53 protein-coding genes (1 of these 53 cut by a window edge) are annotated in these 57,412 nt (G+C 71.3%); 34 read left to right on the top strand and 19 right to left on the bottom strand.

The annotated features are described in order from the left end of the window. Positions 1–393 carry the end of a D-alanyl-D-alanine carboxypeptidase family protein gene (locus ACYVOO_RS22870; RefSeq protein WP_461017548.1) on the top strand. It extends 531 nt beyond the left edge of the window, so the window shows 393 of its 924 coding nt (coding positions 532–924); the start codon falls outside the window, past its left edge; the stop codon is at positions 391–393. 303 nt (positions 394–696) lie between these two features. Continuing rightward, complete coding sequence (locus ACYVOO_RS22865) at positions 697–1,395, top strand: DUF4232 domain-containing protein (RefSeq protein WP_461017547.1); 699 nt, start codon at positions 697–699, stop codon at positions 1,393–1,395. Between the two features lie 78 nt (positions 1,396–1,473). Here ACYVOO_RS22865 and ACYVOO_RS22860 read toward each other — a convergent pair whose 3' ends face one another. Next, entirely contained in the window at positions 1,474–2,223 is a 750-nt protein-coding gene (locus tag ACYVOO_RS22860) for a MerR family transcriptional regulator (protein ID WP_461017546.1), read from the bottom strand. A 254-nt stretch (positions 2,224–2,477) separates the two neighbouring features. Between ACYVOO_RS22860 and ACYVOO_RS22855 the strand changes: the two genes are divergently transcribed. Then, positions 2,478–4,751, top strand: coding sequence for a S9 family peptidase (locus ACYVOO_RS22855; protein WP_461017545.1), 2,274 nt, complete (start codon positions 2,478–2,480; stop codon positions 4,749–4,751). Between the two features lie 78 nt (positions 4,752–4,829). On the opposite strand, the gene ACYVOO_RS22850 is transcribed toward ACYVOO_RS22855, so the two are convergent. Then, a complete protein-coding gene (locus ACYVOO_RS22850) occupies positions 4,830–6,143 on the bottom strand; it encodes an SGNH/GDSL hydrolase family protein (protein WP_461017544.1) in 1,314 nt (437 codons plus the stop codon). A gap of 614 nt (positions 6,144–6,757) precedes the next feature. Here ACYVOO_RS22850 and ACYVOO_RS22845 point away from each other — a divergent pair. The 12 genes from ACYVOO_RS22845 (at position 6,758) to ACYVOO_RS22790 (ending at position 22,163) form a co-directional block, all read left to right on the top strand. Beyond that, positions 6,758–8,251: a tryptophanase gene (locus tag ACYVOO_RS22845; RefSeq protein WP_461017543.1), complete on the top strand. Its 1,494-nt coding sequence runs from the start codon at positions 6,758–6,760 to the stop codon at positions 8,249–8,251. Between the two features lie 52 nt (positions 8,252–8,303). Beyond that, positions 8,304–9,380 carry a methyltransferase gene (locus ACYVOO_RS22840; protein ID WP_461017542.1) on the top strand — a complete coding sequence of 359 codons (1,077 nt, stop codon included), beginning with the start codon at positions 8,304–8,306 and terminating at the stop codon, positions 9,378–9,380. A 143-nt stretch (positions 9,381–9,523) separates the two neighbouring features. Then, complete coding sequence (locus ACYVOO_RS22835; protein ID WP_461017541.1) at positions 9,524–12,760, top strand: amino acid adenylation domain-containing protein; 3,237 nt, start codon at positions 9,524–9,526, stop codon at positions 12,758–12,760. After that, positions 12,757–13,509, top strand: coding sequence for an alpha/beta fold hydrolase (locus tag ACYVOO_RS22830; protein ID WP_461017540.1), 753 nt, complete (start codon positions 12,757–12,759; stop codon positions 13,507–13,509). Before ACYVOO_RS22835 ends, ACYVOO_RS22830 begins: the two co-directional genes overlap by 4 nt. Before the next feature lie 24 nt (positions 13,510–13,533). Continuing rightward, positions 13,534–14,550 carry a methyltransferase gene (locus tag ACYVOO_RS22825; protein ID WP_461017539.1) on the top strand — a complete coding sequence of 339 codons (1,017 nt, stop codon included), beginning with the start codon at positions 13,534–13,536 and terminating at the stop codon, positions 14,548–14,550. A gap of 176 nt (positions 14,551–14,726) precedes the next feature. After that, positions 14,727–15,311 carry a heme-binding beta-barrel domain-containing protein gene (locus ACYVOO_RS22820; RefSeq protein WP_461017538.1) on the top strand — a complete coding sequence of 195 codons (585 nt, stop codon included), beginning with the start codon at positions 14,727–14,729 and terminating at the stop codon, positions 15,309–15,311. Between the two features lie 186 nt (positions 15,312–15,497). Next, positions 15,498–15,647: a hypothetical protein gene (locus ACYVOO_RS22815; RefSeq protein ID WP_453350096.1), complete on the top strand. Its 150-nt coding sequence runs from the start codon at positions 15,498–15,500 to the stop codon at positions 15,645–15,647. Between the two features lie 56 nt (positions 15,648–15,703). Continuing rightward, a complete protein-coding gene (locus ACYVOO_RS22810; protein ID WP_461017537.1) occupies positions 15,704–16,879 on the top strand; it encodes an alkaline phosphatase family protein in 1,176 nt (391 codons plus the stop codon). Further along, complete coding sequence (locus tag ACYVOO_RS22805; protein ID WP_461017536.1) at positions 16,876–18,084, top strand: adenine nucleotide alpha hydrolase family protein; 1,209 nt, start codon at positions 16,876–16,878, stop codon at positions 18,082–18,084. Before ACYVOO_RS22810 ends, ACYVOO_RS22805 begins: the two co-directional genes overlap by 4 nt. Then, positions 18,081–19,193, top strand: a complete 1,113-nt coding sequence (locus ACYVOO_RS22800) for an aminotransferase class I/II-fold pyridoxal phosphate-dependent enzyme (protein WP_461017535.1) — start codon at positions 18,081–18,083, stop codon at positions 19,191–19,193. Before ACYVOO_RS22805 ends, ACYVOO_RS22800 begins: the two co-directional genes overlap by 4 nt. Next, positions 19,186–21,072, top strand: coding sequence for a DUF4910 domain-containing protein (locus ACYVOO_RS22795; RefSeq protein WP_461017534.1), 1,887 nt, complete (start codon positions 19,186–19,188; stop codon positions 21,070–21,072). The genes ACYVOO_RS22800 and ACYVOO_RS22795 overlap by 8 nt, the downstream gene beginning before the upstream one ends. Next, positions 21,069–22,163, top strand: a complete 1,095-nt coding sequence (locus ACYVOO_RS22790; protein WP_461017533.1) for a GNAT family N-acetyltransferase — start codon at positions 21,069–21,071, stop codon at positions 22,161–22,163. Before ACYVOO_RS22795 ends, ACYVOO_RS22790 begins: the two co-directional genes overlap by 4 nt. Here ACYVOO_RS22790 and ACYVOO_RS22785 read toward each other — a convergent pair. Then, on the bottom strand, positions 22,102–23,505 hold the full coding sequence (locus tag ACYVOO_RS22785; protein WP_461017532.1) for an MFS transporter: 1,404 nt from the start codon (positions 23,503–23,505) through the stop codon (positions 22,102–22,104). The two genes, ACYVOO_RS22790 and ACYVOO_RS22785, sit on opposite strands and share 62 nt — an antisense overlap. A 22-nt stretch (positions 23,506–23,527) precedes the next feature. Beyond that, complete coding sequence (locus ACYVOO_RS22780; protein WP_461017531.1) at positions 23,528–24,613, bottom strand: M20/M25/M40 family metallo-hydrolase; 1,086 nt, start codon at positions 24,611–24,613, stop codon at positions 23,528–23,530. Between the two features lie 658 nt (positions 24,614–25,271). Here ACYVOO_RS22780 and ACYVOO_RS22775 point away from each other — a divergent pair. From ACYVOO_RS22775 to phnE, 3 genes are read left to right on the top strand one after another with little or no spacing between them, the layout of a single operon-like run. Next, positions 25,272–26,210 carry a phosphate/phosphite/phosphonate ABC transporter substrate-binding protein gene (locus ACYVOO_RS22775; protein ID WP_461017530.1) on the top strand — a complete coding sequence of 313 codons (939 nt, stop codon included), beginning with the start codon at positions 25,272–25,274 and terminating at the stop codon, positions 26,208–26,210. Continuing rightward, entirely contained in the window at positions 26,203–27,006 is an 804-nt protein-coding gene (locus ACYVOO_RS22770; RefSeq protein WP_461017529.1) for a phosphonate ABC transporter ATP-binding protein, read from the top strand. The genes ACYVOO_RS22775 and ACYVOO_RS22770 overlap by 8 nt, the downstream gene beginning before the upstream one ends. Before the next feature lie 42 nt (positions 27,007–27,048). After that, a complete protein-coding gene (phnE, locus tag ACYVOO_RS22765) occupies positions 27,049–27,885 on the top strand; it encodes a phosphonate ABC transporter, permease protein PhnE (protein ID WP_461017528.1) in 837 nt (278 codons plus the stop codon). Between the two features lie 57 nt (positions 27,886–27,942). Here phnE and ispG read toward each other — a convergent pair whose 3' ends face one another. The 6 genes from ispG to ACYVOO_RS22735 all read right to left on the bottom strand — a co-directional run bounded on the left by ispG (position 27,943) and on the right by ACYVOO_RS22735 (position 35,534). Beyond that, entirely contained in the window at positions 27,943–29,139 is a 1,197-nt protein-coding gene (gene ispG, locus ACYVOO_RS22760) for a flavodoxin-dependent (E)-4-hydroxy-3-methylbut-2-enyl-diphosphate synthase (RefSeq protein ID WP_461017527.1), read from the bottom strand. A gap of 2 nt (positions 29,140–29,141) precedes the next feature. After that, positions 29,142–31,082, bottom strand: a complete 1,941-nt coding sequence (dxs, locus tag ACYVOO_RS22755; RefSeq protein WP_461017526.1) for a 1-deoxy-D-xylulose-5-phosphate synthase — start codon at positions 31,080–31,082, stop codon at positions 29,142–29,144. Further along, positions 31,079–32,098, bottom strand: coding sequence for a 4-hydroxy-3-methylbut-2-enyl diphosphate reductase (gene ispH / locus ACYVOO_RS22750; protein ID WP_461017525.1), 1,020 nt, complete (start codon positions 32,096–32,098; stop codon positions 31,079–31,081). Before ispH ends, dxs begins: the two co-directional genes overlap by 4 nt. 83 nt (positions 32,099–32,181) lie before the next feature. Continuing rightward, on the bottom strand, positions 32,182–33,216 hold the full coding sequence (locus tag ACYVOO_RS22745; protein WP_461017524.1) for a polyprenyl synthetase family protein: 1,035 nt from the start codon (positions 33,214–33,216) through the stop codon (positions 32,182–32,184). A 285-nt stretch (positions 33,217–33,501) separates the two neighbouring features. Further along, positions 33,502–34,311 (bottom strand): hypothetical protein, encoded by an 810-nt coding sequence (locus ACYVOO_RS22740; protein WP_461017523.1) that lies wholly within the window; start codon positions 34,309–34,311, stop codon positions 33,502–33,504. A gap of 125 nt (positions 34,312–34,436) precedes the next feature. Further along, complete coding sequence (locus tag ACYVOO_RS22735) at positions 34,437–35,534, bottom strand: YncE family protein (RefSeq protein WP_461017522.1); 1,098 nt, start codon at positions 35,532–35,534, stop codon at positions 34,437–34,439. Between the two features lie 300 nt (positions 35,535–35,834). Between ACYVOO_RS22735 and ACYVOO_RS22730 the strand changes: the two genes are divergently transcribed. The 4 genes from ACYVOO_RS22730 to ACYVOO_RS22715 all read left to right on the top strand — a co-directional run bounded on the left by ACYVOO_RS22730 (position 35,835) and on the right by ACYVOO_RS22715 (position 38,648). Then, positions 35,835–36,347, top strand: coding sequence for a hypothetical protein (locus tag ACYVOO_RS22730; RefSeq protein ID WP_461017521.1), 513 nt, complete (start codon positions 35,835–35,837; stop codon positions 36,345–36,347). Then, positions 36,344–36,739 carry a transcriptional regulator gene (locus ACYVOO_RS22725; RefSeq protein ID WP_461017520.1) on the top strand — a complete coding sequence of 132 codons (396 nt, stop codon included), beginning with the start codon at positions 36,344–36,346 and terminating at the stop codon, positions 36,737–36,739. Before ACYVOO_RS22730 ends, ACYVOO_RS22725 begins: the two co-directional genes overlap by 4 nt. A gap of 104 nt (positions 36,740–36,843) precedes the next feature. After that, positions 36,844–37,701, top strand: a complete 858-nt coding sequence (locus ACYVOO_RS22720; RefSeq protein ID WP_461018098.1) for an ABC transporter ATP-binding protein — start codon at positions 36,844–36,846, stop codon at positions 37,699–37,701. Between the two features lie 20 nt (positions 37,702–37,721). Then, positions 37,722–38,648 carry an ABC transporter permease gene (locus tag ACYVOO_RS22715; protein ID WP_461018097.1) on the top strand — a complete coding sequence of 309 codons (927 nt, stop codon included), beginning with the start codon at positions 37,722–37,724 and terminating at the stop codon, positions 38,646–38,648. A gap of 121 nt (positions 38,649–38,769) precedes the next feature. On the opposite strand, the gene ACYVOO_RS22710 is transcribed toward ACYVOO_RS22715, so the two are convergent. The 7 genes from ACYVOO_RS22710 to istA all read right to left on the bottom strand — a co-directional run bounded on the left by ACYVOO_RS22710 (position 38,770) and on the right by istA (position 45,252). Beyond that, positions 38,770–39,339 carry an AAA family ATPase gene (locus tag ACYVOO_RS22710; RefSeq protein WP_461017519.1) on the bottom strand — a complete coding sequence of 190 codons (570 nt, stop codon included), beginning with the start codon at positions 39,337–39,339 and terminating at the stop codon, positions 38,770–38,772. Continuing rightward, entirely contained in the window at positions 39,336–39,671 is a 336-nt protein-coding gene (locus ACYVOO_RS22705) for a GatB/YqeY domain-containing protein (RefSeq protein ID WP_461018096.1), read from the bottom strand. The genes ACYVOO_RS22710 and ACYVOO_RS22705 overlap by 4 nt, the downstream gene beginning before the upstream one ends. Before the next feature lie 150 nt (positions 39,672–39,821). Further along, positions 39,822–40,838: a BtrH N-terminal domain-containing protein gene (locus ACYVOO_RS22700; RefSeq protein WP_461017518.1), complete on the bottom strand. Its 1,017-nt coding sequence runs from the start codon at positions 40,836–40,838 to the stop codon at positions 39,822–39,824. A gap of 476 nt (positions 40,839–41,314) precedes the next feature. After that, positions 41,315–41,458 (bottom strand): hypothetical protein, encoded by a 144-nt coding sequence (locus ACYVOO_RS22695; RefSeq protein ID WP_461017517.1) that lies wholly within the window; start codon positions 41,456–41,458, stop codon positions 41,315–41,317. Between the two features lie 282 nt (positions 41,459–41,740). Further along, a complete protein-coding gene (locus ACYVOO_RS22690; RefSeq protein ID WP_461017516.1) occupies positions 41,741–42,151 on the bottom strand; it encodes a GNAT family N-acetyltransferase in 411 nt (136 codons plus the stop codon). Between the two features lie 657 nt (positions 42,152–42,808). Continuing rightward, the gene (gene istB / locus ACYVOO_RS22685) at positions 42,809–43,600 is read right to left on the bottom strand and encodes an IS21-like element helper ATPase IstB (protein ID WP_461017515.1); all 792 of its coding nucleotides are present in this window, start codon (positions 43,598–43,600) and stop codon (positions 42,809–42,811) included. Then, a complete protein-coding gene (istA, locus tag ACYVOO_RS22680) occupies positions 43,597–45,252 on the bottom strand; it encodes an IS21 family transposase (RefSeq protein WP_461017514.1) in 1,656 nt (551 codons plus the stop codon). Before istA ends, istB begins: the two co-directional genes overlap by 4 nt. Before the next feature lie 867 nt (positions 45,253–46,119). Here istA and ACYVOO_RS22675 point away from each other — a divergent pair. The 4 genes from ACYVOO_RS22675 to ACYVOO_RS22660 all read left to right on the top strand — a co-directional run bounded on the left by ACYVOO_RS22675 (position 46,120) and on the right by ACYVOO_RS22660 (position 47,643). After that, positions 46,120–46,323, top strand: a complete 204-nt coding sequence (locus ACYVOO_RS22675) for a hypothetical protein (RefSeq protein ID WP_461017513.1) — start codon at positions 46,120–46,122, stop codon at positions 46,321–46,323. A gap of 191 nt (positions 46,324–46,514) precedes the next feature. Further along, on the top strand, positions 46,515–46,766 hold the full coding sequence (locus ACYVOO_RS22670) for a hypothetical protein (RefSeq protein ID WP_461017512.1): 252 nt from the start codon (positions 46,515–46,517) through the stop codon (positions 46,764–46,766). Beyond that, entirely contained in the window at positions 46,763–47,116 is a 354-nt protein-coding gene (locus tag ACYVOO_RS22665; RefSeq protein WP_461017511.1) for a hypothetical protein, read from the top strand. The genes ACYVOO_RS22670 and ACYVOO_RS22665 overlap by 4 nt, the downstream gene beginning before the upstream one ends. Before the next feature lie 221 nt (positions 47,117–47,337). Further along, positions 47,338–47,643: a hypothetical protein gene (locus ACYVOO_RS22660; protein WP_461017510.1), complete on the top strand. Its 306-nt coding sequence runs from the start codon at positions 47,338–47,340 to the stop codon at positions 47,641–47,643. Positions 47,644–47,709: 66 nt separating this feature from the next. Here ACYVOO_RS22660 and ACYVOO_RS22655 read toward each other — a convergent pair whose 3' ends face one another. Then, a complete protein-coding gene (locus ACYVOO_RS22655) occupies positions 47,710–47,925 on the bottom strand; it encodes a hypothetical protein (protein ID WP_461017509.1) in 216 nt (71 codons plus the stop codon). Positions 47,926–49,004: 1,079 nt separating this feature from the next. Here ACYVOO_RS22655 and ACYVOO_RS22650 point away from each other — a divergent pair. The 6 genes from ACYVOO_RS22650 (at position 49,005) to ACYVOO_RS22625 (ending at position 53,585) form a co-directional block, all read left to right on the top strand. Further along, on the top strand, positions 49,005–49,535 hold the full coding sequence (locus ACYVOO_RS22650) for a winged helix-turn-helix transcriptional regulator (RefSeq protein ID WP_461017508.1): 531 nt from the start codon (positions 49,005–49,007) through the stop codon (positions 49,533–49,535). Positions 49,536–49,662: 127 nt separating this feature from the next. Continuing rightward, positions 49,663–50,535 (top strand): alpha/beta fold hydrolase, encoded by an 873-nt coding sequence (locus ACYVOO_RS22645; RefSeq protein WP_461017507.1) that lies wholly within the window; start codon positions 49,663–49,665, stop codon positions 50,533–50,535. A gap of 16 nt (positions 50,536–50,551) precedes the next feature. Next, entirely contained in the window at positions 50,552–50,950 is a 399-nt protein-coding gene (locus tag ACYVOO_RS22640; protein WP_461017506.1) for a nuclear transport factor 2-like protein, read from the top strand. A gap of 366 nt (positions 50,951–51,316) precedes the next feature. Further along, positions 51,317–52,132 carry a class I SAM-dependent methyltransferase gene (locus ACYVOO_RS22635; RefSeq protein WP_461017505.1) on the top strand — a complete coding sequence of 272 codons (816 nt, stop codon included), beginning with the start codon at positions 51,317–51,319 and terminating at the stop codon, positions 52,130–52,132. A 51-nt stretch (positions 52,133–52,183) separates the two neighbouring features. After that, entirely contained in the window at positions 52,184–52,501 is a 318-nt protein-coding gene (locus tag ACYVOO_RS22630; RefSeq protein ID WP_461017504.1) for a hypothetical protein, read from the top strand. After that, complete coding sequence (locus ACYVOO_RS22625) at positions 52,446–53,585, top strand: chorismate-binding protein (protein ID WP_461018095.1); 1,140 nt, start codon at positions 52,446–52,448, stop codon at positions 53,583–53,585. Before ACYVOO_RS22630 ends, ACYVOO_RS22625 begins: the two co-directional genes overlap by 56 nt. A gap of 91 nt (positions 53,586–53,676) precedes the next feature. On the opposite strand, the gene ACYVOO_RS22620 is transcribed toward ACYVOO_RS22625, so the two are convergent. Next, a complete protein-coding gene (locus tag ACYVOO_RS22620) occupies positions 53,677–54,222 on the bottom strand; it encodes a hypothetical protein (protein WP_461017503.1) in 546 nt (181 codons plus the stop codon). 181 nt (positions 54,223–54,403) lie between these two features. On the opposite strand from ACYVOO_RS22620, the gene ACYVOO_RS22615 reads away from it, so the two are divergent. Together ACYVOO_RS22615 and ACYVOO_RS22610 are read left to right on the top strand one after the other, a co-directional pair. Beyond that, on the top strand, positions 54,404–55,951 hold the full coding sequence (locus tag ACYVOO_RS22615; protein ID WP_461017502.1) for an acyltransferase: 1,548 nt from the start codon (positions 54,404–54,406) through the stop codon (positions 55,949–55,951). Next, positions 55,948–56,538, top strand: coding sequence for a hypothetical protein (locus ACYVOO_RS22610; protein WP_461017501.1), 591 nt, complete (start codon positions 55,948–55,950; stop codon positions 56,536–56,538). The genes ACYVOO_RS22615 and ACYVOO_RS22610 overlap by 4 nt, the downstream gene beginning before the upstream one ends. Positions 56,539–57,412 lie beyond the last annotated feature (874 nt).

Here is a 57,412-nt window from a genome sequence, read left to right as displayed (position 1 = left end):
ACCGGAGGTGACTCCACCACCGCCAATGACCTGGCCAAGCTGGCGCAGCGCGCGATGGAGAACGACACCTTCCGCAAGATCGTCAAGACCGAGGAGTACGAGACCGAGGCTCCGGCCGCCAACGGCCGGACCCGCTACTACACCTGGCACAACACCAACCAGATGCTCGGCTCGTACAAGGGCATCACCGGCATCAAGACCGGTACGACCAGCGCGGCGGGGGAGTGCCTGGTCTTCGCCGCCGAGCGTGACGGCAAGGTCCTCACCGGCACCGTGCTGAACAGCAAGGACCGGTACAAGGACGCGGCGAAGATGCTGGACTACGGCTTCGGGACGAACGACTCGGAGAACATGAAGGTCCGCAAGCTGCCGTCGGGCGCTCAGCAGGACTGACGCACACCCGCACATGTGGCATCGATGTGCCCGGTCACCTGGTGGTGGCCGGGCACATCGCATGTGCGGCGCCGACGTCGCTTCCGTGGCGCCGACGTCGCCCGCGCGGCACCCGCATGGCTTGTGCGGTGCCCGCTTCGGCCCGCTGACCTGCGGTGATGCGGCAGATCGCGGTTACCGTTTCCGGACAATGTTTCCCCGGGTTCCCGTGAACTCCCCTCAGAGGGGCGGCATCACATCTCCCGTAGACGCACTCCGTACGGAGAGCGCCGGACGGAGACCCGGCGCCGGAAAAGGGGAACCATGACTGCCAAGCTCACCCGCGCCGTTCGCTGCTCCGCCGCCGTGCTGGCCGTCGTCGCGGTAGGCGCGGGTGCCACCGCGTGCGGCACGGCCTCCGGGGAGACCTCCGCCAAGGCCGCGGCACACTCCAGCACGGAGAAGGGCTCCTCGTCCGGTGGTCAGGGCGGCCAGGCGGGCGGGGCCGAGGGCGTCGGGTCCAAGGTGAAGTCGACCGCCGAGAAGGGCTCGCGTACCGACGCGGTGAACCCGTCCGCCAGCGGCAAGCGCTGCCACACCGACGAGCTGGACTTCCACTGGGGCGGGCCGCACGGTGGCCGCCCGGACATGGACGCCGACCACCAGCAGATCGTGAGCATCCAGCTCATGAACACCAGCTCGCGCACCTGCACCCTGCACGGCTTCCCGGGCGTCCGCATGATCAGCGAGTCCGGCGAAGCCTGGGACCTGCGCCGCTCCGGGGACGAGCCGACCACCGTCACCCTGGGCCCCGGCGACACCTCCGCCATGCTCAGCATGACCATCCTGCCGGTCCCCAGGGACATCAAGGACACCAAGCCGTTCCTGCCGGGCAAGGTCCTGATCACCCCGCCCGACGAGACGACCCACGTCACCCTCGAGTGGCCCTACGGCGGCGCCGTCCTCGACCAGTCCGGCGCCACCCGCCCCGGCACCTTCACCAACCCGGTCGGCATCGGCTGACCCCGGCCGATACCCGGAGGGTGCCAGAGTGCGGCTGCGTGAGTCGGCGACCGAGCCGCGCGCCGTCACACCGGGGTACTAGCCAGCGCTCCGGCCGGTGCCGGTGAACCGGTCCCGGAGCAGCCTTGCGGCATGGAGCTGCTGGTCGTTGAGCGTCCGCTCGCTGTAGGCCGCCAGCAGCGGGGTGACGTCGCCGCCGACCTCGACGTCGGGCAGGGTGTCGAAGACGGGCCGGTAATGGGCCGCGACGTCTTCGGCGAGCTGCTCGATGTCCTCGTCCGCGGTGTCCGGACCGAGCGCGGCGAACCGCTTCAGCAGTGCCGTGGCGGCCGGAGTCAGCGCGTTGAGCCGGACCAGCGTCTCGGACAGCGCGGCGGCTCCCCGCTCGTCGATCAGATGGGCGAGCAGGACCACCTGGTCGCGCTCGTGGCGGGCCAGGTCGGGCGCGATGTCCGCGGCGGCGCTGAGCGTGGGCCCGTAGGACGCCAGCGCGGGCGGGAGGTCCGGCATCGCGCCGTGCTCGCGGAGCCTGGCGATCACCGCCCGCCTGCTGGTGAGCCGTTCGATCTCGGCAGCGGCCTGCTGGTCCAGCTCGTCGAGCAGCGCGTCGGCCGCCCGCTGGTCGTCGAGCACGTCGGGCAGCGCCGCGAGCGGCACGCCGAGCCCGGTCAGCCGGGTGATCCGCAGGAGCCGGACCAGATGCCGCACGTCGTAGACGCGGTAGCCGTTGACCGAGCGCTCCGGTTCGTCGAGCACCCCGATCTGGTGGTAGTGCCGCAGGGTGCGGACGGTGACCCCGGCGAGTGCGGCCAGTTCACTGCTGCGCAACGGTCTGCTCCTTCTGTTCCGGGCCGGGCGGTGCCCGCGATCGGGCGACGGCGGCGGGAACGCCCGGCCGCCCGGCGGTCAGGACCCGCCTGCCATGACGGGGGGAAACCGTACTCGGCGTCGGCCCGGACGAGTCCGGCACCTGCCCGCCCACCACCGGAACCGCCGCACGGTCCGGCCGTCCCGCATTGACCCCGACGCGACGTCGGGGTGTTTCGTCGGTGCTGTCGGAGCCGGAGAAAAGGATGAGAACGATGACTGCATTGTCCGATGCGGACTACGCACGCGCCGAGCAGATGCTGGCCCCGTACCGGGCCCGGCGCGTGCCCGCCGCGGTGCTGCCCCGATGGCTCTCCGGGGGCGCGCGGTTCTGCTACCAGAACGGATCGCGGTTCCTGGTGGTCGACCCGGCCGAGGGCACCCGGCGCGACGCGTTCGACCACCCCCGGCTCGCCGCGGCGCTGTCGACGGCCTCGGGCCACGCCGTCGAGGCCGACGACCTGCCGATCACCTCCGTGGAACTCGACACCGGAGAGACCGGCACCGTGCGCTTCTCGGCCTTCGGCGCGCGGTGGGAGTTCCCCGACCGCTCCGGCGCGTGCGTGCGGATCGAAGGGGAGCGGCCCGGCGGACCGGACGAGGTCGCCTCGCCCGACAAGGCGTGGTTCGCGTTCCGACGCGACGGAAACATCTGGGTCCGCTCCCGGGACGGCGAGCGGGAGTTCGCGCTCACCGACGACGCTGAGCCGGACTTCGGCTACGGCGTCACCATCGACGCGCTCAGCTCCCGGACGCTCATGCGCTCCTTCGGCCTGGAGCCGGCACCGGTGCTGGTGTGGTCACCGGACTCGACACGGATCCTGACCCACCGACTCGACCAGCGCGGGCTCGCCGAGCAGGTGCTCGTGGAGTCCGCGCCCCGCGACGGCGGCAGGCCCGTGGCGCACCGCTACCGCTACCCCATCGCCGGTGACGAGACCACGGCGACCGCCTCGTGGACCGTCCTCGACATCACCACCCGCGAAGTGGTGCGCCAGCAGGACGCCCCCTTCCCGGCCACGCACCCTTCGCTACTGGAGGAGTTCCGGTGGTGGACCGGAGAGCACGGCGAGTCGGTGCACTTCCTGCACCAGTCCCGCGACGGCCGCACCCTGGAACTGCGCAGGCTCGACCCCGCCACCGGCGCGACGACCACGCTGCTCCGCGAGACCGGCCGTACCCGCGTCGACCCGACACCGGAGTACTGGGAGCAGCCGATGGTGCGCGTGCTCGGCTCCGGCGAGGTCCTGTGGTGGTCCCAGCGCGACGGCTGGGGACACCTCCACCTCTGCCCGGCCGACGGCACCGAGGCCACCCAGGCCACCGAGGCCACGCAGATCACCAGGGGCCAGTGGCTCGTGCGCAGCGTGCTGTGGGTCGACGAGAAGCGCAGGCAGGTGTACTTCACGGCCGCCGGGCTCGTCGACGGCGACCCCTACCTGCGCCAGATCTGCCGGACCGGGCTCGACGGCACCGGATTCACGCGCCTCACCGACGACGAGTACGACCACGACGCGGTCGGCCCGCCCGGTGGCGGCTACCTCGTGGACCGGGCCTCCACGCTGAGCACCCCGCCCCGTTCGGTGGTGCGCGACGGCGACGGACGGGTCCTCGTCGAGCTGGAGACCCCGGATGCGGACGCGCTCGCGGCGCTCGGCTGGACGCCGCCGGAGCGGTTCCGCACGCTCGCGGCCGACGGCACGACCGTGGTACACGGCCTGCTCTGGCGGCCCCACGGCTTCGCCCCCGAACGCCGCTACCCGGTCATCGACCACAGCTACCCGGGCCCGCAGGTGAGCCGCACCGCCTCGTCGTTCGACAACACCGGAACCGGAGACCCGGAGGCGCTCGCGGCACTCGGCTTCGCCGTCGTCGCCATCGACGGCCGCGGAACGCCAGGGCGCAGCAAGGCCTTCCACGACCACTCCTACGGCGCGCTCGGTGACTCCAGCTCGCTCGCGGACCATGTGGTGGCGATCCGCGAACTCGGCCACCGGCACCCGTGGCTGGACACCGGCCGCGTCGGCATCACCGGGCACTCCGGCGGCGGATACGCCGCCGCCCGCGCGCTGCTCACCCACCCCGAGTTCTACTCGGTCGGTGTCGCGGTGGCGGGCAACCACGACAGCGGTGTCTACGTCTCGATGTGGGCCGAGCAGTACCACGGCGATGTCAGCGACGAGGGCAAGCGCGCCATCTCCAACACGGCACTGGCCGCACACCTGCGGGGGAAGCTGCTGCTCATCCATGGCGAACTCGACGACAACGTGCACCCGGGCCAGACGCTGCGCCTCGTCGACGCGCTGATCGAGGCCGACAAGGACTTCGACATGCTCCTGGTGCCCGGTGTCGAGCACGCGCTGTTCGGCCGCATGCACCACACCAACCGGCGCATGTGGGACTACTTCGTCCGCCACCTGCACGGCACCGAGCCGCCGTCCTACCGCCTGGCGCCTCTCCCGCTGCCGCCAAGCACTGTGCTGGTGTGAACCGGCCGGCTGCGCCGGTGTGCACCGGTCGGCGCCGGTGACCACTGCCGTCCGCCCCCGCGTCGCCGAGGAGCGTGCCTAGCGCAGCAGCCGGGCCGGGACCGCGTCGGCCAGCAGGCGGTAGCCGTGCGGGGTGAGGTGGAGGTGGTCGCCGCTGTCGGCCGCCGCGAGGAGGCGGTCGGGGGCGGCGGGGTCGCGTGTCGCCGCGTCGAAGTCGATGACCGCGTCGAACGTGCCGCTGTCCCGTATCCACGCGTTGACGCGCTGCCGGGTCGCCTCCCGCAGCCGGTCCGCGTCGTCGTACAGCTCGTTGCCGCCGAACGGGGTCAGCGTCGCCCCGTAGACGCGGATGCCCTGGGCGTGCGCGCGGGTGACGATCTGGTCGTAGGCGGCGAGGAGCTGGTCCGCCGTGTCCTTCTGCGCGGCGGGGGTGGCGGGCGCCGTGCCGATGTCGTTGACGCCCTCGAAGACGATGAGTCGCTCGACGCCGCTCTGGGCCAGCACGTCGCGGTCGAGGCGGGCGAGCAGGTTCGGGCCGAGGCCGTCGTTGAGCACCCGGTTGCCACCGGCCGCCTGGTTGAGGACGGCGGTCCCGGCCGTGGCGGGGCGGGAGCGCAGCCGGTCGAAGAGCTGGTCGGGCCAGCGGTTGTTCATGTTGGTGGTGGAGCCCCGGCCGTCGGTCAGCGAGTCGCCGACGACGGCGACCGCGTCCGTGCCGGCCGGCGCTTCGACCTCCACACCGCTCAGGAAGTACCAGTGGTCGGTGGGGGTGGCGCCCGGCAGCTCGCCGTCCGTCACATGGTTGCCCGCCAGCAGGTACGAGGTCGTCCTGGACCCGGGGTGCGAGGTGATGGCGTCGGACGCCTGCCCTTCGGCCAGATACATCGTCACCGTCAGGTTCGTGCCTGCCCGTACCTCGAAGGGGAGCCGGTCGGAGACGGCCTGGGCGCCGACCGGCACGCTCGTCGAGGCCCGGCCGTGGAAGGTGACCGGGCGGGCGGTCCCCGGCTCCGTCGCGGCGGTCCCGGCCCGGCCGTCCAGCGGAAGCGCCACGGAGACCGCGGTGACGGGCAGGGGCGCGCCGCCGAAGGCGTTGGAGAGGCGCAGCCGCATCCTGTCGCCGCCGACCGTCGCCCGGACGGTCTGGCGCAGGGTGCTGTCGTCCAGGACGCGACCGTCCTGGGTGAACGGGGGCGGCGGCATGTTCCCCGGCTCCGTCAACTGCGGCATCGCCGTCCAGGTGTTCACCCAGTGCCGCGCCCCCGCCCCCGTCCCACTGTCCTTCGTTCCCGTCGAGCCGAGCGCTGAGGAGGAGGCGAGGAGGACGAGGGCGAGCAGGCCCGCGGCGGCGAGGCCGACGGCTCCGGACAGTCTGTGCACGGTGCTTCTCACGGCAGCGCTTCCCTTCGTGGCACCGGTGGCGAGCAGCACGGCATCCGCGCGCCGTAAAGCTGGGCAGCGCGACGACGAGGCATGCCGGAAAGGAGCGTTGCTGCGGCCTCATGGAATGGAGGTGACGGTATGGAAGCGCTCCCACCGCGTCAAGCGAACCGCGCACCGAAAGGTTTTCGGACGCGGGAGCCCCAGGTCACCGGGGTGTGCCGGGCCCAAGTGGAGGGCACCGGCCCCTTGTTGGGCATTCACAAGGGCGCAATCTTTCAACGTGCGGCACGCACCCGGCGGCGGAAGCTCTTCCGCTCCGGCGGTGCGTCCGCTGTCCTGGAATGGTGCGCCGTCATCGGTGCGCGGCGCTCGACGGGAGCAAGCGGGAGCGACGGGAGCAGGCGAGCTCCACCCGCGAGCGCCTGGAGCCGAGCCCGGGCGCGGTGGGCCCACCCCTCGCGCCGCACCAGGCGTCCGACTCGCCCCGTGACGCGTCGTCAGGTCGCCGACGTGCTCGGCACGTTCGTGGAGGGCACGACAGCGCTGGTCCGCCGTGCGGCAACGCCAGTGGGTGTGCCCGCTGCGGTGAGGCAGAACCATCCATGTCGAAAGGCGGTCCTTTCATGAGCGCACCAGGTTCGTCGGAGCCGAAGGAGCCCCCGGCGCAGGTGCGGCATCCAGCGGAGCCGTGGCGGATCAAGAGCGTCGAGCCGCTCCGTCTGACAAGTCCCGAGGAACGCGCCGCGGCTCTGGCCACGGCGGGCTACAACGTGGGGCTGCTGCCGGCCGAGCTGGTGTACATCGACCTCTACACCGACTCGGGGACCAGCGCGATGTCGGACCGGCAGTGGGCGGCCGTGATGCTCGGCGACGAGTCGTACGCGGGGTCGCGGAGCTACTACCGCTTCGAGGCGGCGGTGCGCGACCACTACGGCTACGAAGAGGTGATACCCACGCACCAGGGGCGCGCGGCGGAGAGCATACTCTCGCGCTGCCTGATCCGGCCGGGCCATCACATCCCGGGGAACATGTACTTCACCACCACGCGCGAACATCAGGAGCTCAACGGCGGGACCTTCCACGACGTCATCGTCGACGAGGCCCACGACCCGGCGGCGGACCTGCCGTTCAAGGGGAACGTCGATCTCACCAAGTTGCAGCAGCTCATCGACAAGGTCGGGGCCGAACAGATCCCCTACGTCTCGCTGGCCGCGACGGTCAACATGGCCGGGGGCCAGCCCATCAGCCTGGCCAACCTCGCCGAGGTACGCGAGCTGACACGACGGCACGGCATCCCGGTGATTCTGGACGCCGCCCGCGCGGTGGAGAACGCCTGGTTCATCAAGCAGCGGGAGCCCGGCTGGAGCGGGCGGACGGTGGCGGAGATCCTGCGGAAGATCTGCGAGCTGACCGACGGAGCCACGATGTCGGCGAAGAAGGACAGCTTTGTCAACATCGGCGGCTGGCTCGCCGTGCGCGACCCCCGCCTCGCCGAGCAGGCCCGCAACCTGGTCGTCGTCTACGAGGGCCTGCACACCTACGGCGGGATGGCGGGCCGTGATCTGGAGGCGGTGGCGCAGGGCATCGAGGAGTCGGTGCAAGAGGACAGCATCCGCACACGCGTCGAGCAAGTGGCTTACCTGGCGGACCGGATCGCGGGAGCCGGGGTGCCGATCGTGCGCCCGGTGGGCGGGCACGCGGTGTGCCTGAACGCGACCGGCTTCCTGCCGTACGTGCCGCGCGAGCAGTTTCCCGCCCAGACGCTGACCTGCGCGCTCTATCTCGACGCCGGGATCCGCTCCACCGAGCGGGGCGCGGTGTCGGCCGGCCGCGATCCGGTCACCGGCGAGAACCGGTATCCGCCGCTGGAACTGGTCCGGCTCACCATTCCGCGCCGCGCCTACACACAGGGCCACATGGATGTGGTGGCCGACAGCGTGATCCGGCTGTACGAGCGGCGGGAGGAGCTGTGCTCGGGAGTGGAGTTCACCCACGAGCCGTCGACGCTGCGGTTCTTCCAGTCCCGCTTCCGGCCGCTGTCGGCCGATCCGCTGTTCGGCCCGGTCGCCGGAGGGCAGGCACCACAGGTCCTGCCGGACCCCGCCGAGATCACGTGACGCCCCTGCCGCCGGCCGCGGCGGCCCTATGACCGACTGTGAGGAGTGCACCATGCCCGAGCTGTCCACCACCCAACGCCCATCGCCCGGACCGGCCCCCGACAACCACCCAGCACTGCCGCCCACGGCGCTGATGCAGCTCGCCACGGGCTTCTGGAGTTTCAAGACCTACGCGGGCGCCATCGAGATCGGTCTGTTCGACCTGCTGGCCGACGGGCGCGAGCTGACGGTGGAGGAGGTGTCGGCCGGGCTGGGGATCGCCCACCGTCCGGCCGACCTGCTCCTGGCCGGCTGCGCCTCGCTGGGCCTGCTGGACAAGTCAGGTGCCCACTACCGCAATTCCGCCCAGGCGGAGGAGTTCCTGGTCAAGGGGCGGCCGTACTACTTCGGCGGATTCGTACGCTATCTGGACTCCCGGGAGTACCCGGCATGGCAGCACATCGTCGAGGCCCTCCGCACGAACCGCCCCACCACCTGGACACCGGGCACGCAGGAGTCCCTTTTCGACACCGAGGACCCGGAGATGATGCAGATGTTCTGGGACTGCATGTACTCCGTCTCCGTCCTCACGGCGCGCACGCTGGCCGGGGTCTACGACTTCACCCGGCACACACGGCTGCTGGACGTCGGCGGCGGCGCCGGGGCGTTCCCCATCGAACTGTGCCACCGCTTCGGCCATCTGTCGGCCACCGTCTTCGATCTGCCCCATGTGTGCGACCTGGCACGCACGAAGGTCACCGAAGCCGGGCTGGACGGCAGGATCGACGCGGTGGCAGGCGATTTCCACCGCGATCCCGCACTGCCGGGCGGCTACGACGCCGTCATCCTGAGCATGATCCTGCACGACTGGGACGAGGAGAACGGGCGGGCGCTGCTGCGCAAGGTCCGGGCCGCCCTGCCCGCCGACGGCGCGGTGCTGATCTGCGAGCTGCTGCTCAACGACGAGCGCACCGGCCCTCCGCCCGCGGCCCTGATGGGGATGAACATGCTCGTGGAGACCGAGGGCGGCAAGAACTACTCCGCCGCCGAGTACCGCCGCTGGCTGCTGGACGCGGGCTTCGCCCGGGTCGAGGTTCTGCCCGTCGAGGCGGTCGGCGCCAACGGAGTGGTCGTCGGCCACGTCAGTTGAGCCGGCCACGTCGGCATGCCGGTCACGTCGGCTGAGCCGGGTCACGCCAGCATGCCGGTCACGCCGGTCACGTCAACCCAACGGACGCACGCGCACCACGCCGCTGCCCGGCGCCGGTGCCCCTGCCAATGTGGAGGAGAGCCATGCATCTGCCTGAGCGCCCAGCCGGATACGACCGTGCCCGGCATGGAGTGCACCTGCTCAGGTCGCCCGAAGTGATCGCGAACCCGTCCGTCTACATCGACGCGATCGCCGAGCTGGGCCCGCTGTTCTTCGACGAGGTCGGCTCGGTCTGGGTGTGTTCCGGCTACGCAGAGGCGGTCGAGATCCTGCGCGACCACAGCCGGTTCTCCTCCGTACGCGAACACGACCACGCCGCACTGCGCGAGCGGGGCCTGCACGCCTCCGCCGCCCTGAGCGCGATGGTGCACGAGCAGATGCTCTTCCTCGACCCGCCGCAGCACAGCACCATCCGCTCGGCACTCGCCGGACAGTTCTCCGGCAAGCGGATGAAGAGCCGCGAGAGCGACCTGCGGCGGATCGCCGACCGCGCCCTCGAAGGCCTGCCCACCGAGGGAGTCCTGGACCTGGTCGGCGACTTCGCCGCGAAACTTCCCGCCGCACTGGTGGCCCTTCTGCTCGGCATGCCGGGACGGGAGGAGGACCTGACCCGGTGGGCCGAAGCCTATGAACGGCTGCTGGGCGGCCTCTCCGCGCTACAGGCACCCCCGGACCCCCAGGTGGACCGGGACCTGACCGAGGCACTCTCCGTACTGCGGCAGGAGGCACAGAACCGCCTGCACACTCCCGGCGACGACGTGATCAGCTCCCTGACGGCCCCCCTGGCCGACCGGACACCGAGCGACGAGGAACTGTTCGCCATCGCAGCGAACTGCATCGTCCTGGTCGGCGGCGGGTACCAGACCCTGCCCCACCTCGTCACCTCGGCCCTGCTGGCCCTGCACGACGACCCGGCCTGCCGGCGGAAGCTGCGCGCGGAGCCCGGAATGATCCCGTCGGCCGTCACCGAGACCATGCGCCTCAACGGATCCAGCCAGTACGTCGCGCGCAGGGCCACCACTGACGTGACGGTCCGCGGGACGCCGATCGCGGCAGGCGACAACGTCCTGGTCCACCTGGCCGCCGCCAACCTCGACCCCCAGACCTTCACCGCACCCGGGAAGCTGGATCTGGCCCGGTGCGGTCCCAAGCACCTCGGCTTCGGCACCGGGCGGCACGCCTGCCCGGGCGCGGGCTATGCCGAACGCCTGGCGGGTTTCGCCATCGAGGGCTTTCTGGCCAGGTACCCGGCCTACGCCCCGGAGCCGGGTCCGGACGCGCTGTCCTGGGGCCTGCACGGCAACACCCGCTGTCTCGACCACGCACACATCCGGGTCTCCGCCGACGCACCGGCCGAGGCCACCACCGACGCACCGGCCGAGGCCACCGCCGCCGACACACGGGCCGAGGCCACCACCGACGCACCGGCCGAGGCCACCACCGCCGTCCAGGCAGCCGAAGAGCACGCCCGTTCCGATGGCGGCGACCCACCGGGGCCGCCGAGCGAACCCCCGCCCGCGCACTGCTGGCACGAGGTCTTCGAGCGGCAAGCCCGGCTGACACCCGAGGCGACGGCGGTGCAGGGGCCGCACTCCGCCGTCACGTACCGCGAACTCGACCAGCGGGCCAACGCCCTGGCCCACCGGCTGCGCCACCTCGGCGCACAGCCCGGCGCGGTGGTCGCCGTGGTGATGGAGCGCTCGGTCGAATTCGTCCTCGCCGTGCTGGCCGTCGCCAAGTCCGGCGCCGCGTTCCTGCTCGCGGACGTGACCTGCCCCCGCGAGCGCCTGCGGGCCATGCTCGTCGACGCCGACGTGCGCCTGGTCATCGGCGACGGCACCCTGCCCGCTTCGGCCTTCCCCGCCCGCGTGATCGGCACCGACGCGCCCGACTCCCGGCAGGAAGCGCCGCTGACGGGCGTCTCGGCAGGCGACAGCGCGTACGTCGTCTTCACCAGCGGCACCACCGGCGCCCCGAAGGCCATCGGGATCAACCACGAGGCGACGGTCAACCTTCACCTCGCCCAGCGTGAGATCTTCGGACTGCGACCCGGCGAGCGGGTCCTCCAATTCCTGTCCCCGAACTTCGACGGCTGCATCGCCGACCTCACGCTCGCGCTCCTGTCGGGCGCCACCCTCGTCGTCGCTCCGGCCGACCAGCTCACCGTCGGACCACCGCTGGTCCGGCTGCTCGCGTCCGAGAAGGTCACCACGGTGATCCTCACGCCTTCCGTGTGGTCGGCGCTGCCCGATCAGCCCTTGCCCGACCTGCGCATCGCGGCGGCCGCGGGGGAGCGGCTGCCGGCAACGTGGGTGCAGCGGTGGGCGGCCCCCGGGCGTCGCCTGTTCAACCTGTACGGCCCGGCCGAGACCGCCGTCATGGCGACCTGTCACGAATGCGCCCCGGGTGAGGAGCGGCCGCCGATCGGCCGGCCCGTCGCCAACAAGCGGGCATACCTCCTGGACGAGGCACTGCGCCGCGTCGCGCCCGGTCAGGAAGGGGAACTGTGGATCGGGGGCGTCGGCGTCGGCCGGTACCTCAACCAGCCGGACCTGATGGAAGAACGCTTCATCCGCGACCCGTACACGACCACCGGGCCCGCCGGTCTGCTCTACCGCACCGGCGACATCTGCCGACAGCGCCCGGACGGCGCGCTCGACTACGTCGGCCGACGCGACCGCCAGGTCAAGATCCGCGGCCAGCGCCTCGAACTCGACGAGGTCGAACGCGTCCTGGAATCAGCGCCCGGCGTCGCCGACTGCCACGTGGACGAGCACGACGGCCGCCTCCACGCCCTGGTCATGCCCGAGGGCCCGGACCTCGACGAAGCACCGGTCCGCGACCACCTGGCCAGTCACCTGCACGGCGCCATGCGGCCCCAGACACTCACCACCGTCGCCGAACTCCCGCGCACCCAGAACGACAAGACCGACCACTCTGCCGCGCTCACCGCCGTCGCCGAACCCCCGCGCACCCGGAACGACGACACCGACGACACCACCGAGCCCACCGAGCCCACCACCACGCCCGCCCCCGCGTCCGTCTCCTGCCACGGCTCCACCGCCGCGCCCCGCAGGCAGCACTCCCGCCTGACCTGGGAAGTCGCCCAGTGCTTCGCCCAGGCCCTGGACATCCCCCTGCGCCAGGTCCAGGCCGACTCCGACTTCTTCACCAGCGGTGGCGACTCCCTCACCCTGGCCGCCTTCCTCCAGCGCCTGGAGTCCCTGGCAGACACCCCCGTGGACACCAACGCGCTGATCACCGCTCCCACCCCCGAACAGATCGCCTCCCTCCTCTCCTCTGACGGGATACCCGCATGACCCGGCCGGTCAGGCACACGAGAAAGGGCACGGGCCCCGACACGGTCCTGTTCGTCCACGGAACGATGGACCACAGCGGGAGCTTCCGCCGCATCGCGGACCACCTTCCCGGCTGGAGCGCCGTCGGCTACGACCGCCGAGGGTGGGGCGCCTCCCGCGCGCTCGCATCCCCTCGGCCCGTGCTGACCGACCACGTCGACGATCTGGCCACGGCGGCCTCCACACTGCCCAGGCCCGTCGTGGCCGGACACAGCTACGGCGCTCTGGTGGCGCTCACCGCGGCGTCCCGGCATCCCGAGCTGGTCAAAGCGGTCGTCGCCTTCGAACCGCCCCTTCCCTGGCTGCCCTGGTGGCCCGCCACCGCCCCCTGGGAACAACTCATCGACGACACAGCCGAAGAAGGCCCGGCCGCTACCGCCAGGGCCCTCCAGGAAGCTGTCCTCGGCCACCCCGCCGCAGGTCAGAGCGACGAAGAACTCGCCGCGCTCGGCACCGCCCTGATCCACGAGATGACAGACCCCACGATCGGTCTGCCCTCCTTCGACCCCCTCACGATGACCACACCCGTCCTCGCAGCCTCGGGAACCCGCTCACTTCCCCACCACCAAGAGAGCGCACTTCACCTCTGCGACCTGATCCCCGACGGACGCCACGAACACATCGACGGTGCCGGCCATATCGCGCACCTGACCCACCCCCGGCACTTCGCCGCGCTCATCGAGCAGGCCATCGCCCCGCCCAGCGGCTGACACCGCACCACACAGGAGGACCTCATGCTGCCGAGCAACCTGGAGAAAACCCTGTTCGGCGTGATCGCGACACCGGTCCTGCACCTGGCCGACCGCCACCGCGTGTTCTCCCACCTCGCGGCCAACGGGCCGGGCACCGCGCGGGACATCGCCACGGAGCTGAGCGTCGACGAAGACACGCTGGAGCGCATACTGCTGGTCCTGACCGCGTTCGAGGTCATCCGGCGCACACCCACAGGCCACTACAGCCTCCCGGAGACCGTGCGGCCCTTCGTCGACCCCGACGACGAGCGGTACATCGGCGGATTCATCACCCACCTCGTCGAGGAAACGGCGAGCAGGATGCCGCGGCTCGACGCCTATCTCCGCCACGGCAAGGACTCCGTGGACAGCCCCGAGCCGCAGCCGTTCGCCTCCCTCTACCGCAGCGATCAGGCAACCCGTGCCTTCCTCAACGCCATGTGGGACCTCAGCTTCGCCCCCTCCAGGGAACTCGCCGCGCTCGTCGGACTGGCCGGCACCGCCCACCTCGTCGACGTCGGCGGCGCAGGCGGACCGTTCGCGGTCGCCGCGCTGCACGCCTCACCCACACTCCGGGCAACGGTGTTCGACCTGCCCCGGGTCCAGCCCTACCTCGAGGAAACCCGTACCGCCTACGGCCTCGGCGACCGGCTCGCCTTCGCCCCCGGCGACTTCTTCACCGACGACTTCCCCGAAGGCGACTGCATCGCCTTCGGCTACATCCTGTCGGACTGGCCCGACCACGAGTGCCTCCAGCTACTGCGCAAGGCACACCGCGCCTGTCAGGACCACGGGCGGGTGCTCGTGATGGACAGGCTCTTCGACGACCACCGCCAAGGCCCTCTCGCCACGTCCGCAATGAACCTGACCATGCATCTGGAAACCCAGGGACGGCACCGCACAGCCGATGAATTCACCGGACTCCTCACAAAGGCCGGGTTCGCCCACTGCGAGACACACCGTTCCAGCGGCGACAAACACGTGGTCATCGGCTACAAGAACGACCCGCGGCCCTCCTGAGCCAGACGGGCGCTGGCCGCTCTCAGCCGACCGGCCCTCTGATCCGCCAGAAGCACAAGCCCCGTTAGCAGCGCACCGGCCGCGCGTCACGCCGTGGCAGCAGGTGGGCGCCCGGCACTCTAGGCTGCCTCCTGATACCAGCACCGGCACCGCCCCCCGTCCCAGGAGCGCATCCCATGTTCGACCCCGCCACCACCCACCACCCGTACCCCGACGCACTCCGGCCGGACGAAGCACCCGCGCCGCACGCGTTGCTCGCGCCACTGGCCGGGTTGCTGGGCACATGGAGGGGGCACGGCCGCGGCGAGTACCCGACGCTCGCCGAGGGGTTCGCGTACGCGCAGGAGATGACCTTCCGTCACGACGGACGGCCCTTTCTGCACTACGAGACCCGCGCCTGGCTGCTCGACGCGGACGGCGCCCCGCTCCGGCCCTCGGCGCGGGAGAGCGGCTGGTGGCGGCTCCAGCCCGAGGGGCGGGTGGAGGCGCTGATCACCCAGCCCACCGGTGTCGCGGAGATCCTGGTCGGCCGCGCCGACGACGGAGCGGCCGATCTCACCACCCATCAGGTCGCCCTCGCTCCCACCGCCAAAGAGGTCGACACCACCCGCCGCCGTTACACCCTGACCGACGGGGACACGCTCGACTTCGTCCACGACATGGCGGCGGTCGGCCAGTCGCTGCGCCACCACCTCACCGCCCGGCTGCGACGCGAGGACGGCAGCCGGACACGGGACGTGGACGTGTCAGAGGGCCGGTGACGGACGCGGCGTCTCCGCTGATTCATGCACCGGACAGATGCGGCTGTCCAGAATTCGACCTGACGTTTACCTGGCGATTCCTCTACGCTCCGCCTCGAAGAGCCATATTCGGGAAATCGAATATGACGCGACATGAGGATCCGCGACCCGCGGATCACAGGGCGTATTCGATCGAGGAGGTATCAAGTGTTCGACCAGGAACTTCAGGAAGTCACGCGTACCGAAACGCCCGTCATGCTCGTCCCCGACCTTGTTGAGGAGATGGTGGCGGAGCGTCAGAACTTCCAGCTCGTGAAGTTCCGCACGACGTGCACGGACTGCGTCCCCAACCTCTGAGGGATGACGGTCACGTGACGGCGGGGCCGTCCCCCCTGGGTGCGGCTCCGCTCCCCATGCCCGGCCCGCCCGATCTGCGTACCGTCCCTGACCTGGTCCTTCGTCAGCTCTCCGCGACCAGCGAGGGGGTCGTCGTACTGGCGCTGGACGGGCTCGGAGCCGAGTGGGCCGCCGGATCCCTGCGCAGGGCGCGCGTCCGCACACTGCGTTCGACGTTTCCGACGACGTCCACCACGGCATGGCTGACCGCGGTCACCGGCGCGGATATGAGGGAGCATCTCGTGGTCGGCGCCGAATACCGGATTGCCGGGAGCCGGGACGGAAGTTGCGGGGGAAACGCCGGGGGAGAGGTTCTGCTGGATGTCGCTCATGGGCGATGGCGGAATTGGACCGCGTCGGGAAAGTGCTCCGGCCATGTGCGATCTGTTGCATACCGGCCGGTACGCACGTTATTCGAGCGGGCCGCGGAAATGAATGTCCCGGCATATGCGCTCGGACGGGAACTCGACGCACTCGACGGCCCGTGGGCCGCGGCGCTGCTGCGCGGTGCCCACCGTGTCCCGGCGACCCCCGCCCCCGCCCCCGCCCTGACCCGAACTCCCGCCACCCCCGCTCCCGCCCCGCCCGACCTCACCGTCGGCACCGTCCTGCGACAGCTCGACGAGCTGCTGACGGCACATCAGCGCCGCCCCCTCCTGGTGTGGGCCTACGTCGACTTCGACACCCACCTGCACAGGTTCGGCCCGGACCGCAGCCTGACCCGCGCCCTGCGGCTGCTCGACACCGCGGCGGCCCGCTGGGCCGACAGCGGCTGGACGGTCACCGCGCACGCCGACCACGGGCTCGCCCCCGTGGCCCATGACGAGAACGCGGCGCGCGCCTGGAGCGCGCTCGACACACCGCACCGCTGCCGCCTGCCCAGCGGGGGCGCGGGCCGCGTGCGCTGGCTCCACCCCCACCCCGGCACCGAGGAACGCTTCGCCGACGAGGCCAGAGAACGGCTCGCCCCCTGCGCCGACGTACTCGCTCCCGCCGACCTCACCCGCAGCGGTCTGCTGCCCGGCTCTCCCGAGGTGCACGCGCGCCTCGGCACCGTAGTAGGGGTCGCCACCTCCGCGGCCTTCCCCGTACCCGACCCCACGTACCGCTACGAGCACGGCGCCTGGACCCCGCAGGAGAGGGACGTGCCACTGGCGGTGTGGTCCTCCGACGACGAAGGAGAAGAACCGTGAGCGTGGTCTTCATCAACAAGGTGGGGGAGTCGGAAAGCCTGGCCGCCCGCCCCGGACAGCCCCTGCGCGACGTGCTGCGGGCACACGGCATACCGGCCAACGCCGTCCTCACCTACCGCGACAACAAGCCCGTCTCCGAAGAAGTGCTCACGGTCGGCGAGGACGATCTGATCACCGTGAAACAGGTGCGCCACTACGACCTCGACGTCACCCGCAAACCGGCCACCCGCACCTACGGCAGCCCTTCCCCCGTCTACACCAAGCGGGTCCTCTTCGACGAGGCGGGAGAGCTGGAGGTACGCGCCGAACAACTGGGAGCCGAGGCGTTCGTGGAGTACGTCGAGTCCACGTTCACCCAGAGCATCACCCACGGCGGAACCCTCCGCGAAGGGGACCACAGCGTCATCGGCCTCTCCGGCGGACGCGACAGCGTCTCCTACCTCAAGCTCCTGGAACGCACCCGGGGCCGCTACCCGGACAGCGCCATGACCGCCGTGACGGTCACCGGGCTGCCCGACTGGGACGAACCGGCGACCTTCGAGGCCGCACGCCGCTCGTGCGAGGGGCTGGGCATCGAGCACACCATCGTCACGGCGAGGGAGGTCGAGGACACCTTCCGGCTGCGCCGCCCCTTCGTCGACGCCATGAACCAACTCATGTCGGGCGAGCACCGCTCCATGAACATGGTCATCGTGCACCACGTGATGCGCCGCATGCTGGAGCGGGCGGCGGAGGAGAGGGGCGCGCCCGTCGTGGCCTTCGGCCTCAACGCCGACGACCTCGTCGCGAGCCTGGTCACCTGGTTCACCAGCGGCTACCGCATGGGCGGCATACCCGTGCGCGAGATCGGACGGTTCCGCTATGTCTTCCCGCTGTACCGGATCACGAAGAAGGAACTGACGCTCTATCTGGAGATCGTCGCCCCCGAGCTGACCCGGCAGGGCACACCGGGAAGGTTCACCACAGGGCCCGACGAACGGTCCCTCGCCTACGCCCTCGCCGACCACCTCTACGACCTGTGGCCCGGCATCGACTACTACCTCTTCCAGGCGTTCTCGACGTCCCAGCGGTTCATGCTGCCCCTCGTGGAGGAGACCTGCGGCATCTGCGAGTGCGTCTACCTCCTCCAGGAGGGCGTACCGAACCCCGAAGGACTCTGCGACATCTGCGGCTTCCTCTCCAAGCAGGGCCTCTCGGCCCGGTGAGACCCGCACAACGGCTCGCGGTCACCGCACACGCGCGGCAGCCGCACCCGGGCGACGAGGCACTGGACCTGCGCTGGTCCCCCGACGAGGCACGGTTCAGCGCACCGCTCCTGGAACACGTCTGGACCGGGCTGCTGCGCTGTGCCCCGGCCGAACTCGGCGAACGCGCACGGCACTACGCCGTACGGGACCCCTTCGGCGCCCGGCGCGCGGCACCCGTGCTCTCGGCACACTTCGGGTGCCGGTTCACACCGGAGCACGTCACGGTGGGAGCGGGCACGACGGGACTGCTGCACGCGCTCGCCTGCCTCGCCGCCGCCCCCGCCACCGTGCTGCACCTGGCGGCCCACCACCCCGACCTGCCGCTGTGGGCACGGCGGCTCGGCGCCCGTACGGTGCCGCCCGCGCGGAGCGTCGAGGAGGCCGCCGCGCGGGCGGCGCGCCACACACCCTCGCTGGTGCTGGCCGAACGCCCGGCCGTGGACGGCACCCTCTGCACGGCCGAGGCGGTCGGCCGCCTCGCCGACGTGCTCGCGCGGACCGGGGACGGGGACGGACTGCTGGTGGTGGACGAGTCCTACGCCTGCTACGGAGGGCCGCAGGTGTCGGTGGCACCCCTGGTCGCCCGGCACCCCAACCTCGTGGTGCTGCGCGGCGTCTCGAAGGGCTACTGCGCGGGCGGACTGCGGACCGGGTTCGCGCTCGCCTCCCCGCGGGCGACGGCGCGGCTGCGGAACGTCGCCCCGCCGCTGGCGGCGGGCGAGCTGGGGCTGCACGCGGCGCTGGCGATGCTCGCGGAGGGCGACGTGTTCGCGGGGCTGCGGGCACGCGTCGCCGAGGTACGGCCGCGCTTCCTCCGGATGCTGCGGGCCGCGGGCTGCACGGTGCCGGTGCCGACACCGGGGGAGGGGGACGGGAACGAGGCGCCGTGGCTGCCCTGGACCGTCGTCGCGGACGACGCACGCACCCGGACCGTCCTCGAACACCGCCGCATCCTCGGCAAGGAGGTCTGCACCGTGCCGCCCTCTCCCGCACTGCTCCGCCTGTCCGTGCCCCTGTCCGACGAGCGCGAGCGCGCCGTGACCGAGGCGCTGACCCGCCGTGGATGACCTCCGTCGCCTCGTGGAGCGGACACACGAGGACGTCGACACCGACCGGACCATGGGCCTGCTGCGGCGACTGGTGCGCCACGACCGCTACCAGGCGTCCCACGGCGTGCACGCTGCCGCCGCGCTCGTGGCCACCGCAGCCGAGGAGGCGGGCCTGGTGGACGTGGAGATCCTGCGGCTGCCCGCCGACGGCAGCCACCGCTGGTGGACCTTCACCGCACCCGTCGGATGGACACCGCACAGCGCCTCGCTCGCCCTGGCGGACGGAGGCCCGCCACTGATGCGCTACCCGGAACAGCCCTACGGGCTGGCGGCCTACTCGGCGCCCACCCCGCCAGGGGGAGTGGAACTGCCGCTGGTCCGCTGGCCCGACGACCCTCCGCACGAGTGGCCGGACGGCGCCCTCGTCCTGCACGCGGGCCCGCCGGGTCCTGACCTGGTGCCCCTTCTGCTCGGGCACCGGGCCCGCGCCGTGGCGGTCGGCAACGAGGGCCCCGTCCGCCGTCTCGAACTGCCCCACGGGACGGAGCTGTCCGGGTTCAGCGTCCCGCCCGCCGCGTTCGCGCGGCTGGACCGGGCCCGCAGGGCGGGAGGCGGGGTGCGCGTGGCCGTACGCGCCGAACAGGGACCGGACACGATGCCCGTGGTCACGGCCCGTACCCCCGGCGGGACGGTACCGGGCGCACACGCCCTGGTCACGGCACACCTGTGCCACCCCGCGCCGGGAGCCAACGACAACGCCTCCGGGGTGTGCACGGCACTGGAGACGGGACGGCTGCTCGCCGCGCGGGCACCGCGCCGCCCGGTGCGCTTCGTGTGGGCACCGGAGATCGTGGGCACGGCCGCCTACGCGCACACCGCCTACCAACTGCGAGGGGACCCGCTCCCCTTCGCCGCCGTCAACCTCGACATGACCGGAGAGGACCAGCGGTTGTGCGGCTCACCGCTGATCGTGGAGCGCTCGCCCCAGCATCTGCCGTCGTGCCTGACCCCGGTCGTCGAGGAGTGTGTCCGTGCCCTGCCTCCCGCCGGACGCTCCTTCAGCGGTGCTGTGGGGTGCGACACCTGGGCCTGGCGCGCGACGCCCTTCACCGGTGCCTCCGACCACGGTGTCCTGGCCGACCGTTCCCTGGGCATACCCTCCGTCCAGCTCGGCCACTGGCCCGACCGCTTCCACCACTCCGACGCCGACAGCGTCGACAAGACCGACCCGGCGGAACTGCGCCGCAGTGCGGCCGTCGCCGCCTCGGCGCTGACCTTACTGTGCGAGGCACACGGCGAGGACGGCCCCGTGGGCATGGCGGAACTGGCCGCGCTCACCGCGCGATGGGGGGCGCGCCGCCTGGCCGAACGGCTCCCCGCACCCGGCGCCCCCGAGCACAGCCGCACCGGCCGCGTCGACCCGTTCGCCGCGGAGCACGCGGAAGCGGCCCTGGAACGCACGGCGGCCGTGGCGGCGGGAGCCCTCACCTCCCTGGAGGCGCTGGGCGCCGACCCCGGGCTCACCCGGCGCTGGGCGGACCGCCTGCCCCCGGTCGCCGCCGCGCTCAGCCCGCTGGCCGGGACACCCATGGCGTCGGGGACACCCACGGCACCCGGGGACGGACGCGTGTACGCACGCGCCTGGCCCGGCCCGTTCAACCTGCGGGCGCTGCTGTCGGACAGCACAGCGGAGGACAGGGCCTGGTTCCTGGAGCGGATGGCCGAGGACGAGCGCGGCTGGTACGCGCGTGCCATGTCGCTCGCGCAGGGCGTCGACGGCGCGGCCCACGAGACGCGGCTGATCGAGCACGCGGCGCTGGACAGCCTGCTGTCCTTCGACGTCGCGGAGGCACGGCGGTTCCTCCACCTCATGCTGCGGGCGGGATGGACCGTATGAACGCCTCCCACACCTCCGGCACGTCCCGCGCCTCCCACGCCTTCCACGTCGAGTCCCACGACTCCCTCGAAGCGGTCCGTGAGGTGTGGGCCGGCCTGGCCAGGGACAGCCGGGCGCCGCTCTTCCACCACCCGCCCTACCTCGACGCCTACGCGGCGGCGCCCCTCCACCACATCGCCCGCACCTCCTACCTCCTGGCCCGCGACCGCGACGGCGCGGCCCGCGCGGCCCTCCCCCTCTTCCACCAGCCCGAGATGGACCCGCTCGGCGTCCTGCGGCACCAACTGCCCGCGCGGCCGGGGACGGGCGCCGAAGGCGGGGCCGGGGCCGGGTCCGGTCTGCTCAGCCACGTGTGGCACTGCTACGACACCCGGATCCTGGCCCGAGGCCCGCTGACCGCGCCACTGCTGGACGCACTGCTCGACGCGGCACACCGCATCGCCCGCGATGGCGGCGCGCAGTGGTACGGCCTGGTCAACGTGGAGGCGCCGGGGGCACTGGCCACAGCCCTGGACCGGGCGGCGCCGGACCGGGGAATGTGCCGGGTGCGGGTGGACGAACGCTTCACCGCCGATCTGCGGCGCCACCCCACCGCCGACGCGTTCGTGGCATCGCTGAGGCCACGTCAGCGGCAGCGGCTGCGGCGCTACGGCCGTCGCGCGGCCGAGGCGGGACTCGCGACCCGCGTCGTGGACCCGCGCGAGGCCGACCTGGACGGGCTGCTGGAGCTGGTACGGGCGACGATGGCGAAGTTCGGCGCCACCTCCTTCTTCCCCGAGGGCCTCTTCCAGCGCTTCGTCACCGCCCTGGGCGACCGGGCACGCATCATCGAGCAGCGCCTGGACGGACGGCTCATCGGCGGCGCCGCGTGCCTCGTCGACGAGGAGCGGCTGCACTTCTGGATCAGCGGGGTGGACTACGGGGCGGCCCCCACCTTCAGCCCCAACTACCTGCTGTTCCTCGAAGGCATTCACGAGGCACTGCGCCGCGGCGTGCCCGTCTTCGAAGGGGGCCGCCGCAACGGCCCGTTCAAGGAACTCTTCGGTCTGCGGGGCCGTCCTCTGCTGGCATACGTGGCGCCGGTCGGCTGAGGGCGCCGCGAGGCCACAGCACGGAGAGGAGGAGGGTGGCGCCCGTCAGCACGGTGAGCACACCCAGAGCACCCCTCGGCGACACGTCCAGGAGCCTGCCCACCACGGCCGAGGTGACCGAACCACCCAGGTAGAACACGAGGTTGTACAGGCCCAGCGCCGCCCCGTGCACCCGCGCGGGCACCACCCGCGCCAGGGCGCCCACCAGCACGACGTTCCCCGCGCCGATGCACCCCGAGACCACGCCGAAGGCGCCCACCAGCGCCCAGGGGCGGTCGGGCCAGAGCGTCGCGGCAACAGCCGCCGCACTCCCCAGCGTGCCGCACACCGCCAGCACGGGTGCGGGGGAGCGCCGCTCCCTCCCCTCCTTCCCCCGGCCCACGGCCCACGAGCCGAGCGCGCCGCACACCCCCACCGGCAGCAGGGCGAGACCTATCTGCGCGGGGGACCACCCGCGCGCCGCGTGCAGCAGCAGCGGAATCATGACCTGGAGCCCGAAGTACGTACCGAACAGGGTGAAACCCGAAGCGACGACGACAGCCACCCGGCGGTCACGCAGCAGGCCCACAGGGACGAAGGAGGTCCTGCGGTACCAGGCCACCGCCAGCCCCACGACGACCAGCGCCCCGCCCAGTCCCGCCACCCACGGCCCCGAAGCGGCAGGGGCAGCCGCCGTCCGGACGCACAGGAGGGCACCGCACACGGCGGCGACGACACCCGCCGCTCCGGCGGCGTCGAACCGTCCCGCGGCCCGCGACCGCGCCGCGACCTTCCGGGTCGCGGGAACCAGCGCCAGCGCGCTCACCGCTGAGGCGGCGAACAGGGCGCGCCAGCTCATGAGCTGCGCGAGCGCCCCCGCGAACACCGGCATGGTCGCGGAGGTCAGCGTCATCAGCGCGGTGAACACGCTCAGCCCGCGCCGCCTGGCCGCCTCGTCGCCACGGGCCACGAGCGCGGCGCTCGCCACGACGGGCACCGCGCCACCGCCCGCGCCCTGCACGGCGCGCCCCACCAGCAACGCGACGGGGGACCACGCGCACAGGCACAGCAGCGAACCCGCCGTCATCAACGCCAGCCCCCACCCCGTCGCGGCGCGCAGCCCGAACAGATCGACCACCCGGCCGAACACCGGGGTGGCGACGGCGAAGCCGGTGGCGTACACCGTCATCAGCCAGGTGCTCGTGACGCTGTCCAGGTCCATGGCGGAGGCGAGCGCGGGGAGCACGGTGGCGACGCCCGCCGACGCGGTGGTGGAGGAGAGCAGCAGCAGACCGAGGAAGAACACTCCAGGACCGCCCGGTGCACGGACGGCCGGTTCCTGTTCCCGTTCCCTCCCCGTCACCTCACCACCGTCCGATGTCACCTCACCACCGCCCGACCCCGGACAGGTCCCGCGCGAAACGGCCCGTCACATAGGCCATGGCGTCGCCGAACTGGCCGAACAGGGTGCGGTCGATGTTGCCTGTGGTGTCGCAGGTCTGGTGGTAGCACGGATCCAGATACTGCCCCGCCCGGCCGCCGAACAGCCGCTGCCACTCGGGTGTCTTCACATGGTTGTATCCACCGGAACCGCCGCCCGCCGGGATGCCCGCTTCGATGAAAGGACCGAAGTCGCTGCGCCCGTCGAAGTCGAGACCCACCGTGGGCAGCCCGCGCCGAGCGAAGTAGCGCGTGAACTCCTCCTCGATCGCGGCGGAACCCGGGGGCCCGGGGCCCGCTCCCGTGCCGTCGCTGTCGTCGCCGTCGTAGACCATGCGCGCGTAGTTCGGCGCACCGATGGTCTCGAAGTTGAGGTTCAGCGCGATGGCGTCCCGCTCCTCGGCGCTGAGCTGGTCGACGTAGTGCTGCGAGCCGACCATGCCCCGCTCCTCCGCGCCCCACCAGGCGAAACGCACCCGGTTGCGCACCTGCCCCGCGTGCGGCGCCAGGCGCAGCGCCGTCTCCAGGACCATGGCCGCGCTGCTCGCGTTGTCGTCGATCCCGGGCCCCTCCGGCACGCTGTCCAGGTGGGCGCCCAGCACCACCGTGCGGTCGGCGCGCCCCGTGGGGGTGTCCGCCAGCACGTTGAACGACCGTGTCCGCACGTGCTTGCCGCGCAGCACGACGCGCAGGGTCACCGTCCTGCCCCCGGCCGCGTCGGCCGCGAGCTGTTCGCTCTCTCCGCGCGACAGCGAGGCCGAGGGGATGACACCCGCCTCGGGGGGCTTCATACGGTGCCGCAGGTTCATCCCGCTGCCGGGCGCGCCGATGTTCATGAGCAGCAGCCTCACCCCCGCCTGCGCCGCGGCCCGCTGCTTGTCGGTGAGCGAACACTCCTCGCCCCGCACGAGGGCGATACGGCCCCGCGCCCCGGCCGCCTCGTACTCCTCGGGAGCGCAGCCCTGACCGGGCACGACGGTCAGCTCAGCGCGCAGTCCTCCGGCCGGTGTGGACGGGCTGAAGCGCGCCATGTAGGGGTGCAGCTCCCTCCGCCGGTCCGGTGCGGAGGACACCGCCGTTTCACGGGTCTGGACGAAATCGGGAAAGGTGAATTCCTGAAACCGCACGTGATACCCGGCCTCACTGAGCCTGTCGCGTACGTAGTCGGCCGAAGCGGAATATCCCGGTGTGCCGGGGCCGCGGTTGCCGCCGTGCCTGTCCGCCGTGCGCTGGAATGCGCGCAGGTGCCGGAAAGCCGCCGTCTCGGTCACCTCGCGTTCGAGGCGTTCGGCGAGGCTCTGTGAAAGCGGTGGCGAATGGGGCTCCGGAGATTCCGGCCGGGCGGTATCCGGCGGCGCGGAAACGAACGCGAATGACGCGAGCAGAAGCACGCAGACGACCGGGACAGAGCCCCGCCTCCCGGTGTGAACACCCCTTACCACCTGCCGGAACATGCCTTTTCGAGCACTGTCCGGCAGTCTTCCCTTCCTCGTCATGGACCGCCTCCTGCCCCCGGCGAGTGATCGCGGAACGGATTTCGAGCCTACCGGTGAAGGGTTCTTGATCTGAGCGCATTCCATATAGGGCCCGTCGAAAACCCTGGCCCGCGCCGAAAACATTGACGCTTCCCGTGGGGTCCGTAAGAATTGCGCGGCAGTCGGCTCCTTCCGGAGAGGGACAGGGGGACGCATGCCGCGATACGCATTCAGCACGCAGCAGCGGCACGGATTTCCGCGCATCCGCCGCCTCCTCGCCCCTCTCCTGCTCCTCACGGCAATGGTCTCCTGCACCTCGGGCGGAGAGACCCGCTCGCGGAACTGCCCCGTCGGCGAGGTCCAGTTCGGCGTCGACCCCTTCGAGAACGCCGCCCGCCTCATCCCCGCCTACAAGCCGCTCGCCCGCCAACTGGGCGACCGCCTCGGCTGCCCCGTCGAACTCCACATCCCGACCAGCTACAGCGCCGAGGTGGAGGCGATGCGCCAGGGCAAGCTGGACGTCGCCCAGTTCGGGCCGCTCGGCTACGCCTTCGCCGAACGGCTCGCCCGGGCCCGCGTCGTGGCGACCTACGGCGACTCCCGAGGGCGCCCCCTCACCTACCGCACCCTGATCGTCACCCCGTCCAGCTCCGGCATCACCCGGCTGACGGAGTGCCGCGGCCGCTCCTTCGCCTACTCCGACGCCGTGTCCACCTCGGGCAGGCTCTTCCCTGCCTACGCGCTCAAGCGCGCCGGAATCGACCCGGACCGCGGCGTGAAGCCCCGCTACGCGGGCAGCCACACCGCTTCCTACGAAGCACTCCGCCAGGGCAAGGCCGACTGCGGAGCCCTCCCCACACCGCAGATCGAGATCGCCAAGGACGCGGGCATCTACAAGCCGGGGGAACTGCGCACCCTGTGGCGCTCGGCGCCGATACCCCACGAGGCGGTCACGGTACGGGAGACCCTGCCCGCCCCCTTCCGGGAACGCGTCCGCGAGGAACTGCTCGCCCTGGACCTCACGAAGATCCCCGAAGAGCACCGGGGCCTGCTCTTCGGACCTCGCCTGGTGGCCCAGCAGGAGACTGCCTACGACGAGGTACGCGCACTGGCCAGGAAGATGGGGCTCGACGTGAAGGACCTCGATGGCTGAGGCGGACGGGCGGCCCGTAGAGGCGGACGGGCGGCCCGTACTGGAGATCACCGGCCTCACCATGAGCTACGCGCCACCCGTACCGGCCCTCGACGGCGTCGGCCTGTGCTGCGGCGCGGGCGAGTGCGTCGCCGTCCTCGGCGCGAACGGCTCGGGAAAGTCCACGCTCCTGCGCTGCGCCGCCCGGCTGAGGGAACCGACGGCGGGCACGGTCCGCCTCCGGGGCGAGGACCTCACCGCGCTGCGCGGGGCCCGGCTGCGGGAGCGGCGCCGCAGGATCGGACTGGTCCTCCAGTCACCCGCCCTGGTCGGACGGCGCAGCGCCCTGGCGAACGTCGCCGTCGGCGCGCTCGGCCGCCACCGCAGCCCCGCCTCCCAGCTCGGGAGGTGGCCGCGCGCGGAACAGGCGGAGGCGGCCCGGTGCCTGCACAGGGTCGGCATGCTCGAACTGGCCCACCGCCGCGCCGACACGCTCTCCGGAGGCCAGGCACAGCGCGTCGCCGTGGCGCGGGCACTGTGCCAGCGCCCGCTGGTGCTGCTCGCCGACGAGCCCGTAGCGAGCCTCGACCCGCGCGCCGCCCACGGGGTGATGACCGTACTGCGCGGCCTCGCGCACGAGGACGGCCTCGCCGTGGTGGTGGTCCTGCACCAGCCCGACCTCGCCCTCCCGTTCGCGGACCGTGTCGTGGGGATGCGGCAGGGGCGGGTGGCCTTCGACCTGCCCTCGGCCCGCGTGGACCGCTCCCGCATCGCCCTCCTGTACGCGGCGGAACGGGCGGAACGGGCCGGCTCATGAAGGCGGCAGGGGCCGGCCGGTGAGGGCGGAAGGGACCGCCCCGTGAAGAAGGCCGGCACACCGCCGGAGCAGCCGGAGCACCCGCCCGCTCCGGCGCTCCCGCCCCCGCCACGCGTCTCCGCCGCACGCTGGGCCCTGCGCCTGACCGGCGCGGTGGCCGCTGCCGCGCTGCTGTGGCAGGCGCTGGTGCGGACGGAGACGCGGCCGGGAGAACTCCTGGCGGGACTGCACGGCATCGCGGACATCGTGCGGCGCTCCATTCCCCCGGACTTCGACTCGGTGGGCGCGATCCTCCCCGCCGCCCTGGAGAGCTTCGACACGGCGCTCCTCGGCACCGCCGCTGCCGTCGTGCTCGCGCTGCCGCTGGCCTGCTGCGCGGCGGAGAACATCTCTCCGCACCCGCTGCTCTACTACGCGGCCCGCGCCGTCATCACGGTGTGCCGGGCCGTGCCGGACATCATCTGGGCGCTGGTGTTCGTGACCGCCGTCGGCCTCGGCCCCTTTCCCGGGGTGCTCGCCATCACGGTGCACAGCGTCGGCATGCTCGGCCGCCTGATCGCCGAAGTCATCGAGGACGCCGACCCACTGCCCGTCGAGGCGCTCAGGATCACCGGAGCGGGCGGACTCCAGATCGTCACCCACGCCGTACTGCCGGGCATCCTCCCGTCCGTCCTGGGCATCGTCCTGTACCGGCTCGACGAGAACGTCCGCGCCTCGCTGACCCTCGGGTTCGTGGGAGCGGGCGGCATCGGCTTCGAGATCCTGACGGCCGTGAACCTGTTCCAGTACCAGCGCCTGGCCGTTCTGCTGCTCACGGTCTTCGTCATGATCCTGACGGTCGAACGCCTCAGCGCACGGCTGCGGCGTCGCGTGGCCTGAACCGCCGTGCCCGCCCGTCGCGCGGTCACACGGGCCCCGGACGGTCCTGACCCCGCCTCAGACCGCCGTGTCTCCGGCATCGTCGGTGTCTTCGGCGTCGTCCGCCTCGGCGAGGGCCAGTGCCTCGTCCAGCAGCGCCTCCACGATCTTCGACTCCGGCACCGTGCGCAGCACTTCACCGTGGCGGAAGATCTGGCCCTTGCCGTTGCCGCACGAGACCCCCAGGTCGGCCTCGCGGGCCTCGCCGGGGCCGTTGACGACGCACCCCATCACGGCGATGCGCAGGGGACGGGGAAAACCGTCGAAGGCGGCTTCGACCTGGTTGGCCAGCTTGTGGATGTCGACCTGGAGGCGCCCGCAGCCGGGGCAGGAGACGACTTCGAGCTTGCGCCGACGCAGGCCGAGGGAGGCGAGGATGTGGCATCCGGCCTTGACCTGTTCGACGGGGTCGGTGGACAGCGAGACGCGGAGGGTGTCCCCGATGCCCTCGCCGAGGAGGATGCCGAAGGCGACGGCGGACTTGATCGAGCCCTGGAACGCGGGACCGGCCTCGGTCACGCCCAGGTGCAGCGGATAGTCGCAGCGTGCGGCGAGGATCCGGTTGGCGGCGATCATGGTGAGCGGGTCGTGGTGCTTGACCGCGATCTTCAGGTCCCGGAAGCCGTGCTCCTCGAACAGCGAGGCTTCCCACAGCGCGGACTCGGCCAGGGCCGCGGGTGTGGCGCCGCCGTGCTTGCGCAGCAGCCGCTGGTCCAGCGACCCGGCGTTGACACCGATACGGATCGGGGTGCCCGTCTGCGCGGCGGCGCGTGCGATGTCGCCGACCTTGTCGTCGAACCGTTTGATGTTGCCGGGGTTGACGCGCACCGCCGCACACCCCGCGTCGAGGGCGGCGAACACGTACTTGGGCTGGAAGTGGATGTCGGCGATGACGGGGAGTGCCGAGCGCCGCGCGATGGTGGGGAGCGCGGCGGCGTCGTCGCCGGTGGGCACGGCCACCCGCACGAGGTCGCACCCGGCGGCGGTGACCTCCGCGATCTGCTGCAACGTGGCGTCGATGTCGGCGGTGCGGGTGGTGGTCATGGTCTGCACGGAAACCGGTGCGTCGCCCCCCACGGGGACATCGCCGACCATCAGCTTTCGCGAGCGGCGGCGCACCGGGGCCCGGTCCGGGGGAGCGGGCATGCCCAGGTCGGTCGTGGTCGTGGTCGGGGGTGTGGGTGTAGGAGCGGTCGCGGTTTCTGCGGTGGTCATGGTCAGCTCACCTCGGCCGGGGTGTGCGGGTCGGGCTGCTGGTGGGGTTTGTGGGCACGGGCACGCAGGACCGCCTGGGAGATGCCCTTCGCGTCCAGCCCGGCCCTGCGGAGCAGATCCTCGCGCGAGGCGTGGGGCAGGAAGCGGCCGGGCAGCCCCAGCGCCCGCAGCGGAGTGCCGCAGCCGTCGTCGTCGAGGGCCCGGGCCAGCGCTGTGCCCAGTCCAGCGGTGCGGATGTTGTCCTCGACTGTCACCACCAGCCGGTGCCGCGAGGCGAGTTGCACCAGCTCGGTGGAGACGGGCAGCACCCAGCGCGGATCCGCCACCGTCACCCCGATGCCCTGCCCTTCCAGACGCAGCGCCGCCTCACGCGCGGGCGCTGCCATCGGGCCCGCGGCCACCAGGAGCACATCGCTGATACCGGAGCGGTGCAGCACATCCACGGGCCCGATGCGCTCCAGCGCCGGAATGTCCTCGCCCACCCCGCCCTTGGGGAACCGCAGCGCGGTCGGCGCGTCCTCGTACCGTACGGCCGCGTCGAGGAGTTCGCGCAGCCGCGTCGCGTCACGCGGCGCCGCCACGTGCAGACCCGGGACGGCCCCCAGCAGCGCCAGGTCCCACATGCCGTGGTGGGAGGGCCCGTCGGGCCCGGTGGCGCCCGCACGGTCCAGGACGAACGTCACCGGCAGCCGGTGCAGGGCCACATCCATCAGCACCTGGTCGAAGGCACGGCCCAGGAAGGTGGCGTAGACGGCCACCACCGGATGCAGCCCCCCGGTGGCCAGCCCGGCGGCGGAGGTGACCGCGTGCTGCTCCGCGATGCCCACGTCGAAACACCGCTGCGGGAAGCGCTCGGCGAACCGTGCCAGTCCGGTCGGCCCGGGCATCGCCGCCGTCAGGGCCACCACGTTCTCGTGCCGCTGCCCCAGGGAGCAGAGCTGATCGGAGAAGACACTCGTCCACGACGGGGTGGAGGACTGTTTCAGTGGCTCGGCGGTGTGCGGGTCGATGACACCGCAGGTGTGCATCCGGTCCTGCGGCTCGTCCTCCGCGGGCCGGTACCCCTTGCCCTTGCTGGTGACGGTGTGCACCACCACCGGCCGCCCCAGCTCACGCGCCAGGCTCAGCGCCTCCTCCACGGGGCGCAGGCGATGACCGTCGACGGGCCCGATGTAGGCGAAGCCGAGCAGCTCGAAGAGGCTGCGGGCGAGCGGCAGCGGCCCGTCGGCCTCCGCGTCGCAGCCGCCGAAGCGGGCGGCGGGAGCCTGGCGCACGAGCCAGTCGATGCTGTCGTCGGACTGCGCGCGCTGCTGGTGGAGGTGGTCGGCCAGCGCGCCGATGGTGGGGGCGTAGGAGCGCTCGTTGTCGTTGAGGACGACGATGACGGGGCGGTCGGGTGCGCCGCCGAGGTTGTTGAGCGCTTCCCAGGCCATGCCGCCGCTGAGCGCCCCGTCGCCGATGACGGCGACGACGGCGCGGTCCTGCTCGCCGTGCAGTTGCCGGGCCTTGGCCAGGCCGTCCGCGTAGGACAGGGCGGTGGAGGCGTGCGAGTTCTCGATCACGTCGTGCGGGGATTCCTCGCGGCTCGGATAGCCGGACAGGCCCCCCGCCTGCCGCAGCGTGGTGAAACCGGCGGCCCGGCCGGTCAGGAGTTTGTGCACATACGCCTGGTGGCCGATGTCGAACAGGAGGGTGTCGTGGGGGGAGGTGAAGACCCGGTGCAGGGCCAGGGTCAGCTCCACCATGCCCAGGTTGGGGCCCAGATGCCCGCCCACCGCGGTCACCTTCTCGATCAGGAAGGCGCGGATCTCGTCCGCCAGGCCGGTCAGTTGGCGCTCGCTCAGCTCGCGCAGCGCGGCGGGTGCTTCCAGAGTGCTCAACAGGGGTCCTGCGGTGTCCGGCGCGGACGGTGTGGCGGTCATGGATTCTGTCGTGGCAGTCATGAGGTCCTCACTGCGGTGGGCGGGGCGAAGTGCACGTTCTCGACGGTCGTCTCCTCCTCGGTGACCGTGACAGGGCCCAGCCTTCTCAGCAGCGCGATGACCTCCTCCACCAGATGGTCGGGGGCCGAGGCGCCCGCGGTGAGGCCCACGGTGTCCGCCTCCGTCAGCCAGGCGGGGCCGATCGCGCTCGCGTCCTCGATCAGGTGCGCCGAGGTGCCCAGGCGACGGCACACCTCCACCAGCCGCACCGAGTTGGAGGAGTTGGCCGAGCCGATCACGAACACCACATCGGCAGCGTGGGCGACCTGCTCCACCGACAACTGCCGGTTGGTCGTCGCGTAGCAGATGTCCTCGCTCGGCGGCTCCTTCAGGGCCGGGAACCGCGCCCGCAGCGCCTCGATCACCTCGCGAGTCTCGTCCACGGCCAGGGTGGTCTGCGTCAGATACGAGACACGCCGGGGGTCGGGCACCTCCAGCTCCGCTACCTGGCCGGGGGTCTCCACCAGCACGGTCTGCTCCGGCGCCTCACCGAAGGTGCCCTCGACCTCCTCGTGCCCGGCGTGCCCGACCAGCACCAGGGTGTCGCCGCGGGCGGCGAACCGCTTCGCCTCGGAGTGCACCTTGGTCACCAGCGGACACGTGGCGTCCACCACCTCCAGGCCGCGCTCCCGCGCTTCCCGGCGCACCTGGGGGGAGACACCGTGTGCGGAAAAGACCACCACGGCGCCCGGGGGCACCTCGTCCAACTCCCGCACGAACACCGCACCGCGCCGCTCCAGGTCGGTGACCACGTGGGTGTTGTGCACGATCTGCTTGCGTACGTAGACCGGGCGGCCGGTGTCGGCGTGCCGCGTCAGCAGCCGCTCGACGACCTCGATGGCCCGGTCCACCCCGGCACAGAACGAGCGTGGCGAGGCCAGCAGCACCCTCCGCGGCCCACGGGCCGCCTCCCAAGCCTGGCTGTCGGCCGCCGCCTCGGGGCCGACGGAGGTCTGTTGGCGTGCTGCGTCAGGCATGGGAGGGGCCATGGGAGGGGCACTCCGTCGCTCTCGGGGGTCGGCTCTGACGGGATCTCGCGGGATCTCGTGGGAGTTCGGGGTCAGCTCTCGCGGTGGGTGAGCAGATGGGCCAGCGCCATCAGTTGGCGCCGTCCCTCGACGGTCGGGGCGGCATCCGCCAGGGCGGCCTGCGCCTGGAGCAGTTCCCGCTCGGCCTCGCGCCGGGCAGCCGCCGCTCCGCCCGCCTCCTCGACGAGCCGCACGGCCCGGTCGGCCTCCTCCGCCGTCAGAGCGTCCTCGCGGGCGTAGAGGTGGGCCAGTTCCTTGCCTGCGGGGGAGGGGGAGGCCAGTGCGGCCAGCACGGGGAGGGTCTTCTTCCGTGCGGCCAGGTCGCTGCCCACCGGCTTGCCGGTGACCGCCTCGTCGCCGTACAGCCCCAGCAGGTCGTCGGCGATCTGGAAGGCGATGCCCAGATGACGCCCGAACCCACCCAGTGTCTTCGCCTGTTGTGGTGCGGCGGCGCCCGCGAGTGCTCCCAGGCGGCACGCGCAGTCCATCAGGGCGCCGGTCTTGGCCGAGGCCATCGCCACGTATTCGCTCGGCCGCACCACCTCGCGCCGCTCGAAGACGACGTCCAGTGCCTCGCCCTCGATGAGTTCCACCGCCGTCTCCGCCAGTGCCAGCGAGGCACCTTCCCCGGTGGGCGCAGCGGCGAGGGTGGCGTGTGCCACCGACAGCAGCGCGTCCCCGCACAGCACTCCGGCGGAGGTGCCGAACGCCGCCCACACAGCGGGACGGTGACGGCGCGTCCGGTCCCCGTCGATGATGTCGTCGTGCAACAGCGAGAACTCGTGCACGAGTTGCACCGCCATCGCCGCGGGTACGGCGTCCTCGGCGTCGGCGCCGACCGCCTCGGCGGCGGCGAAGCACAGCGCGGGGCGGACCGCCTTCCCCGCGCTGCCCTCGGCCGGCCGCCCGTCCGCGTCCAGCCAGCCCAGGTGGTAACCGGCTTCCCGTCGCGTGACCGACAGCCGGGAACTCACCTGCTCCTCCAGGTGTGCCCTCATTCGCCGCCGAGCCCGCTCCAGCAGTTCGGCGCCGGTGCGTTCCATGGACTCCACGGTGGGTGCCAGCATCGCCGTATCACCTGATCTCTTCCGCTGATCTCTTCCGCGAGCGGTCGGCGCGAGCGGTCGGATTTCCAGGTAAACGCGTGGCTCGGCGCCGACGGAAGGGACAACGGCCTGGCGAGGTCGTGAATGTGGTGAACGGGCCCAACGCCCGTGAGCTGGTTGTGGGTTGGCGGGCTCCGGGTTGTCAGGGGGGCGGTCCGGCGGGGAGGCCGTCTGGAAGGGGCGGCCCGGTCAGGGGCGGGAGCGGATCGCCGCGGCCGGGTGAGAGCAGACGGCCTGGCCGGGGTGTCAGCCGTCCGTGGAGCGGACGCTGCTCATGATCTTCTTGATCTCGTCGGCGGTCAGTGCCTTCGGCACTCCCTGGTCGGCGTAGAGCACCCAGCCGTGCATGGTGCCGTCGGGCAGCTTCTGCGCGATGCTGTGCACGACGGCCTTCGGCGGGACGCACGAGCCGGGCCGGTTGGTGACGGTGACCTCCGCGGTGGCGGTGTAGCCGTCGATACCGCCATGCTTCCAGGGTTTGGCCTCGCTGACCTTGATCTTGGGCTTGTGGTCTGCGCCGCCGTACGCGGCGAAGCCCCAGTTGCCCGCCCAGTTGCGGGCGTTCTCCTGGAGGGTGCCGTCGGTGCCGCCGCCGGTGGTGCCGACGGTGGCGAACTGTCCCTTGCCCGCTTCGCCGACGGCGTCGGGGTTGGGGGCCGAGGCGCAGCCGCCCTCGCGGTAGTTGGCGGCCGCGGTCATGACGACGATCGGTTTGCCGTCCTTGTCCGTGTAGGAGACGGCGGTACCGGTGTCGAGGACCTTCCACTTCTCGCTCTCGGCGGGCACGTCGTAGCGGAAGTGGTGCTTCTTCGCGGTCTGCGTCTGCCACCCCGTGAACATCGGCTCGTCGCCCGCGGGGCTTCCCGGCGCTGCGGAGCTGGGCGCCTCGGACGAGGGTGCCTTGGAGCCCGCGGCACCGGCTCCCTTGTCCGAGGTGTCGCCGGTGCCGTCGTCGCACGCGCTGAGCGTGAGGACCATGCCGAGGCTGACGGCCGCGAGCACGGCCTTGCTCGTGCGGTGGTGCGTGATGCGGGGGAGGGGCTTTGACTGAGACATGATCAATACCCTAGGCGACCTGCGCCGCGGGTCTTTCACCAGGTGGCCGGTGCTGGAGCTGGCTCGACCTGACCTGATCTGACCTGCTCAGACCTGATGGCCCCTCACCGTCACTCGCGGGTCGGTCACTTGCGCCGGTGTGCGGTCCCGTGGACGGGGGCGATGCGGGTGAGGCGGTCCTCGCCCGCCGGACCGGTGCCGGACTTGTCGGTGACGAACGCGGTGCCGTCTTCGGCCATCGCGATGTGGTTGGGCAGCGGGCCGGTGTCCACGGTGCGCTCGACGGTTCCCCTGTGCGGGTCGACCACGGACACCTTCCCCACGAGCCGGCCGACGACCAGCACCCGGCCCGAACGCGGCGCGACGGCAAGGGACTTGGCGCCCTCGCCGGTGCGCACCGTCGCGGTGATGTCCCCCTCGCGCAGGTCGAGGACGGACAGAGTGCCCGTGGTCTGGTCGGCGGTGTAGGCGGTGCGGCCGTCCCGGGACAGGGCGACCGCCAGCGGGCCGTCGCCCGCGGGGAGGAACCGGGGCTCGTCGGAGTCCGCGGCGAGTTCGATGATCCGGTCGTGGGTGTGATCGGCGGCGTAGACCGTGCCGGTGCGCTCGTTCACCGCGAGCCCCGTGGGCCCGGCTCCCTCGACGGTGACGCGCTTCTTCTCCTCGAAGGTGCGGCTGTCGTAGGCGACGAGGGAACCGTCGCCGAAGGCGCTGGCCCACACGGTGTCGCGTCTGCGGTCCACGACGACCTCACGTGAGTGCGACACACCGGGCAGTGTGGCGAGGCGCTTTCCGGTCCGCTGGCTGTAGACGGAGACACTGTTGTCGCGGGTGCCGGTGACCCAGACGGTGCCGTGCTCGTCGTCGACGTCGATGCCGTGGACGGACTCGATCCCGCCGGACGGAGTGGCGCCCACCGGGTACACCGCCTCGATCTTCAGCGTGTCGGGGTCGGCCTTCACCAGGTGGGAGCTGGTGGCCGCGGCCGGGGGCTGCCCCACCGAGGCGGTGATCCACAGCGCGTCGTGCCGCTCGGAGTAGGCGGACTGGTACAGCCCCCGCACGAGCGGTGCCGAAGTGACGCCGAGGTGGGAGTGGTCGCCACGGTTGCCGTGGTCGCTGCCGGTGGCTGTCGCGGCGCCGGCCGGGGCGAGGGCGCCGCCGACCGTGAGGGCCGCGGCCGTGGCGACAGCAAGGAGGAGGCGGCGGTTGGGCGGTGCCATGGTCTGTCGTTCTCCCTTGTGGGTTCGACGGGGACGGGCAGGGACGGGGCGCCGTTGCGCATGGCTGGGTCGGCCCGCGCGTCACCGTCGCCGAGCAGAAGTAAGGCAAGCCTTAGTAAACACCGCGCCAAGTCGCGTCTCGTTCGCGGGGGCGGGTGACTCGTCGGTTTCCCTCCGACCCCGACTTGCCCAACAGGAAAGCCGAAGGTATCTTTCCCGGTAGGAAAGTGAAGAAGGGTTGGGTTTCCACGGCTGCACGCCGTCTCGGCCCTTCTCGGACTCCAAGGCATGGGGGAGGCGATGGCTGTGAGCGCGTCGGTGGACGCCGAACAGGCGTGGAGGGACCTGCAACGCATCCGGGTGCCGCAGGAGCGGGTGTACGACGAGATCGAGCGGTCCGCTTCGGGCGGTCCGGGTGCGGCGTACGCGACGGCCGCGCTGATGTGGGTCTTCCTGGCCGGCCTCGGCCTGGATCCGCCCCTGTGGGGGGTGGGGCTGCTCCTCGCCGTGTACGTGATGCTGCTGGGAGGGCTGGCCGTGGTCTACCACCGCAGGAGCCGGATGCGGCTGCACCGCTCCCGCTACAACTGGCGGATGACCGCCACGTTCGTCGCGGGGGCAGTGGTGACCAGCGGGACGGTCCTGCTGTCCGGCCATCTGGTCGAGGCGCTGGAGCCGATAGTCGGCAGCCTGATCCAGGCGACGGTCTCGGCAGGCGTGTTCCTGCTGGTCATCGGGCCGACGAGCCGTTGGGCGGTCGGCTCGCTGCGTGGCCGCGGTGAGTGCGCGGTCCCCGAGGGGGCGGGCCGGTGAGCACCCCCGACGGTTTCGACGAACTGATCCATCCCGCCACCCGGTTGTCGGTGGTCGCGCTGCTGGCCACCACCGAGTGGGCGGACTTCGCGTTCATCCGCGACAGCCTCTCGCTCAGTGACTCCGCGCTCTCCAAGCAGCTCTACACCCTGGAGGAGGCCGGATATCTGGAGATCCACAAGGAGGGCGGCGGCCGTAAGCGCCGTACGAAGGTGCGGTTGACGGACCACGGGCGCCTCGCCTTCGAGGGACATGTGGCGGCGCTCCGGGCGATCGTCGAGGGCGCGGGGCCCACGGCGGTGCCCGTCCCGAAGCCGACGGAGAACGACGCTTCCGGGACCGCCGCGAGCGAGGCGGCACGAGGGCAGCACCACGTGGAGGCAGACCGATGACGATGCCAGGGCACATGCCGGTGCCGTCTGCTCTGTCCGCACAGCCTTCCGGGTCTGTCGTGTCCAGTACGGCCCAGCCTGTCATCCGCGTACGTGGGCTGGCGATGGCGTACGGCGGTGTCGATGTGCTCCACGGCATCGATCTGGACATCCACCGCGGCGAGGTCTTCGCGCTGCTCGGCCCCAATGGTGCGGGGAAGACCACCACCGTCGAGATCCTGGAGGGCTTCCGGCGCCGCTCGGCCGGGGAGGTCCGCGTCCTGGGCGCGGACCCGGAGCGCGGTGGCGACGCCTGGCGCGGCCGGACAGGACTGGTTCTGCAATCCTGGCGTGATCACCGTCGTTGGCGGGTCGCGGAGCTGCTGGGTCACTTCGCCACGTACTACCCGGACCCGCGTGACCCGGCCGAGCTGCTGGCGCTGGTCGGTCTCACCGACCGGGCCGGGCAGCAGGTGGACCAACTGTCGGGTGGTCAGCGGCGGCGGCTGGATGTCGCGCTCGGCATCGTCGGCCGCCCCGAACTTCTCTTCCTGGACGAGCCGACCACCGGCTTCGACCCGGAGGCGCGGCACGAGTTCCATGTGCTGGTGGAACGGCTGGCACGCGAAGAAGGCGTCACGGTCCTGCTCACCACACACGATCTGGCGGAGGCCGAGCGCCTCGCCGACCGGATCGCCATGCTGGTCGGCGGCCGGATCCGTGCCTGCGGCACCCCGTCGGAACTGGCCCGGGCCGCTGCCGCGCAGGCCGAGGTCCGCTGGATGTCCGGGGACGGGACGGTGCGCCGCGAACGCACCGTGGATCCCTCGCGGCTGGTGTGGGAACTCCACCGGGAGGCGGAGGGTCCGATCGCCGGTCTGGAGGTCCGTCGCCCGACGCTGGAGGACACCTATCTGCACATGGTCCACCGGGAGGGCGACGGCCCGGCCGGGGCCGTGGACGGAGAGGGGCGGGCCGCATGAGGAGGACATCCGTGACAGGCATGGCGAGCGAGCACGGCGATGGGCCGGATGTGGCGGGCGGGCCCGTCGGCAGGGCGCGGGAACCGGGCGCCTCCACCCGCCGTTTCTGGCGTGCCGGACTCCTCCGCGGCGGCATCGAGCTACGGCACTTTCTGCGCAACCCCAAGGAGATGTCGGGCCAGTTGACCAACGTGGTGGTCGCGCTGCTGATCGCGGCCTACGTCAGCGACGAGGTGCCCGGCACGCACACCCCCATGGCCCATCTGGTGCTCGCGGGTCTTGCCGCTTATCTGCTGGTGCAGATCGGCCTGGTGAACCTCCCGCAGATGCTTGTGACCGAGCGGGAGGAGGGTGCGCTGTTGCGGGTGCGGGCCACGCCTGGGGGGATACCGGCCTATCTCGTCGCCAAGTGTCTGCTGGTGGTCGTCATGGCGGTCGCCACTTTGGCCCTGCTGTTGGCGGCTACGGCGCTGCTGGTGGACGGGCCGCTGCCGCGCGGGCCGGGTGGCTGGCTGACGCTGCTGTGGGTCACCACGCTGGGGCTGCTGGCTGTTGTTCCGCTGGGTGCGGCACTGGGTGCGGTGCTGCCCAATCCGCGCGAGGCGCTGGCGTTGATCATGCTGCCCGTGATGGGGCTGCTGTTCACCTCGGGCGCGGTCTTCCCGATCACCTCGCTGCCGGTGGTGGTACAGCAGGTGGCATCCGTCTTCCCGCTCAAGTGGATGGCACAGGGCCTGCGCTCGGTGCTGCTGCCGGACACCGCACGGGCGGCCGAGGCGGCAGGCTCCTGGGAGCTGCCGATGGTCGCGGGGGTTCTGGCCGCCTGGGCACTCCTGGGATTCCTCCTCGCGGTTCCCCTCCTGCGCCGCGCCGCCCGCCGCGAGTCCGGCTCCCGCTTGACCGCGCGTCACCACAAGGCGGCCCGGAGCGGGGCGATACCCGCGTAAGCCGCCCGCCGTCCGCACCTGTGGGACGGTGTGTCTCTGCGGTCACCGGGTTCCGGTGGTCGCGGGGTGTACTCGGCTCGGGGTGAGGGCGAGGGCTGATGTTCCGGCCGGGTGCCCGGGGTTATGCGGCCCGCAGGCGGTGCGTGTCGCCGTCGAGCAGGGCGCTCACCCGCTCGGTTGTCTCTTCGATGCTCTCTTCGCTGGTGTCGATCACGTGGGGTTCCATGGGGCCGAGGTCGGCGAACTGGTCCCACATCAGTCCCAGTGGGTTGTGGTCCACGAGGGCGCCGGGCTCGGTGCGGGCCATGGCGCGGGCGAGTGTGATCTTGCGGCGGGGGCGGAGCACGATGTAGTCGGCTCTTGTGTGCGGGGCCGTCGTCATGGCGGTGCGGAAGTGGTGCAGCATCCAGGGGCCGACGACTCCGTCGACCACTGTGACGAACCCGCCGGAGGCGTAGGTGAACGTGGCTCCCGCGATCACGGACAGCACGGTCTGGTTCTGCGCGTCGGAGGCGGGCTGGTAGGGCGGGATGGCCCCGGTCACGATGTAGCTCCAGAAGTCGTCGGTGTGCAGGTGCACCGCACGCTTGTGCCGTGCTGCGATCCGTCGTGCCACGGTCGACTTGCCAGCGCCAGGCGGGCCCGCCAGAACCACGACTCTGCCGCTGACGGCGGCGGCGCTCTCCGTCACTTGCCCGTCTCCCGCGCGGCGTCGGAGCCGTCGAGGAAGCGCAGCAGCACCGCTGCCTCCTCGCGCAGGCGCGCGGCACGGTCGGCATGTGCGGGCGCGGTCAACTGGGCCGCGGCCTCCAGCCGTTCGGTGGCCTCGGCGCGTACGACGTCCGCCACACCGTGCTCGCTCAGCTCCTGCCGCGCCGCTTCGGTGGCCCCGGCACCGGCCGGAGACTGCTCAAGGGCCACACCGCGAAGTTCGGCTTCGCCCACGGGCGCCGCCTCGGCGTTGTCCAGTGCGGCGAGTGTGGCCCGCAGGGCGCTCACCGCGGCCTTGTCCCGGGCACGCATTGCTTCGGGCAGTGCTTCACGCATACGAAGACGCAACGACATGCCCGTGACCCTATGCGGGTGGCCCTGGGGGAACAACGCGATATATGTGCGGCGTCGGCCTCGCGGGTCGTGCAGTGTGGTGTGTCCGCCGACGCGGCACACGTCACGTCACGTCCGTCGCGTCGGTCCCGGGCGGTTGCTCCGGGTGTTCAGGTGGCTCAGTGCCTGCATGGCCTCGCGCTCCAGACGGGAGAGGTCGTCGAGGATGTTGCCCGCCTGTTCGAGGTACCGCGCGTCACCCGAGATACCGGCTCGGTCGATCAGCGCCGCGGTTTCCGTCCACAGGGTGGCCGCCTCGGCATAGAGCCCGTGGCCGGTGCGCAGGTGGGAGCTGTCGAGGAGCAGGGTGCATTCGGCGAGGAAGTCTCGGTAGAGGTTGCGGAACAGGGCGCCGCCGGTCCCGGCCTTCTCCATCAGAAGGGCGGCCTGCGGCAGGTCCCGTTCCGGGGCGTCGGTGCGCTGGAGCCAGGTGCGTACCCGCTTTCCGGCTTTCGCGATGCCGCGGTGGCCGAGGTTGGCGATGGGCGGGTGGAGGAAGGCGTCGGCGCAGGCGGTGATGGCGGGAGTGATGCGCTCGTGGGGGTCGGGCGGGTCGCTCGGGACGGTGAGGGTGAAGGACCGGTGTCTGGCCGACATCGGTCCGCGTGCGGCCCTGGCCCGGGCGAGGCTGGTCCGGCTGGTGGTGACGGCTCCGCCTTGCTGGTCGGTGTCCACCAGGTGGGCGTCGTGGTCGTCGTAGCCGGTCATGGCGACGATGTGGCCGCCGAAGTGCACCGAGGAGGTGAAGTAGTCCAGGTGGTAGCTGTCGAGCTGGAGCCCTACGGGGTGTCCGGCGTCGAGGGGAGCCGCCACGTTCGCCCACGCCTTGCGGGGTGAGGTGGTCTCCAGGACCTGGAGTTGCAGGTCGAGTGCGGTGGCCAGGTTCCTGGTGAGGTCGAAGGGCCTGACCCGTCCGGCGAGGAAGGGGAAGCCCATGGCCTTGCTGTCCCAGTAGAGGAAGGAGAGGCCGGAGCCGAGGCCGAAGAGCATGGGCTCGGACAGGCCGATTCCTTGGTGCCGCAGCAGCACGCCCAGCGCCGTCGTCTCGCAGTGCCGCATACCGCGGGTGCCGCCGTCCGCCGCCATGCCGTGCTCCCCTCGCCTCCACGGTGCCTTCGTCTCCGCGGTCTGCGTAGGGTGCCAGACGGCCCGCGCCACCGCGAGCCATTGTCCCGCTCGGTTTTTGGGGTGTGGGGGGAGTGGTGAGGGTGGGGGGTTTGGTGGGGGTTAGGCGTTTCCGCTGAGGAGTCCTGGGGAGTCGGTGGGGAGGGTGTGGTCTGGTGCGGGGGTGGGTGCATGGTCGCTGTGTTTTTGGGGTGGTGGCGTGCTGGGTTTTGGTCGCGGTGGCCTTGAGTGTTACTCGTGCTGGGGTCTGGTCTTGTGTGGCCGGGTGGGGGGGGGTGGAGGGTTTCCTGGCCGGTGGGGGGTGGGGGTGGGGGTGGGGGGCGACCGCCGCCTCGGCCGGCCGCGGGCCTGTACCTGCCTCCGGTTGTCCGGGCCTGGATCTCGGCGGGACTTCGGTGGGGTTCCGGCTGGGGGTCTGGTGGGGGGTTTGGTGGGGGTTAGGCGTTTCCGCTGAGGAGTCCTGGGGAGTCGGTGGGGAGGGTGTGTCCTGGGGCGGGGGTGGCGGTGGTGGTTGTGGCGCTGCTCAGGGCGGCGATGGCTGCCAGGACGGCGGTGGCGAGGGCGATGCGTGCGGTGAACATAATTTTATCCCGTTCCGGGCGAGTTGGGTGTTTCGCGCGAGTGTAGGGCTTTTCTGTGGGTGTGGTGTGGTGCAACACCGGGTTTCGTGCTGCCCCGCCCGGGACGGGTCCGCCCGCCTGCCCCGTTCCGGCCTGTTCCGGCTTGTCCTGTTCCGGCCTGTTCCGGGTGGGTCGGGGCGGCGTGGTGTGGAGGTGTGCCGGTGGCGGTGGGGGTGTCGGTGGGTGCGGTTTTGCCGAGGAGAACGGAGGGGGCCGGGGGAGGGCTGGTGGTGGGGGTGTGTGTCATGTTGTGGAGGGCAGGTGGATCAGTCCTGCGTTGGTGGGGCGGAAGCCGTAGGCGTTGAGGTAGGAGCCGCTCAGTTCGGGTGTGAAGTCGACGTGGAGCCATTCGCAGCCTGCGGCGCGGGCGTGGGCTGCTGCCAGGCGGACGGTGGTGGTGGCGATGCCGCGGTGCTGGAATGTGCCGCGGGTTTTGGTGTCGATGAGGAAGGCGTGGTCTGCGCCGTCCCATGCCACGTTCACGAATCCGACGAGGGTTCCTTTCTTGTTGCGGGCTCCTACCCAGCCGAGGCTGTGTTCCTTGGTCTTGTTCCACCAGCCGGTGACGGGGTCGCCGCCGTGGGAGTGGGTGAGGTCGGTCATCTCCTCGTCGGTGAGGGGGTCGCGCCAGGTGTAAGAGATTTCTTCGCTCATCGTCCCAGCTTCGCCGGACGGGTTCTTCGGCTGCCAGAGGTGCGGGGTGTTCAGGTTCCGGGTGTTCTCCGGGGACGGCGGGGCCGGGGCCGGATCCGGGGGGCGTGGTTGGTGGTTGGTGGGTGCGGGGGTTGTGTGGGTGTCCGGCGTGTCTGGCGGGTGATGGTGTGTGGAGAGACACGTAAGGCTCAGGGCTGACGGGCGGGCCGTCGGTTGTGCCGCTGCGTTCCGGGGGCGCGGGGCTTGTGGTCCGGGTCTGTGCGGGAAGTGCGGCTCCTCCTGTCCTTGTCCTTGTGGGCGGGAGGAGCCGTACCGGGCGGTGGGCCTGTTGAGGGCGGGCCTCGACGTTTCCCAGTCCCCCGTACTCGGACCCGTCGGGGCCGGCTCTCAGGTGAGAAGTCTGGCCTGCCCTTTGCCGGGGCAGTGGGACTCCTCATGCGTTGACCAGGCCGCCAGGCGTGGTCAACTTTTCTTCACTTTCCCTGGCTTTGTTGATGAGGAAGAACACCGCGTATCGGTGAGTTCTGGCAGCGTTTCGTGTCCCGCGAGCCAGAGAATGTCGATGAGTTTTGGACATCGCTCGGAGGTGTCCGGGGGCCTTCCTCGGTGCTCCTGATGGAGGGCGGCTCGGAGGCGAGGAAGGGCCCGTTGTGATCGTCAGTCTGCGGTCTGTTCGGCCCTGGTCCGGGTCTGGGCGAGGCGGTAGGAGTCGGTGCCGGTCTCGATGATGTTCCCGCCGAAGGTGAGGCGGTCGACGATGGCCGCGCAGAGCCGGGGGTCGGTGAAGGTATTGGTCCATCCCGCGAACGAATCGTTGGAGGCGATGGCGACGCTGTTCTTCTCCTCGCGCTCGGTCAGGACCTGGAACAGCAGCTCGGCGCCCCTGCGGTCCAGTTCCATGTATCCCAGCTCGTCGATCGCGAGGAGGTCGACTCGCCCGTAGCGGGCGATGGTCTTGGTCAGGATCTTCTCGTCGGCGGCCTCGACCAGTTCGTTGACCAGCTTGGTGGCCAGGACGTACTTCACCCGGTGGCCGGCCATCGCGGCCTCGGTGCCCAGCGCGATCAGCAGGTGGGACTTGCCGGTGCCGGAGTCCCCGATCAGGCAGAGCGGCAGGCCCTTCCTCACCCACTCGCAGGTCGCGAGGGTGTGGATCACGGCCGGGTCGATGTTCGGGTTGGCGTCGAAGTCGAACTGCCGCAGGGACTTCTCCCGGGGGAAGCCGGCGGCCTTGATCCGGCGTTCGGAACGCCGGCGGGCCCGGTCGTCGCATTCGGCCAGCAGCAGCTCCGCGAGGAATCCCCGGTAGGTCATCTGGCCCTTGGCCGCGGCTTCGGCGATGTCGGCGAACTGGCCCCGGATCGTGGGCAGTCGCAGGGCTTTGCAGGACGCCTCGATGGCCGCGTCGGCGGCCTGCTCGGTCAGTCCGCGGTGTCGTTTGACGGTCACGGCTCTTCTCCCTCGGGTCGGGGCCGGCCGCCCGGCCGGCGTCGTCGCAGCAACTGGTCGTAGACGGCCACCGAGGGCAGCGGCCGGGTGTCGGGCGGAAGGTGCGCGAGCCTCCGCTCGGTCAGGGACGTGATCTTCGGCTGCCCGAACCGCTCGGGCAGCGGCCCTTGAGGCAGCACCGCCGTCCCGGCGGTGTCGTCGGTCTCCGCCGCCTTGCGGGCCTCCAGCGCGACCGCGTCCGAGGTCAGAGCCCCTGCCCGCAGGGCCGCCGCGAGTCCGGCGACCAGATGCTCGTGCGGCATGTGCCGGCCCAGCAACAGGACCTCGATCAGCGCCCGGGTGCCCTCCCGGTCGCCGTGGGCCTTGCAGGCCGCCGCCCACCACGCGTCGTGGACGGGGGTGAACTTCCCCGCTGAGCGGGCCTGTTCCAGCGCGGTCGAGCCGGGCAGCGCACCCGGCTTGCGGACCAGGGCCTCCAGGTAGTGGTCCAGCACCAGCCGCGATCCGGCCTTCGCCATCAGCCGTTCGTGCCGGGCGACTTCGGCCCCGTCCTCGTAGACCACCAGCTCGGAGGCGTGCAGCATCACCCGCACCCGCCTCCCGATCAGCCGCACCGGCACCGAGTAGCGGTTGGTGCGGACGCTGATCTGGCCGTAGCGGTCCACCCGCAGTGCGAACAGCCGGCCCGTCTCGAACGGCTCCACCGGCAACGGCTTCAGCAGCGGACGCTCCGCGGCGAAGTACTCGCCGACCGTCCGGGGACGGGGACGTATCCGCCGGGCCTCGTCCTCCTCGTCCCACCGGTCGACCATCGCGTTCAGCTCGGCCAGCGAGCCGACCTCGGGGACGGGGACGAAGTGGTTGCGGCGGAAGTAGCCGATCTGCCCCTCCACCCCGCCCTTCTCGTGAGCCCCCTCGATGCCGGGCCGGCAGTAGAAGGCGTCGATGCCGAAGTGCGAACGGAACGCGGTCCACCGTTCGGTCTCCACCCGGGCCCGGTTGAACCCCAGCACCTGGGCGACCGCCGAGTTCAGGTTGTCGTAGTGGACCTTGCCGGTCGGCACCCCGCCCAGCACCCTGAGAGCGTGGACGTGCCCTTCGAAGAACGCCTCCTGCCCGCCCGAGGCGGACACCCGGTGCACCGCCTTGCCGGAGTACGACAGGCGGAAGGAGAACAGGCTGCACTTGACCTGCTCACCGGCCAGACGGATCGTCACGTCCCCGAAGTCGACCTCGGCCTCGGCTCCCGGCCGGTGGGACTGAGGGACGAACGCCTTCGCGACACCGCGGCCCGCCGCGAACCGGATCTCCTCCCGGCGTTCCGCCACATACGCGCGGACGATCCCGTAGGTGAGATCGTCCGCACCGTGCTCGGCGACCAGCCGGTCGAAGATCCGCTTGGCCGTGTGCCGCTGCTTGCGCGGTGCGCTGAGGTCCGCCCGCAGCATCTCGTCGACCAGCCCCTTGTAGGGGTCCAGGCGCGTCCTGCGCGGCGGAAGCTTCTTGCGCGGCTCCGGCCAGACCGAGTTCAGAGCCTTCCGCACCGTGCGGAACCCCACCCCATACTTGTGCTGCAAGGCCCGGTTCGACATACCGGCCCGGGAATCACGACGGATCGCCGCGTACAGATCGACTTTCGACTTCGGCGGCATCCAAGCCCCCTCACCACACGGTGCACTTCGATGGTCCCACCGCAAGTACCCCAGTGGTGTTGAAACTCAGCGATACCGCTTCCCGACAAGACCGGGCGCTGCCGCCACTGAGCGACAGACGGTGTCGCTACTCACGCACATAGCCATTTCCCCTCAGCCGGTTGAGTCAGCAGGCTCAGGGGCGGTGCCGGCTGATCTTGCGGAGGGCGGCAGGCAGTGGTCTGAGTGTCGGAGCGTTGCCCGCCGTTGCCTGGCGCCGAAAGCGGGAGGCACGTTGAACGAGCCTCCCCGGCAGGGGAATGGGGGGTGGGGGAGCGGGCTTCCTCCGGGCCGGGTGCCCTTACCGGTGGGCGGGGGCCGGCTGTACGCGGTGTCCCGCCCACGTCACGCTCTCCCGCGTTCTGGCCGCGTTCTGGCTATGTTTTCCGGTGTTTTCGCTGCCGGGGTCCTTCCGGCGGGTGTGGTGCGGTCTTCAACAAGCTGTGTGGGGGAAGCACGTGGTGGGCCGGCGGCGCAACGGGTGGCCGGAGGGAAGTCGGGCCAGCGTTGCAAAGGGCTTCACAGGGCCGCCGGGCCTGCGACGCTGACTGCCGTGGGCAGGTGTCGTGCTCAGGGGTTCCGCCAAGTCTCCTTCGGCGCCTGGCCGTTCGAATCGCGGACCGCATGCGAGAGGCGTGTGCCGGCGCCTCGCGGTCCCCGGTTCGGTGAGTCAGCAGCAATGTGCCGGGCGGTGGGCGTTCACGGTCACCGCCCGGCCCGGTCCTTAGGGGTGCATGCCCGTGAAAACCGCACACCCTTCGCGCGAGGCGGAGATCCCTTCATCCGCCTCCGCCTCCGCCCGCGGATCCGCAGGCGGTCCGCTTCGGCATGCCGCAGGTCCTGGTGCTCGTGGCGTTCCTCACCGCGGCCGTGGTCCTGAGCCTGGTCGCGCACAGGGCCGTCGCCGGCGTCGTCCTGCTGTTCGCGGTGGGCGGTGTCGGTGTCGGTGTGGTCGTGGCCACCGCCGTGCAGAGAGGAGGACGCGGCGGCCGGCTGCTGAAGGCCGCCGTCACCTCCGGCAGCGGGAGTTGAGGCCGTCATGGCCCGCCCCGAGATGCGGGTCGATCACACCGTCGCGGAGGTCGGCGGCCTCGCCGAGTACCTGCGGCGTCCGCGTGCGGCTGCCGGTCTGACCTACGCCGGGCTTGCCGGGCTCGCGCTGTCCTCCGCGGCGGCTTTGAAGGGGGGCGGCCGGCGGCTGCAGGCCCTCGGGCTGGGAGGTCGTGCGCGCGTACGCGTGTGCCTGCGGCGGCGAAGAGGAGGAGGCCCGCGTGTGGTGGGACAGGGCCGAGCAGGCGGCCGCGAGGGTCGCGCGTGATGCGTGGCGCTCCACGGTCCTGCCCAAGCCCCAGTACGTACGGGATGAGGGTGATCTGAGCGGGGCGCTGCGCGATGCGTATGCGAGGGCGGGCCGCCCCCGCATACGCGAGATGGAGCGGCAGGCCGGTCCCGGAGCGCTTCCCGCTCCACGGTGAGCGCCGTCACCACCGGGCGCACGGTGCCCCGGGAGGCGGGGTCCTGCCTCGCGTTCCTGGAGGCGTGCGAGATCACCGGGGAGGATCTTCTTCCCTGGTTCGCCGCCTGGGAGAAGGTCCGGGGGGCGAGCGCCGCCCGGGAGCTGACCCGTCCGCTGCCGGCCCCGGTGCCCAGCGAGGAGCTGTTCCTCGCGTACTTCGGTGCCCCGCCCGTCGGGGAGGAGGTCACCAGGAAGGAGGTCACCACCGTGCCGGATCCGGACACGGGAGGGAGGGCTCCTTCTCGGCGTGCGGGACGGGCGGCAGCGGGTCTCCGGCTTCATCGCGCTGCGGTGGGAACGGGGAGGTGAAGCGGACATCGCGGCCTGACCCGTTCACCCGTCTGCTGGTAGCAGTCGGCCATGGCAGGAGATCTGTGGACGCCGGTGGTTTCGATGGCCGGTGTGGCGGTGGGAGGCGGGCTGACGTATCTGGCCCGGCGCGCGACGCAGCGGTCGGCCGACCGGGCTGAGGAACAGAGACGGGCCGCGGCGCCGGCGGAGGGGAGCGACGTGCCGAGCGCATCAGGACCGTGCTGGCGTTCATCCGGTCTGGCCTGGAGGCCGAGGGCGTCGCACATGCACGGCATGCACGGCCGCTCCAGTGGGAGGTCGGTGACGAGTGGCACCGGACGGCCCGGCCGGCCATGGACGGCCTGCGCATAGCCGAGAGCGGCGTCCAGCCGCTGTGCGCCCCCGCCCTCCACGCACCGGCGACCGCCTGCGCCCGCGCCTTGAACCAGGCGGTCTGGCAGGAGGGCGACGGGACGAGCCTGGCCGAGCGCCTGGAGCCGTTCAGGGCGGAGTTCCTCGCCGTTGCACGCCGCACGCTGAGCTGAGACCGCAGGTGAGGGCCCGCCGACACCGTGCACGCCCAGCCGCACCTCACCTCACCTTACTTCACCTCACTTCACCGCACCGTGCGCGGCTCCGGGTCCGTGTCGGCCGCGATCGTCCTGGGCGCCGCCGCCGTCACCTCTGCGGTGCAGATCGTCGGTCGTGCTGAGCGTCGCGACGGCCGGACCCGAGGCGGCCGCCTCGTCGTTCTTCACCGTTCCCCGGCAGTACCTGGCCGCAGCGGTGGCCGCCCCCGGCACCGCGCCGGTCAACTCGATCGGCAACCCCGGCCCCGGTGGCTTCGCCGGGCCCACGCCCCTCGGCCAGGTCCGGGAACGCGCCGGCGGTGTCAGCACCGCGCAGCTGCCCGTCGCGGGGATCTGCCTGGTGGCACTGGCCGGTTGTACGGTCCGGCGCTGCCGGCAGGGCGGCCGGCCCGGCCACTACGGCCCCGTCACACGCCGCGTCACACGCCGCGTCACACGCCGCGCCCGAGCGGCCTGGCCCACCGCGCGCACCGCCCCGACCAACGCGCGGATTCCCGGAGCGGACTACCTCCGCGCCCGCCGGGAGATGCCACGACCACCCGTGGCAGACCCGCGGCCCCGTGGCGACATGACCGGCCACATGACCGGCCACGAGATCCGCGTCGCCGCACTCGGCCCCGTCACAAGCCCGGTCGTCACCGCCCTGCTGCGCCACCGGTCCAGCGGGCTCGTCGCCGGCGAGGCACAAGCCTTGCTCCGCCCCCGGCCTCGCGGCCGTGACCGCACTCCACCGCGCCGGCCCCCCCTCTGACCGCCGTCGCCGGCACCGGCCGGGGCATCTGCGAACGGAACGACGCCCACCCCCGGACGACGCCCGCCCCGGGAGGAGCTCCGCACCTTCATCCAGTACCTCGGCACCCACCTGGGACTGAACGGCAACGGCGTAGCAGCCCACCCGTCTGCCACACGGCCGCCGCACTCCGCCCCCCACCCGCCCTCCACCTGCGCCGCACCCCGGACCGGCCCGTGGGCGACCACCACACCCTCCGCACCCCGTACTGCGCCTGCCCTGCGCCCGCCGCGGCAGCACCTCCTCGGCCCTGCCCGGGCCACACGGCGCGCTCACCCCCGCTGCCGCGAGCGCGCGAGCGCGCGGGCCGCGCGCCGCTGACGGCGGCGTCCGGCCGGACGGCGGGTGCCGGCCTGCCGGCCTGGCGGCCAGGCCGGCCCGGTCCGGCCGGCCACACAGGCGCGTGCCCCCGGGCGCGTGCCCCCGGGTACGTGCTCGGGCCGCTCCACGGGAAGGGACACTCAGTAGCATGGCCGAACTACTTTCGTCTGAGAACTACTTCCGGGGTCACCGGAGAGGAGAAGCCGTGTCCGACCATGGAGACCGTGTCACCTTCCAGCACGGGCAGGAGTTCCTGGCCGCGATCTCCGAGCGCTGGAACTACCAGATCCTGCGGGAGGTGTTCTTCGGCGCTGGCCGCTTCGGCGAACTCAGGCGGGCCCTGGGCATCTCGGCGAACATCCTCACCGCGCGGCTCAACAGCCTGACCGAGCTGGGCCTGCTCACCAAGCGCGCCTACCGCCCCGACAAGCCGTGGTACGAGTACGCGCTCACCGACAGCGCCCGCGAACTGGTCGTCCCCGCCATCGCGGCCGTCACGCGCTGGGCCGAGACCCACGCGACCGGCACCGACATCACGCACCACCCGCTGGTGCACACCACGTGCGGCAGCCCGACCAATCCGTACCTCGCGTGCAGCAGCTGCCACCAGCCGGTCGAGGCCTCGGCTCTGCGGCCGGCCTCCGCCGGGGAGGGCGGCGCCGGGGAGGGCGCCGCCGCCGGGCGGGGAGGGGCGGCCCCCGCCGCGCCGGACGGCCCCGGCCCGCAGGCCCGCTGAGCACCTCGTCCCGCTGAGCACCGCGGGCCCGAAGACGGCCAAGACTGGTAGCGTTTCGAAACTAGTAGCTTTACGCTACTAGGAACGGGGTGTCGCCCCGGCCACGGAGTCACCGAGAGGACCGATCATGGCCACGAACCGGCTCGACGGAGTCACCGAGAAGCTGATCCCCACCTCACTGGGCCTGATCAACGTGCGCGTCGGCGGCCGCCCCGACGGCCCCGCCATGGTGTGCTGGCCGAGCCTGATGATGGACGGCACCATGTGGCAGTACCAGTACGAACACTTCGCCCCCACCCACCGCGTCGTGCTCATCGACAGCCCCGGACACGGCAAGTCCGACGCACTGCGCAAGCTCATCGACCTCAAGGACTGCGCCGACGCGCTCGTCGAGATCCTCGACGCGCTCGCCATCGACACATGCGTCCTGGTGGGCAACAGCTGGGGCGGCATGCTCGCCGGGATCTTCCCGGCCCACTACCCGCAGCGGACCGCCGCAGCGATCGGCATCAACTGCACCGCCTCCCTGCCCACGACCGCCGAGAGCATCTGGGCCACCGCACTGTCCGCGTTCCTCTCACTGCACGCGACGATGCCGCCACTGGCCGCCAAAGCCGCCCGCGCCGCCTTCGCCGGCCCCACCGCCGAGGCCACCAACCCCGAATTCACGGAGTTCACCCACTCCGTGCTGCGCAACGACCCCAAATCGGTGGCGTGGGCCCTGCGCAGCATCCTCATCGGACGCAAGGACGAGCACCGCCGCCTGCACACCATCCAGAACGTGCCCGCCCTGATCATCGCCGGCGAGGAGGACAGCCAGTTCCCCGTGCACGTGGTGCGGAAAATGGCGGACGCCATCGAGGGCAGCACCTTCCGCGTGCTCCCGCACACCGCCCACCTCGCCGCCCGCGAGAACCCCGACGCCGTCAACGCGGAAATCGACACCTTCCTCACCACCCTGCCCACCCCGCCCGCGCCCGCCCCGCCCGCCACGGTCTGACCAGGAGCCCCCCACCATGGAGAACACCGCACAGACGACCGCCGTGCCCGACTGGGTCCTGAAGTTCATGGACGCCATCGACACCCTGGAGTTCGACGAGGGCTTCGCGCCGCTGACCGAGGACACCGAGATGTTCTTCGGCACCGCCCACCTGCGCGGCGCCGAAGCCATCAAGGCCTTCTTCGTCAAGATCGACGCACCACTGAACATCACCCACGAGGTCCTGGAATTCTGGACCGCGGACGACGGCGTCCGCCTGCTGCGCGGCGAGGCGACGATGGCCAAGAAGAGCAGCCCGGACCAGGTGGTACGCGCCCCGTTCACACACATCTTCTACCTCGACCAGCAAGAGCCGGTCCGCATCCGGACACTGCGCATCACCGCGGGCCCGCTTCAGACCGACGCCGTGATGTGAACACGCCCCGGCCCCCACCGGAGCCCGGGGCACACGAACACCCCCACGATTCGAGACCGTCTTCGCCTACCGGTGCCGGGCACGGCCCGAACACCGCCACCGGCAGACGGGCACGGGACGCCGGCCACCAGACCGCACCCACCACCCACGCCCACCGGCCACGACGCACCCACCGCAGCCGGAAGGAAAGCGGCCCGGCGCACGGAGACACGACCGGGCACCCGGCGACACCGCCCACCGCACGCAGACATGCACCGCCTTCAACACACCCGCAAGCGGCAGGACTTGGAGACGTGCGCATCAGCCGCTTCTACTGAAGTCGGGAAGAGGAGCCGGGCGCACACAGCGACGAATGCGGAGAAGCCGGTGAACAGCACACCCGCACCGACAGGGGAGCGCTACCTCTTCGACCACTCCTCCGCATGGAGCACGACGCGCTCCACCGCACTCGAACGCTGCTACGACCCCGTATCGCGCCGGAACCTGGCACACACCGGAATCGGCCCCGGCCGGCAGTGCCTCGAAGCCGGCGGCGGAGCAGGCCCCCTGGGGATCTGGCTCGCCGACGCCGTCGGCGCCGACGGGCAGGTGACGGTCACCGACCCCGCCCTGCCCCCGGACCGGCCACCGCACGCCGCCGCCAACCTGCGGCTGACCGACCACGACATCGCCAACGACACACTGCCCGACACCACCTTCGACCTCATCCACGCACGGCTGGTACTCCTGCACCTGCCGCGTCCCCACCGCATACTGAAAAAACTGCTGCACGCCCTCAAACCAGGCGGCCACCTGGTCCCGGAGGACTTCGACCGCGGACACGTACCACCCCTCCACACACCGGACGCCGAGGCCGCAGCACTCTTCACCCGCGTACACACAGCACTCATGGAACGGCTGGAGGCCACGGGAGCCGACCCGCTCTGGGGCCGCCACGCCCACGGCGCGATGCCCGACACCGGATACGTCTCCGTCCGCTCGACCCTGTACGCCCAAGCCTGGCCCGGCGGCGGCGACGGCATCGCCCTCCACCGCGCCAACACAGCCCAGGCACGAGAAGAACTCCACGAAGCAGGCATCAGCGAGGACGAACTCGAAGACTTCTGGCGCCTGCTGGACGACCCGGACTTCACCGTCCTGTCCTACCCGCTCGTGACCTCCCACGGCCGCCGCCCCCGCTGAACACGGCACCCTCCCCTCCCACCCCGCCCCCGGCAAGGAGTCAGAGGACCCGTGAGCACACACCACCGCACCAGCACCAGCGTCAGCACATCCCCGAACCGGCCGCGAAAACCGGCCCACACCACAGCACGCCTGCCCTGCCACGCCTCACCACCGCGCGTGCTCGCCGCGCTCGCCGACTCCGGCCTCTTCACCCCGTACATCGCCTACGAAAGCGCCCAGGAATGGTCCTTCGCCGGCGGAAGCCTGGCGAGCGTGCGACTCGACACCGACGGCGCCGAACTGCGCACCGGGAAGACACCCGGCACACCCCCTGGCGCGAAGACCTCGCCCACACCCTGGAACCGCTGCTCGCACAGATCCCCGTAACGGACTGGCGCGCGTACGGACGGGCCGCCTTCGAACTCACCGAACCGCCCCACGCCCCCACCGGCCAGGAACTACTCCACCTGATGGTCCCCGAGACCGAGGTACGCATCCAAGACGGCGAAGCACGGCTGCGGACGGTGCGACCGGCCCACCTGGAGACACTGCGGAAGCTGCTGGAGAACTTCCCCGACGGCCCGCCCGCCGGCTCCCCCGACCCCGATCGCGCCGACGGCCCGGACACCGGAGACGGCCCACGAGCGCAGCCGGACCCCCAAGACACGGGCAACTACCGCGCAGCCGTCGCGGAGACCGTCATAGAAATCCACCACAACACCCTCCAGAAGGCCGCCATCTCACGGGCCGTCCCAGTACCGGACGACATCGACCTCACAGCCAGCTACGACACAGCCGCGACCACAACACCCCCGCCCGCTCCTTCCTGCCCGACCTCGGCGGCATCCGGGCCGCAGGCTCCAGCCCCGAAACCCTCGTGGAAGTCGCCAGCGACGGCAGCGTCATCATCCAGCCACTGGCCGGCACCCGGGCACTCACCGGAGAACCGGAAACCGATCACACGCTGCGCGAAGAACTGCGAACCGACCCCAAGGAGATCCACGAACACGCCGTATCCGCGAAACCGGCCTGCGAGGAACTCGCCACCTGCTGCACACACATCCGGGTCGAGCCGTTCATGGAGGTACGCGAGCGCGGCAGCGTCCAGCACCTGGCCTCCACGATCCACGGCAACCTGCCTCCCACCCACAGCCCGTGGACAGCCTTCTCCGCCCTCTTCCCCACCGTGACCGCCACCGGCATCCCCAAACCACAGGCACGCGCCCTCATCCACGAACTCGAGGAACACGAACGCGGCCTGTACCCAGGCACCGTACTCACCTGCGACGCACACGGACGGCTGGAGGCCGCACTGGTGCTGCGCACCGTCTTCCAGCGCAACGGCCACACCTGGCTCCAGGCGGGCGCGGGCATCGTCAGCCAGCCCCAGCCCGAACGAGAACACGAGGCAACCTGCGAAAAACTCCGCAGCTTCGCACCCCACCTGGTACCACGCACAAGGACCAGCTGACAGGACAGCGGACAGCCTCACACCGCACCCGGAACCCGCACCGCCGACAACACTGCCCAGAGACCCGAGACCCTCGCCGAACGCACCCACGTCAGACCGCAGAGAACCCGCCTCGACTCCTCGCGATGTTCCGCGTCTTCTTGCGGTTACCGCACTCGGCGAGCACAGCAAGCACCGCCAGCGACGACGACGTCTCAGCGAGGAGACGCTGCATCCAATCTGTGACCCGCGCCAACTCCTCCGACGACGGCACATGACCATCCCCGACGGACAGAAAGAACAGCCAGTCGTGAACGCGGCGACGAAGAAACTCACGCCACGCCACCGTCTCGAGCCGGCCGATCTCCGGCAGCAACCCGGCCCACCACCGCCGGAACTCAGCAGGACCTCCCGCCTTCACCGCGACCCTGTCCACGAGAGCGACCACCGCCGTCTTGGACACCAACTCGACGGGATCGCGCAGAATCGTGGCCACAACCGCACGGTCCCCGTCGCGACTCCGCGACGAAGCGGCCACCGAGACGACACGCTGGTACGCCGCCGACCGGACATGCTCGTCCGCGACGGCCTCCTCGACGTCCACATCGAAGATGCCGGCCCCCGCCAGCAACCCGGCCACATCGGCATGCAACGCCATCGCCTCACCCCCTCGCAGAATAGGTCCCCGACAGCCTCGCACCACTCCCGCCCAGCCTGCTCCTCCGCCACCGTGACCTGAACGATCACCAGGGCACCCGACCGAGCACACACGACGCAACATCTTGCGAATACCACATGGAATCGCGAGTATCGCAACACGTGTTGGTAGGATGGCGCTCATGGCCACGAGCACGGAAGAAGCACTGCGGATGACCGTAGCCGCACTGCTGGCCCACACCGGGGAACGGCAGGGAGACCTGGCCGCCGCGATCGGACTGAGCCCAACAGGCCTCTCACGCCGCCAGGCCGGGCGCGCCTCCTGGACACTGACGGACGTCGACCGCCTCGCCGCGCACTGGGGACTCCCCGTCCTCGACCTGCTGTCCGGCCCCACCCACGCCGCCGCCAAGCTCCCCGAACACGCGACAGCCGCACACCGGACCCCGCAGCCCACGCTCCCCCTCCCGGAGAACACCGCACCGGAACCCGACCCGGCACCCGTCAGCACCCCCCAGCCCGCCACCCCGCCCGTGCTGCCGCCAGACACCGGACTCGCCGACGAAGCAGCACCATGCGTACTGTGCGGCACTCCGACGACCGCACTCGCAGGCGGCAAGCCGCAACACATGCACGGCCTGTGCGTCGGCGGCCAACTCCCCACCCCCGCCCCCGACACCACCGTCGCGGCACCGGACAGAACAGCCGAACCCACAACCCCGACAGCAGCACCAGCCCCAACGGCGACACGCCCACGCCGCACCGCCCCCCCCGGCGACGGAGACCTGGCCGCCACCGTGACCGCCACCGTGACACGAGTACTGCGCGAACACCACGGCGACCAGGAAGCCGCACAAGCCGCACTCATCAAGCGCGCCATCCCCGACGTCATGGCCCTGTTCGCACAATCCCGCACAACCGGCCGCTACGAACACAAGGACTTCCCACCGACCGAAGACATCCTCAAAAAACGCTCCCAGAAAGGCGCCGACGCCATCTGGGAAGGACGCCCCAAGTGGCGCAACACCACGCTCGCCCAAGCCGTGAAATCCGGCAACCACGACCCCCTCGACGTAACCGCACTCGACGCCAACGCCGCCTACCTGTCCGCATGGAAGACCCGACTGCCACTCGGCCGCCTCGTCCACGACACCAGCGGCAACCACGACCCCAAAAAAGCCGGGATGCACCTGATCACCCCGCCCGACTGGGACCACACCGACCTACCCAACCCCCTCGGAGCACGCACAGAACCCGGCAACCTCTGGATCACCGAACCCACCCTCCGCCTCCTCCAACGCTGCGCCAAGAACGACCTGTGCGACCCACCAGTAACCCACGAATCATTCACCTCCGGCAGCACCGAAGGACTCCTAGAAAAACTACGCCGCGCACTCGCAGACCTCCGAGCAACCGCACTCGCCGACGACGACACCGTGACAGCCGAATACATCAAAGCGATGTACTCGAAGTTCGTCTCCACAATCGGGGAATCCAGCGCGAACCGAGAAATCCGCCGACCGGACTGGATGCACATCATCCGCTCCCAAGCATTCGCCAACCTATGGCTGAAAGCCGATAAGGCCCGCCGAGGCGGACTGACAGTGGTACAAATGTCCGGCACCGACGAACTGCACGTCGCCGGAGACTGGAAAACAGTATTCCGCGAGGGCCGCGGACTAGCCGACATGAAATCCAAGGAAACCTACACACTCGGGGGCAGCACATGAACCAGGCAGAACGCGAATGGGGCGCCTGGCAGAAACACGGCGCCCAGGGGATGCGCGGAGGCGACGCACTCGCCCGCGAAATGGACCGCATCCTGCACTCGCACGGCATCGCCTCGCCCGTCACCTCCAAACGCGGCCTGTCCGCCCGGCTGCGCTACCTCGACAGCGCAGCCGGCCGCGAAGCCCTTCGCGAGGCCGGGGTCAAGCCCCGGACCCTACGGGACTGGCGCGCGGGCAGGACCACCCCCTCCCGCGCCTCCCGGGAGAAGATCGACGCCGCGTACTGGTCCCGGCGCCGGGAAAACCTGATGCGCTCAGGGGCGATGAAAAGACACCTCAACAACGACGGGCGCGGCACCCGCATGGAGATCTACCCGGTAGACCAGTCCGATGTCCCGGAGAAATACCGCCGACCGACCGTGCAGAGCCGCACCATCCAGGTCCGTTACGTCTGGGACGACGCGGTCGACGCCTGGGGCGCAGGCAACGGCGACATCCTCGGCGAGATCTGGGACGACATCATCGCCGACCTCGACTCCGACTGGGTCGCCTACGCCTACGTCAGCGGCGTCGGCCTGAGCGCCTGACTGCGTCCCCTCGACGCCGCACCCTCTCCCGGGCAGCGCCTCGCGCGTGCTGAGTCGGCGCCGTACGTGCGCACTCCCACTTGGGCATCCCGAGGCGTTCGGCCAACTGCCAGCGCCCGAAGCTGCTTGAGGCCCGAGCGGGTTTACGATCCGTCATTCCTGCCGCTTCTGCAAGTAGTTGCGGAATTCGCTACCAGTTCAGCGACGGACCCGCGATACGTCCGCCATAAGCGCTGGAATCCTCCCATACAGGACTGGAGCCCGCATTATCGATGCGGAATTCGCAAGAGCGCGGCGCGTGTTCGTACTTGCTTTTTCCGCAATCCTCCTCGGTGACGTCGCGCTTCATCAACGACCTTTCCTATAGGGCTCATTCGGCCCTTTTTAGGAATGTCGGAGGGGTGCAAGCCTTGACTTTCTTGCGGCTGCTGTTTTCTTGTGCGCCGGAGGCGCGCGAAGGGCTCTTCGAGGGGTCCTCAGCGATGTTTAGTAGTTTAGACCTGTTGGTGGAGGGTGTGACCCACTAAAGCTGATGGTGAGTCAGCTTCTGAGGGGTTGCCGGTCGACGCCGGGTGAGCACATACTGTAGTTATGAGGAACGCCAGAGAGTAAGGACGCAGCCAAAAGGCCGACCTGACGTACTAGTCCCTCACCAGGACAACCACGTCTCTACCTGCACAGATTCTGCTAGACAGACCACACTTCGTAGTCAGCTGTCTTTTCAGAGCTGCACACCGCAGATCACCATAACCACCCCGCCGTCACCGGAGGTGACGGACCGGCCGGGGCCTCGGTTGAGCGACGCGAAGCGTCGCGGGTTCGATGGTGTCGCGAAGCGACATCGCGTCGTGTCTCCGGAGGAGACCGCGCGCGC

The sequence above is a fragment of the Streptomyces daliensis genome (assembly GCF_054782395.1).
The sequence above is the reverse complement of the archived record's forward strand: the minus strand, read 5'-3'. Positions and strand labels throughout refer to the sequence as shown.

Coding starts and splice junctions, on each gene's coding strand:
- ACYVOO_RS22745 (WP_461017524.1), bottom strand. CDS start 33,216: ATGCTGGCACCCACCGTGGAGTCCATGGAACGCACCGGCGCCGAACTG.
- ACYVOO_RS22640 (WP_461017506.1), top strand. CDS start 50,552: ATGGAGAACACCGCACAGACGACCGCCGTGCCCGACTGGGTCCTGAAG.
- ACYVOO_RS22790 (WP_461017533.1), top strand. CDS start 21,069: ATGAACGCCTCCCACACCTCCGGCACGTCCCGCGCCTCCCACGCCTTC.
- ACYVOO_RS22825 (WP_461017539.1), top strand. CDS start 13,534: ATGCTGCCGAGCAACCTGGAGAAAACCCTGTTCGGCGTGATCGCGACA.
- ACYVOO_RS22775 (WP_461017530.1), top strand. CDS start 25,272: ATGCCGCGATACGCATTCAGCACGCAGCAGCGGCACGGATTTCCGCGC.
- ACYVOO_RS22770 (WP_461017529.1), top strand. CDS start 26,203: ATGGCTGAGGCGGACGGGCGGCCCGTAGAGGCGGACGGGCGGCCCGTA.
- ACYVOO_RS22690 (WP_461017516.1), bottom strand. CDS start 42,151: ATGAGCGAAGAAATCTCTTACACCTGGCGCGACCCCCTCACCGACGAG.
- istA (WP_461017514.1), bottom strand. CDS start 45,252: ATGCCGCCGAAGTCGAAAGTCGATCTGTACGCGGCGATCCGTCGTGAT.
- ACYVOO_RS22735 (WP_461017522.1), bottom strand. CDS start 35,534: ATGGCACCGCCCAACCGCCGCCTCCTCCTTGCTGTCGCCACGGCCGCG.
- ACYVOO_RS22740 (WP_461017523.1), bottom strand. CDS start 34,311: ATGTCTCAGTCAAAGCCCCTCCCCCGCATCACGCACCACCGCACGAGC.
- ACYVOO_RS22865 (WP_461017547.1), top strand. CDS start 697: ATGACTGCCAAGCTCACCCGCGCCGTTCGCTGCTCCGCCGCCGTGCTG.
- ACYVOO_RS22830 (WP_461017540.1), top strand. CDS start 12,757: ATGACCCGGCCGGTCAGGCACACGAGAAAGGGCACGGGCCCCGACACG.
- ACYVOO_RS22845 (WP_461017543.1), top strand. CDS start 6,758: ATGAGCGCACCAGGTTCGTCGGAGCCGAAGGAGCCCCCGGCGCAGGTG.
- ACYVOO_RS22615 (WP_461017502.1), top strand. CDS start 54,404: ATGGCCACGAGCACGGAAGAAGCACTGCGGATGACCGTAGCCGCACTG.
- ACYVOO_RS22715 (WP_461018097.1), top strand. CDS start 37,722: ATGGCGAGCGAGCACGGCGATGGGCCGGATGTGGCGGGCGGGCCCGTC.
- ispH (WP_461017525.1), bottom strand. CDS start 32,098: ATGCCTGACGCAGCACGCCAACAGACCTCCGTCGGCCCCGAGGCGGCG.
- ACYVOO_RS22820 (WP_461017538.1), top strand. CDS start 14,727: ATGTTCGACCCCGCCACCACCCACCACCCGTACCCCGACGCACTCCGG.
- ACYVOO_RS22620 (WP_461017503.1), bottom strand. CDS start 54,222: ATGGCGTTGCATGCCGATGTGGCCGGGTTGCTGGCGGGGGCCGGCATC.
- ACYVOO_RS22730 (WP_461017521.1), top strand. CDS start 35,835: ATGGCTGTGAGCGCGTCGGTGGACGCCGAACAGGCGTGGAGGGACCTG.
- ACYVOO_RS22780 (WP_461017531.1), bottom strand. CDS start 24,613: ATGGCGCGCTTCAGCCCGTCCACACCGGCCGGAGGACTGCGCGCTGAG.
- ACYVOO_RS22840 (WP_461017542.1), top strand. CDS start 8,304: ATGCCCGAGCTGTCCACCACCCAACGCCCATCGCCCGGACCGGCCCCC.
- ACYVOO_RS22720 (WP_461018098.1), top strand. CDS start 36,844: ATGGCGTACGGCGGTGTCGATGTGCTCCACGGCATCGATCTGGACATC.
- ACYVOO_RS22695 (WP_461017517.1), bottom strand. CDS start 41,458: ATGTTCACCGCACGCATCGCCCTCGCCACCGCCGTCCTGGCAGCCATC.
- ACYVOO_RS22610 (WP_461017501.1), top strand. CDS start 55,948: ATGAACCAGGCAGAACGCGAATGGGGCGCCTGGCAGAAACACGGCGCC.
- ACYVOO_RS22810 (WP_461017537.1), top strand. CDS start 15,704: ATGCCCGGCCCGCCCGATCTGCGTACCGTCCCTGACCTGGTCCTTCGT.
- ACYVOO_RS22855 (WP_461017545.1), top strand. CDS start 2,478: ATGACTGCATTGTCCGATGCGGACTACGCACGCGCCGAGCAGATGCTG.
- ACYVOO_RS22675 (WP_461017513.1), top strand. CDS start 46,120: ATGCCGCAGGTCCTGGTGCTCGTGGCGTTCCTCACCGCGGCCGTGGTC.
- ACYVOO_RS22835 (WP_461017541.1), top strand. CDS start 9,524: ATGCATCTGCCTGAGCGCCCAGCCGGATACGACCGTGCCCGGCATGGA.
- ACYVOO_RS22700 (WP_461017518.1), bottom strand. CDS start 40,838: ATGGCGGCGGACGGCGGCACCCGCGGTATGCGGCACTGCGAGACGACG.
- dxs (WP_461017526.1), bottom strand. CDS start 31,082: ATGACTGCCACGACAGAATCCATGACCGCCACACCGTCCGCGCCGGAC.
- ACYVOO_RS22705 (WP_461018096.1), bottom strand. CDS start 39,671: ATGCGTGCCCGGGACAAGGCCGCGGTGAGCGCCCTGCGGGCCACACTC.
- ACYVOO_RS22645 (WP_461017507.1), top strand. CDS start 49,663: ATGGCCACGAACCGGCTCGACGGAGTCACCGAGAAGCTGATCCCCACC.
- ispG (WP_461017527.1), bottom strand. CDS start 29,139: ATGACCACCGCAGAAACCGCGACCGCTCCTACACCCACACCCCCGACC.